This window comes from Natronorubrum bangense (assembly GCF_004799645.1).
Lineage (GTDB): Archaea > Halobacteriota > Halobacteria > Halobacteriales > Natrialbaceae > Natronorubrum > Natronorubrum bangense.
In genome coordinates this window covers 1-54,952 of the sequence record NZ_CP031306.1, presented here as the reverse complement: position 1 = coordinate 54,952, position 54,952 = coordinate 1, and the positions used below count along the sequence as shown (strand labels likewise).

General features: G+C 62.0%; 59 protein-coding genes, 1 tRNA gene, 1 other RNA gene and 2 pseudogenes. 34 read left to right on the top strand and 29 right to left on the bottom strand.

Features of this window, described 5'->3' with window-relative positions; translation table 11 throughout:
- Positions 1–149 precede the first annotated feature (149 nt).
- On the top strand, positions 150–485 hold the full coding sequence (locus tag DV706_RS15655; RefSeq protein WP_006067970.1) for a DUF5798 family protein: 336 nt from the start codon (positions 150–152) through the stop codon (positions 483–485).
- A 204-nt stretch (positions 486–689) separates the two neighbouring features.
- On the opposite strand, the gene DV706_RS15650 is transcribed toward DV706_RS15655, so the two are convergent.
- The 3 genes from DV706_RS15650 to DV706_RS15640 form a co-directional block, all read right to left on the bottom strand.
- Positions 690–1,322 (bottom strand): RAD55 family ATPase, encoded by a 633-nt coding sequence (locus DV706_RS15650; RefSeq protein WP_006067971.1) that lies wholly within the window; start codon positions 1,320–1,322, stop codon positions 690–692.
- A 177-nt stretch (positions 1,323–1,499) separates the two neighbouring features.
- Positions 1,500–2,354 (bottom strand): geranylgeranylglycerol-phosphate geranylgeranyltransferase, encoded by an 855-nt coding sequence (locus DV706_RS15645; protein ID WP_006067972.1) that lies wholly within the window; start codon positions 2,352–2,354, stop codon positions 1,500–1,502.
- A gap of 112 nt (positions 2,355–2,466) precedes the next feature.
- Positions 2,467–2,652: a DUF7511 domain-containing protein gene (locus tag DV706_RS15640; RefSeq protein WP_006067973.1), complete on the bottom strand. Its 186-nt coding sequence runs from the start codon at positions 2,650–2,652 to the stop codon at positions 2,467–2,469.
- A gap of 169 nt (positions 2,653–2,821) precedes the next feature.
- Between DV706_RS15640 and DV706_RS15635 the strand changes: the two genes are divergently transcribed.
- Together DV706_RS15635 and DV706_RS22100 are read left to right on the top strand one after the other, a co-directional pair.
- A tRNA-Arg gene (locus tag DV706_RS15635) sits at positions 2,822–2,896 on the top strand.
- A gap of 165 nt (positions 2,897–3,061) precedes the next feature.
- Positions 3,062–3,301 carry a DUF7563 family protein gene (locus tag DV706_RS22100; RefSeq protein ID WP_083902079.1) on the top strand — a complete coding sequence of 80 codons (240 nt, stop codon included), beginning with the start codon at positions 3,062–3,064 and terminating at the stop codon, positions 3,299–3,301.
- A 69-nt stretch (positions 3,302–3,370) separates the two neighbouring features.
- On the opposite strand, the gene DV706_RS21820 is transcribed toward DV706_RS22100, so the two are convergent.
- From DV706_RS21820 to DV706_RS15620, 3 genes are all read right to left on the bottom strand, one after another.
- Positions 3,371–3,526 carry a hypothetical protein gene (locus DV706_RS21820; RefSeq protein WP_169331125.1) on the bottom strand — a complete coding sequence of 52 codons (156 nt, stop codon included), beginning with the start codon at positions 3,524–3,526 and terminating at the stop codon, positions 3,371–3,373.
- A 110-nt stretch (positions 3,527–3,636) separates the two neighbouring features.
- Complete coding sequence (locus DV706_RS15625; protein ID WP_006067974.1) at positions 3,637–4,146, bottom strand: type IV pilin; 510 nt, start codon at positions 4,144–4,146, stop codon at positions 3,637–3,639.
- Positions 4,147–4,149: 3 nt separating this feature from the next.
- Positions 4,150–4,563, bottom strand: coding sequence for a type IV pilin (locus DV706_RS15620; RefSeq protein WP_006067975.1), 414 nt, complete (start codon positions 4,561–4,563; stop codon positions 4,150–4,152).
- A gap of 327 nt (positions 4,564–4,890) precedes the next feature.
- Between DV706_RS15620 and DV706_RS15615 the strand changes: the two are divergent.
- Positions 4,891–5,272: pseudogene (locus tag DV706_RS15615) on the top strand (hypothetical protein); the annotation flags it as partial.
- Between the two features lie 89 nt (positions 5,273–5,361).
- On the opposite strand, the gene DV706_RS15610 reads toward DV706_RS15615, so the two are convergent.
- Genes DV706_RS15610 through DV706_RS15590 form a run of 5 tightly spaced genes read right to left on the bottom strand, consistent with a single transcriptional unit; the run spans position 5,362 to position 10,266 of the window.
- On the bottom strand, positions 5,362–6,075 hold the full coding sequence (locus DV706_RS15610) for an ABC transporter ATP-binding protein (protein WP_006067977.1): 714 nt from the start codon (positions 6,073–6,075) through the stop codon (positions 5,362–5,364).
- On the bottom strand, positions 6,072–6,881 hold the full coding sequence (locus DV706_RS15605; RefSeq protein WP_049890022.1) for an ABC transporter ATP-binding protein: 810 nt from the start codon (positions 6,879–6,881) through the stop codon (positions 6,072–6,074). The genes DV706_RS15610 and DV706_RS15605 overlap by 4 nt, the downstream gene beginning before the upstream one ends.
- Before the next feature lie 31 nt (positions 6,882–6,912).
- Entirely contained in the window at positions 6,913–8,094 is a 1,182-nt protein-coding gene (locus tag DV706_RS15600) for a branched-chain amino acid ABC transporter permease (RefSeq protein WP_006067979.1), read from the bottom strand.
- Position 8,095: 1 nt separating this feature from the next.
- Entirely contained in the window at positions 8,096–9,022 is a 927-nt protein-coding gene (locus DV706_RS15595; protein WP_006067980.1) for a branched-chain amino acid ABC transporter permease, read from the bottom strand.
- A gap of 14 nt (positions 9,023–9,036) precedes the next feature.
- Positions 9,037–10,266, bottom strand: coding sequence for an ABC transporter substrate-binding protein (locus DV706_RS15590; RefSeq protein WP_006067981.1), 1,230 nt, complete (start codon positions 10,264–10,266; stop codon positions 9,037–9,039).
- Between the two features lie 231 nt (positions 10,267–10,497).
- Between DV706_RS15590 and DV706_RS15585 the strand changes: the two genes are divergently transcribed.
- Positions 10,498–11,334 carry a proline dehydrogenase family protein gene (locus tag DV706_RS15585; protein WP_006067982.1) on the top strand — a complete coding sequence of 279 codons (837 nt, stop codon included), beginning with the start codon at positions 10,498–10,500 and terminating at the stop codon, positions 11,332–11,334.
- Positions 11,335–11,431: 97 nt separating this feature from the next.
- Here DV706_RS15585 and DV706_RS15580 read toward each other — a convergent pair whose 3' ends face one another.
- Positions 11,432–12,166, bottom strand: coding sequence for a helix-turn-helix domain-containing protein (locus DV706_RS15580; RefSeq protein WP_006067983.1), 735 nt, complete (start codon positions 12,164–12,166; stop codon positions 11,432–11,434).
- Between the two features lie 134 nt (positions 12,167–12,300).
- Here DV706_RS15580 and DV706_RS15575 point away from each other — a divergent pair, with 134 nt between their 5' ends.
- Complete coding sequence (locus tag DV706_RS15575; protein WP_006067984.1) at positions 12,301–13,833, top strand: aldehyde dehydrogenase family protein; 1,533 nt, start codon at positions 12,301–12,303, stop codon at positions 13,831–13,833.
- A 148-nt stretch (positions 13,834–13,981) separates the two neighbouring features.
- Here DV706_RS15575 and fabG read toward each other — a convergent pair whose 3' ends face one another.
- The 4 genes from fabG to DV706_RS15555 all read right to left on the bottom strand — a co-directional run bounded on the left by fabG (position 13,982) and on the right by DV706_RS15555 (position 16,171).
- Positions 13,982–14,782 carry a 3-oxoacyl-ACP reductase FabG gene (gene fabG / locus DV706_RS15570; protein WP_006067985.1) on the bottom strand — a complete coding sequence of 267 codons (801 nt, stop codon included), beginning with the start codon at positions 14,780–14,782 and terminating at the stop codon, positions 13,982–13,984.
- Positions 14,779–15,378, bottom strand: coding sequence for an HTH domain-containing protein (locus tag DV706_RS15565; RefSeq protein WP_006067986.1), 600 nt, complete (start codon positions 15,376–15,378; stop codon positions 14,779–14,781). Before DV706_RS15565 ends, fabG begins: the two co-directional genes overlap by 4 nt.
- Positions 15,365–15,583 (bottom strand): hypothetical protein, encoded by a 219-nt coding sequence (locus DV706_RS15560; protein WP_049890004.1) that lies wholly within the window; start codon positions 15,581–15,583, stop codon positions 15,365–15,367. The genes DV706_RS15565 and DV706_RS15560 overlap by 14 nt, the downstream gene beginning before the upstream one ends.
- Before the next feature lie 288 nt (positions 15,584–15,871).
- A complete protein-coding gene (locus tag DV706_RS15555) occupies positions 15,872–16,171 on the bottom strand; it encodes a DUF7111 family protein (RefSeq protein WP_006067988.1) in 300 nt (99 codons plus the stop codon).
- Between DV706_RS15555 and DV706_RS15550 the strand changes: the two genes are divergently transcribed.
- The 5 genes from DV706_RS15550 to DV706_RS15530 all read left to right on the top strand — a co-directional run bounded on the left by DV706_RS15550 (position 16,170) and on the right by DV706_RS15530 (position 19,266).
- Entirely contained in the window at positions 16,170–17,216 is a 1,047-nt protein-coding gene (locus DV706_RS15550; protein WP_006067989.1) for a DUF3267 domain-containing protein, read from the top strand. The genes DV706_RS15555 and DV706_RS15550 overlap by 2 nt on opposite strands.
- Before the next feature lie 48 nt (positions 17,217–17,264).
- Complete coding sequence (locus tag DV706_RS15545; RefSeq protein WP_049890005.1) at positions 17,265–17,564, top strand: PadR family transcriptional regulator; 300 nt, start codon at positions 17,265–17,267, stop codon at positions 17,562–17,564.
- A gap of 72 nt (positions 17,565–17,636) precedes the next feature.
- Positions 17,637–18,683: a phytoene/squalene synthase family protein gene (locus DV706_RS15540; protein WP_006067991.1), complete on the top strand. Its 1,047-nt coding sequence runs from the start codon at positions 17,637–17,639 to the stop codon at positions 18,681–18,683.
- A gap of 86 nt (positions 18,684–18,769) precedes the next feature.
- Positions 18,770–19,063 carry a hypothetical protein gene (locus tag DV706_RS15535; protein WP_006067992.1) on the top strand — a complete coding sequence of 98 codons (294 nt, stop codon included), beginning with the start codon at positions 18,770–18,772 and terminating at the stop codon, positions 19,061–19,063.
- Positions 19,064–19,113: 50 nt separating this feature from the next.
- Positions 19,114–19,266 (top strand): AbrB/MazE/SpoVT family DNA-binding domain-containing protein, encoded by a 153-nt coding sequence (locus DV706_RS15530; protein ID WP_006067993.1) that lies wholly within the window; start codon positions 19,114–19,116, stop codon positions 19,264–19,266.
- Positions 19,267–19,284: 18 nt separating this feature from the next.
- Here the strand turns inward: DV706_RS15530 and DV706_RS15525 are convergent, their stop codons facing one another.
- Entirely contained in the window at positions 19,285–19,962 is a 678-nt protein-coding gene (locus DV706_RS15525) for a nucleotidyltransferase family protein (RefSeq protein WP_240756796.1), read from the bottom strand.
- Positions 19,959–21,188, bottom strand: coding sequence for a molybdopterin molybdotransferase MoeA (locus DV706_RS15520; protein ID WP_006067995.1), 1,230 nt, complete (start codon positions 21,186–21,188; stop codon positions 19,959–19,961). Before DV706_RS15520 ends, DV706_RS15525 begins: the two co-directional genes overlap by 4 nt.
- A gap of 161 nt (positions 21,189–21,349) precedes the next feature.
- Between DV706_RS15520 and DV706_RS15515 the strand changes: the two genes are divergently transcribed.
- From DV706_RS15515 to ffs, 15 genes and pseudogenes are all read left to right on the top strand, one after another.
- The gene (locus DV706_RS15515; RefSeq protein ID WP_006067996.1) at positions 21,350–21,946 is read left to right on the top strand and encodes a CoxG family protein; all 597 of its coding nucleotides are present in this window, start codon (positions 21,350–21,352) and stop codon (positions 21,944–21,946) included.
- Positions 21,943–22,830, top strand: coding sequence for an FAD binding domain-containing protein (locus DV706_RS15510; protein ID WP_006067997.1), 888 nt, complete (start codon positions 21,943–21,945; stop codon positions 22,828–22,830). The genes DV706_RS15515 and DV706_RS15510 overlap by 4 nt, the downstream gene beginning before the upstream one ends.
- Positions 22,827–23,471: a (2Fe-2S)-binding protein gene (locus DV706_RS15505; protein WP_006067998.1), complete on the top strand. Its 645-nt coding sequence runs from the start codon at positions 22,827–22,829 to the stop codon at positions 23,469–23,471. The genes DV706_RS15510 and DV706_RS15505 overlap by 4 nt, the downstream gene beginning before the upstream one ends.
- A complete protein-coding gene (locus DV706_RS15500) occupies positions 23,468–25,951 on the top strand; it encodes an aerobic carbon-monoxide dehydrogenase large subunit (protein WP_136350766.1) in 2,484 nt (827 codons plus the stop codon). The genes DV706_RS15505 and DV706_RS15500 overlap by 4 nt, the downstream gene beginning before the upstream one ends.
- 30 nt (positions 25,952–25,981) lie before the next feature.
- On the top strand, positions 25,982–27,121 hold the full coding sequence (locus DV706_RS15495; protein WP_006068000.1) for an XdhC family protein: 1,140 nt from the start codon (positions 25,982–25,984) through the stop codon (positions 27,119–27,121).
- Complete coding sequence (locus DV706_RS15490; protein WP_006068001.1) at positions 27,118–28,089, top strand: AAA family ATPase; 972 nt, start codon at positions 27,118–27,120, stop codon at positions 28,087–28,089. The genes DV706_RS15495 and DV706_RS15490 overlap by 4 nt, the downstream gene beginning before the upstream one ends.
- Positions 28,086–29,534 carry a VWA domain-containing protein gene (locus DV706_RS15485; RefSeq protein WP_006068002.1) on the top strand — a complete coding sequence of 483 codons (1,449 nt, stop codon included), beginning with the start codon at positions 28,086–28,088 and terminating at the stop codon, positions 29,532–29,534. The genes DV706_RS15490 and DV706_RS15485 overlap by 4 nt, the downstream gene beginning before the upstream one ends.
- Positions 29,531–30,451, top strand: a complete 921-nt coding sequence (locus DV706_RS15480) for a Rossmann-like domain-containing protein (RefSeq protein ID WP_006068003.1) — start codon at positions 29,531–29,533, stop codon at positions 30,449–30,451. Before DV706_RS15485 ends, DV706_RS15480 begins: the two co-directional genes overlap by 4 nt.
- Positions 30,452–30,462: 11 nt before the next feature.
- Positions 30,463–31,620, top strand: a complete 1,158-nt coding sequence (locus tag DV706_RS15475; protein ID WP_006068004.1) for an XdhC family protein — start codon at positions 30,463–30,465, stop codon at positions 31,618–31,620.
- Positions 31,621–31,776: 156 nt separating this feature from the next.
- Positions 31,777–32,526, top strand: coding sequence for a DUF7409 domain-containing protein (locus tag DV706_RS21525; RefSeq protein ID WP_006068005.1), 750 nt, complete (start codon positions 31,777–31,779; stop codon positions 32,524–32,526).
- Positions 32,527–32,736 (top strand): annotated as a pseudogene (locus DV706_RS21960) (AAA family ATPase); the annotation flags it as partial. It lies immediately after the preceding gene.
- A 254-nt stretch (positions 32,737–32,990) separates the two neighbouring features.
- The gene (locus DV706_RS15465; RefSeq protein ID WP_006068007.1) at positions 32,991–34,628 is read left to right on the top strand and encodes a potassium channel family protein; all 1,638 of its coding nucleotides are present in this window, start codon (positions 32,991–32,993) and stop codon (positions 34,626–34,628) included.
- A gap of 84 nt (positions 34,629–34,712) precedes the next feature.
- The gene (locus tag DV706_RS15460) at positions 34,713–35,420 is read left to right on the top strand and encodes a DUF2270 domain-containing protein (RefSeq protein ID WP_006068008.1); all 708 of its coding nucleotides are present in this window, start codon (positions 34,713–34,715) and stop codon (positions 35,418–35,420) included.
- 168 nt (positions 35,421–35,588) lie between these two features.
- Positions 35,589–36,347: a hypothetical protein gene (locus DV706_RS15455; RefSeq protein ID WP_006068009.1), complete on the top strand. Its 759-nt coding sequence runs from the start codon at positions 35,589–35,591 to the stop codon at positions 36,345–36,347.
- A gap of 159 nt (positions 36,348–36,506) precedes the next feature.
- Positions 36,507–36,818, top strand: an RNA gene (ffs, locus tag DV706_RS15450) — signal recognition particle sRNA.
- Between the two features lie 721 nt (positions 36,819–37,539).
- Here ffs and DV706_RS15445 read toward each other — a convergent pair.
- The 3 genes from DV706_RS15445 to DV706_RS15435 form a co-directional block, all read right to left on the bottom strand.
- Positions 37,540–38,457 (bottom strand): mechanosensitive ion channel family protein, encoded by a 918-nt coding sequence (locus DV706_RS15445; RefSeq protein ID WP_006068011.1) that lies wholly within the window; start codon positions 38,455–38,457, stop codon positions 37,540–37,542.
- Complete coding sequence (locus tag DV706_RS15440; RefSeq protein WP_006068012.1) at positions 38,454–38,702, bottom strand: YhbY family RNA-binding protein; 249 nt, start codon at positions 38,700–38,702, stop codon at positions 38,454–38,456. The genes DV706_RS15445 and DV706_RS15440 overlap by 4 nt, the downstream gene beginning before the upstream one ends.
- A gap of 85 nt (positions 38,703–38,787) precedes the next feature.
- Complete coding sequence (locus tag DV706_RS15435) at positions 38,788–39,075, bottom strand: ribonuclease P protein component 4 (protein WP_006068013.1); 288 nt, start codon at positions 39,073–39,075, stop codon at positions 38,788–38,790.
- 231 nt (positions 39,076–39,306) lie between these two features.
- Here DV706_RS15435 and DV706_RS15430 point away from each other — a divergent pair, with 231 nt between their 5' ends.
- The 4 genes from DV706_RS15430 to DV706_RS15415 all read left to right on the top strand — a co-directional run bounded on the left by DV706_RS15430 (position 39,307) and on the right by DV706_RS15415 (position 44,732).
- Positions 39,307–41,157 carry an ABC transporter substrate-binding protein gene (locus DV706_RS15430; protein WP_006068014.1) on the top strand — a complete coding sequence of 617 codons (1,851 nt, stop codon included), beginning with the start codon at positions 39,307–39,309 and terminating at the stop codon, positions 41,155–41,157.
- Positions 41,157–42,002: a phosphatase PAP2 family protein gene (locus tag DV706_RS15425; protein WP_006068015.1), complete on the top strand. Its 846-nt coding sequence runs from the start codon at positions 41,157–41,159 to the stop codon at positions 42,000–42,002. The genes DV706_RS15430 and DV706_RS15425 overlap by 1 nt, the downstream gene beginning before the upstream one ends.
- Before the next feature lie 97 nt (positions 42,003–42,099).
- The gene (locus tag DV706_RS15420) at positions 42,100–43,896 is read left to right on the top strand and encodes an ABC transporter substrate-binding protein (protein WP_006068016.1); all 1,797 of its coding nucleotides are present in this window, start codon (positions 42,100–42,102) and stop codon (positions 43,894–43,896) included.
- Positions 43,896–44,732, top strand: a complete 837-nt coding sequence (locus DV706_RS15415) for a phosphatase PAP2 family protein (RefSeq protein WP_006068017.1) — start codon at positions 43,896–43,898, stop codon at positions 44,730–44,732. Before DV706_RS15420 ends, DV706_RS15415 begins: the two co-directional genes overlap by 1 nt.
- A 116-nt stretch (positions 44,733–44,848) precedes the next feature.
- On the opposite strand, the gene DV706_RS15410 is transcribed toward DV706_RS15415, so the two are convergent.
- The gene (locus tag DV706_RS15410; RefSeq protein ID WP_006068018.1) at positions 44,849–45,259 is read right to left on the bottom strand and encodes a hypothetical protein; all 411 of its coding nucleotides are present in this window, start codon (positions 45,257–45,259) and stop codon (positions 44,849–44,851) included.
- A 77-nt stretch (positions 45,260–45,336) separates the two neighbouring features.
- On the bottom strand, positions 45,337–46,089 hold the full coding sequence (locus tag DV706_RS15405) for a DUF2797 domain-containing protein (RefSeq protein ID WP_049890025.1): 753 nt from the start codon (positions 46,087–46,089) through the stop codon (positions 45,337–45,339).
- A gap of 111 nt (positions 46,090–46,200) precedes the next feature.
- On the opposite strand from DV706_RS15405, the gene DV706_RS15400 reads away from it, so the two are divergent.
- From DV706_RS15400 to DV706_RS15390, 3 genes are all read left to right on the top strand, one after another.
- Positions 46,201–46,548, top strand: coding sequence for a BsuPI-related putative proteinase inhibitor (locus tag DV706_RS15400; protein WP_006068020.1), 348 nt, complete (start codon positions 46,201–46,203; stop codon positions 46,546–46,548).
- Between the two features lie 169 nt (positions 46,549–46,717).
- Entirely contained in the window at positions 46,718–47,623 is a 906-nt protein-coding gene (locus tag DV706_RS15395; protein WP_006068021.1) for a CbiX/SirB N-terminal domain-containing protein, read from the top strand.
- 9 nt (positions 47,624–47,632) lie between these two features.
- Positions 47,633–48,778, top strand: a complete 1,146-nt coding sequence (locus DV706_RS15390; protein WP_049890007.1) for a DR2241 family protein — start codon at positions 47,633–47,635, stop codon at positions 48,776–48,778.
- A 29-nt stretch (positions 48,779–48,807) separates the two neighbouring features.
- Here DV706_RS15390 and DV706_RS15385 read toward each other — a convergent pair whose 3' ends face one another.
- From DV706_RS15385 to DV706_RS22335, 5 genes are all read right to left on the bottom strand, one after another.
- On the bottom strand, positions 48,808–49,383 hold the full coding sequence (locus tag DV706_RS15385; protein ID WP_006068023.1) for a DUF7524 family protein: 576 nt from the start codon (positions 49,381–49,383) through the stop codon (positions 48,808–48,810).
- Positions 49,384–49,398: 15 nt separating this feature from the next.
- Complete coding sequence (locus DV706_RS15380; protein ID WP_049890008.1) at positions 49,399–49,599, bottom strand: methytransferase partner Trm112; 201 nt, start codon at positions 49,597–49,599, stop codon at positions 49,399–49,401.
- A gap of 83 nt (positions 49,600–49,682) precedes the next feature.
- On the bottom strand, positions 49,683–50,192 hold the full coding sequence (locus tag DV706_RS15375) for a DoxX family protein (protein ID WP_006068025.1): 510 nt from the start codon (positions 50,190–50,192) through the stop codon (positions 49,683–49,685).
- 196 nt (positions 50,193–50,388) lie between these two features.
- Complete coding sequence (locus tag DV706_RS15370) at positions 50,389–51,753, bottom strand: adenylosuccinate synthase (protein ID WP_006068026.1); 1,365 nt, start codon at positions 51,751–51,753, stop codon at positions 50,389–50,391.
- A gap of 86 nt (positions 51,754–51,839) precedes the next feature.
- Positions 51,840–51,965 (bottom strand): hypothetical protein, encoded by a 126-nt coding sequence (locus DV706_RS22335; protein WP_275040563.1) that lies wholly within the window; start codon positions 51,963–51,965, stop codon positions 51,840–51,842.
- Positions 51,966–52,142: 177 nt separating this feature from the next.
- On the opposite strand from DV706_RS22335, the gene DV706_RS15365 reads away from it, so the two are divergent.
- Complete coding sequence (locus DV706_RS15365) at positions 52,143–52,448, top strand: hypothetical protein (protein WP_006068027.1); 306 nt, start codon at positions 52,143–52,145, stop codon at positions 52,446–52,448.
- Positions 52,449–52,780: 332 nt separating this feature from the next.
- Here the strand turns inward: DV706_RS15365 and DV706_RS15360 are convergent, their stop codons facing one another.
- Positions 52,781–54,559, bottom strand: coding sequence for a DUF7527 domain-containing protein (locus DV706_RS15360; RefSeq protein ID WP_240756907.1), 1,779 nt, complete (start codon positions 54,557–54,559; stop codon positions 52,781–52,783).
- Positions 54,560–54,952: the final 393 nt, after the last annotated feature.

Sequence of the window (54,952 nt, the reverse complement as noted above, 5' to 3'; positions counted from 1 at the left end):
TCCGAGTTACCAGAATTACGTACAATAGTAGTAGTAAACACCGTCTCTGACCGGAAACAGGACAGCGGTTCACAAACTGAGAGACAGGGAGTGGTCTCCTCGAGCCACGGACGAAAAGGCCCATTAGTCTGCCAACACATCACTCATGTATGGGACTTGGCAGCACTGCAAAGAAAATTCAGGGCCTTTCCGACCGTGCCGAAGCGATGTACAAGCAGGTACAGCAACTCCAGCAACGGATCATTGGACTGGAAGAAGAGATGGACGACACCCATGAGACGGTCAAGCGCCTCGATCATCAACTCACCGAACAACGAGCACTCCTGCTTGCGATCGCTGCAGAACAGGGGCTTGACGGTGAGGAAATCCTCGCGGAAGCAGCGATCGACGAAGCCGAACTCGAGGACGATGAGACCGACAGCGACGCGACGGAGTCAACCGACACGATCACGGAGGCCGACGCGAGCGACACACCGGCTAAGTAGCGTTCTCCGCCGTATCTCCCCAGACAGTAACCCAGTATACGCTCCCCTCGGTCCGCCAGCAACCGGCTCCAAACACGGTGGACCCACGATGTGGGCGCGCTGTCGTGTCTGTGAACTCGACGAACAGCCGTTATCATCGGTACGCGATACGAACCGGCGTCATGTCTGACTTGGCCGTCTCGATGGTCGGCATCGAAACGCCTGTCAGGTCGACAGGCCAGCCGTCCGAATCTGTGGCTTGTCGCCATCGTCGGCTTTCTCGAGTTCGAGAGAGGCGTCGAACAGCTGTTTGAGCGTGTTCATCGTCTGGGCATCGTGAGACGTCGAGTCGATGACGTAGACACCCATCGCGTCTGCACTCTGGATTCGGCCGGTAAAAACGTGGAGAAACCGAAAGACGGTCTGGAGATCCGAGTACATGAGCAGCGTCGATACGGAGTAGAGCAACACGCGGTTTTCGGTCACGCCACGCTCCTCGTAAAAGTCCTGTAAAAACTCCGAGAGATTGATTCCGATTCCCGTCATATCGACCGGTGAGGAGGCGTACTTGACTCGCGGATCGTCGTCGACGGATCCAATACCGCGCTGTTTAGTAACACAGTCGACGACGCCGAGATCTGGATCAGTGCTTGGACTAATCGAGTCGGCAAACGACTTGAGAACCTTATCGGCACTATCTTTGGTCGTCACGATGATCGACCCATCACCGCGGTCGGCACCGCTTGCGAGGATATCGAACGCGATCTGTCGCTTCCCCGTTAGCGGCGGACCCGCGATGAGTAGATTCGTCCCGGGCTCGATTTCGGCGTCCGGTAGGACGTCTGCGAGGTCATACATACCAGATACTCACATCCATCCGCAGCCGTACTGGTGTATCACTGTGTGCGCTGGCTACTTCGGTGTGTGATATGAAAATACCGAATCTAGCTTATATTACTTTTGATTGGACGATTATTGTCAACACTGCTTTCCGATATCGAGGGCATCCAGGTTCGAAACTGCTCTCGAGTCAGTTCACCCTCCCGTTGGGATCGTCACCGCTGCCCGCCCAACAATAAACGCCAGTGCAGCGAGGAACATCCCGTACTTGAGGTGTGACTGTCCAGCCGTCGGATCGTCGAAACTCTCGACGGCCGCATAGAGCATCACCGCGTCCGCCGGCACCACCACCAGCAGGTACATAATTCCGAAATACTCGAGGAGATACGGAATCGGGCTCGCGATCACAGCCACGATGAGCAAGCCGGTCGCGATCTGGAGCGCACGCCGTTCGCCGATTGCGATGGGAAGCGTGTTCAACCCCTCCTCGCGGTCGCCAGCGATGTCCTCGACGTCCTTGATAATCTCTCGAGTCAGTGTCGCAATCGCCGAGAGGACGAACAACACCACGGCAGGGCCCATGTTGCCCACCGCCGCCGCGCCGAAGAGAAACGTGCTTCCGACGAGGTAGGCGACCAGTGCGTTCCCCAGCCCGGGCAGTCCTTTGAAGAACTCGGTGTACGCGACCAGCGCAAGCAGATTGATCGTTGCGATGGCGATCGCAGCCGCCGGCAGCGTGATCGCGAGCCCGACAGCGCCACCGAACAGGACGAGGCTAAAACCGAGCGCACCCCGTGGGCTCACGGCTCCCCGAGGGATCGCTCTCCCTGGTTGGTTGATTCGGTCGATTTCCCGATCGAAGTAGTCGTTGATCGCGTTTCCGGCCCCAACTGCAAACCCCGTTGCCGCGATCGCCGCTGTCACCGACAGTGGCTCGGCGGCGACACCACCGGCGACGAACGCGCCGATAAACGTCAACACGCTCGCTGCAACCACGTTTATCGGCCGCGTCAACTCGAGCAGCCCACGAATCGTCTCACCCGCTGTCATGGACGAAACTGCTCAGTCGGACTGGTTAAACGGTACGATCCGCTCTCAGCGGTCGTCGCTGTCACTCAATTCGATTGCACGCGCGGGGTAAAACAGTGTGATGCCGGCGAGCCTACCGCCACTCCTCGAGATCACACAGCGTCTCGGCGTCGACTGAGAGCCACTTACAGACCCGTTCGTCGCCAGTCGCATCGGCGGGAACGGCAGTCCAGACCTCGTTCTCGTCATCAGTGAGCAACTCGAGCGGTGCATCTGCAGACCAACCGTCGTCTGGGATCGGGGCCTCGTTCACCGTCATTGACAGCTGACTGTTGCCCACACAGCGTAAATACCCCGTGTGGTAATTTTCACCGATTGAGAAGTAGAATGCTGTCTCGAGCGCTCGAGGAGAGTGTGGTGTGCTGGTCGATGTCGAAACCGTCCCGAATCGAGTGACTTATACGGGACCGCCGGAAAATAGGTGGTAAGGGCGCTTAGCTCAGTCTGGACAGAGTACTTGGCTTCGGACCAAGCTGTCGTGGGTTCAAATCCTGCAGCGCCCACTCACAAACGCCTCGATTCTCGACTAATACTACTTTCCCCGTAGAGCGTTCGCTGTCCGTCTTTTCGCCACTTTCGTCCGTTTCACAGACGGGGGTGGAATCTGATCCCAACGGGCAACGGGTTGCGTCCCCGTCAGGTCATGCGATTCTCGTCACAAACTCGGGGTGGTCGGCGTGACGTTCTCGCTCCAGTCGTCGACCGCTAACTCGAGTTGCCGTCACTGTGGCGCTCATGTTTCCGACCGATTCAGCCGCGTGTTCGGCGACGATGACGATCGCGCCCACCGCTGTTCTGAGTGCGATACCTACGCGCGACTGAGCCGCGGCTCGGCTGCTGGCGTGGACGTCGGGATTCCAGATCCAGAAACGTCATCCGGACGTCACGGAGGTGAGGCCGATGCGTGAGGACTCGTTCGTTCCCGCGAGTCAGCTGTACGACGTTGGGAGTCAAACGCCCATAGCCCATCCGGCCCATCAAGCGACAGATAACGACGTTCGCAGCAACGAGTAGCTGCCAACGAGCAGGACAGTCTGGGGCGACATGGCAAACGCCAACCCGAGCGCGGCAGACTCGCCGGTACTCAGTTCGTCGTCATCGTCTTCATCCTCGGCAAGCGCGGTGCCGCTCAAGGAGGACTGTTACGTGCATATCCGACACATCGACGAAGGACAGTGGTCGCTCAAACTTGTAGATAAACGTGATATACAAATTAAATAATCATGTGGTAGTTATTGATTCACTAAGGCTCGTGATCGGTGATAATCGTTGAGGAACCATCCGCTTCCCACGTAACGACTATCTCTTCGATTTCATTAGCAGGATCAATAGTCCCGAAGTCTATACTTTGACCATCAACCGCATCGCCACTAACATCAACATTGTCGTTGGACTCATCAATGGCGAACGTAATCCCCTCTCCTGCTGTAATATCGGAACCGTCTCTTTCTAAGTCAGCACTTTCAGAGTCGCCATCGACAGTTACACTTACTGACAAGGTGTCTGGATCGATATCATCGCCACTCGTGTGAGAGATGTCAACTACCGTATTGTTATCATTGCTTTCCCAGTCATACTGAGCTTGTGGTGCGCTATCATTGAAGTCACCAATATCCAGTACAAATGCTGCGATCACAGCAGCCAGAATGACAGTGATTGCTACCATCAGGATCACGCCGATAACCGGCGAAACAGCACGCTCTTGGTCACCTCCAACAAGTTTTGTCGTGTATTGACTAAGATCAAAATTCATTGTCTAGTTCTCGTGTTCAGCGAGAATTGTTGAGGAACCGTCCGCTTCCCAGACAACTTGGAAATTACCAGTCTCACTATCGAAATTTATTGTTTCGCCAGCAGACCATGTGATATCTGCGTTGCCATCAATATCGCCATTGTCATTCACGCTTGGATCAAATTCGACGTTCGATAGTTCGATATCATCACCGCTTGTATGAGTTATCGACATCTCGTCTTCATCACTATCAACCTCCCAGTCGAACTGCGCGTTCGGCGCATTGCCATCAAGATCACCAATGTCTAGCACGAACGCTGCGATCACAGCTGCGAGAATGACAGTGATGGCCACCATCAGAATAACTCCAATAACTGGCGATACAGCTCGCTCGTCTTCGCTTCCGATCAGCTTGCTTCGATATTTCGTGAGATCCATAGTTGGATTTGCGTTTTCACGCACCCACAACGGTAAGACTCTCGAGTGCCACAGTGGCACCCGACGGCGCTCGAGGGAGCTACAAATCGCCCCTCAGCGGTGCCGTCTCGTCGTTGCGGTGCTACTTGCAGTCAGCGGAGACTGCATATATATAATTGTCCCAAAGTACAGTGTATTAGTGAAAAGAACGTTTTGAGACACTTTTAGAACTGATAATTAGGCGGGGTTAGAGACCCTACAGCACCCCCTTGAAGCCACGCAGTCTTGCGATTTCCCGATTATTCAACGATACAATACATGTTTGAAGCCTCACATCTGAAACCCAGCATGGACTGGGACACCCTCGCAGTCGACGAGCGCGACCTCGCGCGCACCGACGACGGCGGGACAGACAGTGATCCGTGGGCGGCCGCCCTCGACTACCAGGCTGTGCGTCGCTATGCGAGTCAGCATCCGGACAAAGGCCCCTACGCGATCTCGAACGCGCTGGAGTTACCACGTGGGCGTGTTCGTGGGTGGATCGACGACAGGAAGCCGGATGCCGCCCGCGGGATCGAGGTCGCTCGCGACTACGGCTGGCTGGATGCGACCATGCAAGACCAGCCGTTTCTCGCACTGAACACGCTCGTCGCGAACGTCTTCTCCGGTGGGTCGATCGCCACCGACACGTTCGTCCCCCTTTGCACTGAACCATCGCGATGCACACCGTATCGCACGACGGCTGTGAGATGCGTGTGGACATCGGTTCAGTTGTACTGTACACTTAGAACGAGATCAAAAAGCGGTTCGACGCAGCCGTCAGCCGCCGAGATATAGCTGCGACACTTCTTCGTTGTCCAGCAACGCGTCGGCCTGGTCCTCGAATCGGACGGTCCCCTGATCGAGGACGTAGCCGCGATCGGAGATGCCCAGCCCCTTCGTAGCGTTCTGTTCGACCATCAAGATCGCCGTGTCCATCGCGTTGACCTCCTGGACGTCTGCGAAGACATCGTCGGCGGTGTTCGGCGCGAGGCCGGCAGATGGTTCGTCGATCAGGAGCACGTCGGGTTCCATTACGAGCGCGCGGGCAAGCGCAAGCACCTGCCGCTGGCCGCCGGAGAGGTTCCGAGCCTTCGCTGTCCGCTTTTCGTCCAACAGGGGAAACCGATCGTACAGCGTCTCGAGGACCGGCCCGAGATCGTCGTTACGGGCGACGCCGCCCATCCGAAGGTTCTCCTCGATGGTGAGCGAGCCGAACACGTTCTGGGTCTGGGGAACGAAGCCGATCCCCTCGCGAACGATATCCTCGGGTGCCATCCCGCCGATATCTCGATCATGGTAGGTGACGGCACCCTCCCATGGCGTCAGCATGCCAAAGGCGGTTTTGAGAACGGTCGACTTCCCGGCCCCGTTCGGCCCGATCAGACAGACGATTTCGTCCGTATCGAGGTGGAGTGTACAGTCATCGAGCACTTGCACCTCGCCGTAGCCGCTGTCGACGCCGTCGAGTGCAAGGACGTGGTCGGCGCTCATACGCCACCACCCCCAAGGTAGGCGTCGATAACCTTGGTATCCGACTGGATCGCGTGGGGTGGCCCTTCGGTGAGCACGCTCCCGCGGTCGAGGACGACGATCGGATCGGCGAGGTTCATGACGAACTCCATGTCGTGTTCGATAAGCAGGAAGGTCGTTCCCTGCTCGTTGAGCCGCTGGATCTGCTCGGCGAGTTTGTTCCGGAGCGTCGGGTTGACGCCGGCGACCGGTTCGTCGAGTAATAGGACCTCCGGTTCCGCGAGCATTGCACGGGCCAACTCGACCAGTTTCATCTGGCCGCCGGAGATGTCCGTTGCGGGTTGGGTCGCGAGATGGTCGATCTCGAACTCCTCGAGGATCCGTTCGACGTCTGCGAGATTCTGTTGTTCGTGCTCGCCGACGGTCTTGGGGTCGGTGAACAGTTTCACGAACGACTCGCCGGGCTGGTGTCGCGGGCCGACGAGCATCGCCTCGCGGACGGTCATTCCCTCGAGTTTGCGGGGCGTCTGGAACGTTCGGATGAGGCCGTGTTCAGCCACCTCGTAGGGCTCGGTGCCGGTGACGTCGGTTCCGTTGACCGTGACAGTGCCGCCGTCAGGCTCGTAGAAGCCCGAAATGAGGTTGAAGATCGTCGACTTCCCGGCCCCGTTGGGGCCGATGAGGCCGGTGATCGTCCCCCGTTCGACCTCGAAGGTCGCGTGATCGGTGGCGACGAGTGCGCCGAAGGACTTCTGTAAATTCTCGACTCGGAGCACGACGTCGTCTTTCGCCATGTTGGCGTTCGTCTGGACTGTGCTCACGTCCATCTCGCTGGTCGTTCCTGGTTCTTCGATCGCGTCACTCATTTTTCTCACCTGCTTTCACGTCACGCACACCTCGATCGGGCTGTGACGGTGCGCTGCTGTCGACCGCACTCGGCCAGATCAGTTCCCGCTGTGGCGGAAGGATTCCCTGCGGTCGGAACCGCATGACGAGGATGATCAACAGGCCAATCGCGAGCAGCCTGAACGGTGCCCCACCGAGGGGAATCCAGCCGATATCGTTGACGAACCGAGAGCCTTCCCGGATGGCCACGACGACGAACCCACCGAGCAGTGCCCCGCGGTTCGAGCCGCTGCCGCCGAGGATCACGGCGACCCAGACATAAAATGTCGTGATCGGGTCGAGGTCACCCGGGCTGACGAAGAGATTTAGATGCGCATAGAAGACGCCCGCAAGTGCCATGATGAGGCTCCCGAGGACGAACGACTGCATCTTGTAGGAGTAGGTGTTCTTTCCCAGCGCCTTCGCTAAGTCCTCGTCGGAACGGATCGTCCGGAGCAGCCGCCCCCACGGCGATCGCTGTGCACGCCGGAGGACGGCGAACGTCCCGCCGAGGAAGACGAGCAACAGCACGACGTTGAGCAGTTGCTGCCAGAACGTCAGCCCCAGAATGACCGGTGATCCGGGGACGAGTTCGATCTCGATCGCCGGCATCACTTCGGTGAACGTCCCCAGAACGGGCCACTCCTCGAAGAAGGTCGGGATGCCCCGGAGGCCGGCGCTGCCGTTGGTCCACTGGCGCTCGTTGAGCATGAACAGACGGATGACCTCCGCCAGTCCGAGCGTCGCGATCGCGAGGTAGTCTGCACGCAGTCGCAGCGTCGGAATGCCGATCGCCACTGCAACCACCGCAGCCAGGGCAAGCCCGACGATCAGACCGAACACGGGGTTGTAGCCGCCGCCGATCGGAGAGTTGCTGGCTGTCATCAGGGCCGCGCCGTAGGCACCGAGCCCGAAGAAGGCGGCGACGCTGAAGTTGATCAGCCCAGTAAACCCCCACTGGGAGTTCAGTCCGAACGAGAGGAGCGCGTACATCCCTGCCAGACCGAACAGGAAGAGGAAGTAGGATGCGCCGAGCGCGCCGGTGAGCAAGGCTATGACGAGGCCAAACACGATCAGCCCGATCGCTACCGTGACGCCTTGCTCCGTGGTCGTCAGATCGTCCCAGTAGCCGCGGGGGTCGGTGAGAACCCTCATTTCAGACCCCCTCCCCGCTGATACCGTCGCCGGCGATCCCAGTCGGTCGGACGAGCAAGACGGCAACCATGATGAGGAACGCGACGGCGTTTGCGTACTCGATACCGATCGGGATACCCACGTCAGACAGCAGCGGCATCATCTCGACGACCATCCCGATGAGGAACCCACCGAGCATCGCGCCGTAGATGGAGCCGATCCCGCCGAGGATCACTGCGGCGAAGATAACCAGCAGGACGTTAAATCCCATCCGTGGCTGGAGCTGGTTGAACAGTCCGAGGAAGGCGCCACCGGCACCCGCCAGCCCCGCACCAATGATCCATGACATGAGCTTGATGCGATACGTTCGAATGCCGCTTGCGCGCGCAAGATCCGGATTGTCGGCCATCGCTCGCATCTTTCGGCCGAGATCAGTGTGTTGCAAGAGGACGTGAAGTCCCGTCACGAGTATGGTCGCCGAAATGACGATCGCGACGTCGTGTTGGGTCAGCCGAATCCCGTAGGGCAACAGCGTCTCGATCGGCTGGACGAATCCGACATCGTATCGGATCGAGTCCGAGCCAAAGCCCATCTGGATCAGTGCACGGTAGACGAAGGCGACGCCGATCGATGTGATGAGCAGGCCGATCGAGCCGATGTCCAGCGGTTCGTAGACGATTTTTTCGGTAAGTATCGCAACGACAGCGGCGACGGCGAGCCCGATCAGGAGTGCAACAAAAAAGCCCATCGGCAGCCCGAGGATGCTGAACCCGACGCCACCGACGACGCCGAAACTGACGAGCGTCGTATATGCACCGACGGTCATCGTATCACCGTGTGCGAAGTTCGCGAAGCCGTTGATGCTGTAGATCAGCGATAGCCCGATGCTCCCGAGGACGATGATGCTACTGTACACCAGTCCGTTGGCAGCGTATTCGATAATAGACATTGGTGAGACACCGATTACGATTCTCGGAGTCCGAGCGAGACGTAATCGTGATCCTGGACTTCCAACACCATGAGTGTCCCCCGCGGGTCACCGTTCTCATCGAAGTCGATCGGACCGCTCACGCCCTGATAATCGATGTCGTCGGCCGTCCCGCCGTCTTCGAGAATCTCGTGGGCCTCCTCGTAGGTGAAGACTTCTTGCCCTTCGGGGCGAGTCACGTCGCGGACGACGTCGCCGAGTGCCGCGCCGGTGAACTCGTCGGCAGCCTCGATCGAGAGTGCGGCGGTGACCACGCAGTCGTAGGCAAACGCCGACCAAGACGTCGGTGCTTCACCGTGCTCCGCCTCGAAAGCCTCGGCGAAATCAAGGTAGTTGTCCTGGTCTTCGGGGACACCCGGCTCAACGAGTTTCATTCCGTCCATGCTGCCCTCGGGCGTTCCTTCGAGCACGCTGTCGCCCCGATTGGAGTCGGCACCATAGAGCTGGACGTCGTCTCCGTAGCCGCCCGAATCCATATCGTTTACCATCGTCGTAAACTCCGACTGGTATGTAATGAAAAGCCACGCGTCCGCGCCGGAGCTGTCCATGCTGGAGATGAGACTGTTGTACGACGACTCGTCACTGTCGTGGACATTGTCGTAGACGATCTCTCCCTCGTAGGCTTCCTCAAAGGCATCGTACAGGCTATCTCCGAAGTCATCGTTGATCGAGGTCACGGCGACTTCGTCGTAGCCATCTTCCTCGATAATCTCTGCCAGCGCGATCGACTGCGTTTGCCCGCTGGGCGACATTCGGAGGAGACCCGGCTCGTCCGTCAGGTTGACCCCAGTCGAACTCTGGCTCAACTGGACGACATCCGTCCCACTGATAACGCTGTCGTAGATTGCCATCGAGACTCCCGAGCCGACCGCCCCGATGAGGAACGGAACGTTGTCCTGCTCGACCAGCTTCTGTGCCGCTGAGAGGCCCGGCTGGGATTCGCTCTCGGAATCCTCGATGATGATGTCGAGTTCCTCGCCTTTGACGCCGACCTCGTTGACGTGCTCGAGTGCGATCTCGACGGCGTTCTGGTTCCGTTCGCCGAAGTCGGCCAGCGATCCGGTCAGCGAGTCGACCATCCCGATCGTGTACCCGTCATCATCGTCGGTTGTCCCGACACAGCCAGCCAGTGCGGCGAGTCCGAGTGCACTCCCGGCGGTCAGTACGTCTCGTCGGTTCCGTCGCAATATGTCATCATCCAACATAGGATATGAGCAGGATTAGAAAGAGTCCTTGTTAGTACTACCACCGACCATGGTCAACACGGCCCGTAGACGCCCGGATTCGGCACTGACAGCGCGTGTGGAACCCCAGTTCGGCAACGCTGTAACCGACAACTCACGGCCGACCAGGCGGCCGGGAGCCCCACATATCGATCACTGGGGGCGTCTATGGTCGGGTGACTGTTTACCCTCTCCCCGTTTCATTAGCCAACTATGCTCCTTCCAATCGCGAACAATTTCGTCGCTGCCGAAGATCAGCCCGGAGCGCTCTCGCATATCGACACGCTCAACGATGACGGGATCGCTGGCATTCTGAATCTACTGGGTGAACACTACGATGATCCCGCAGATGCGGCCGCTGACGCCGACGCCTACATCGAACTGATCGAAGCGATCGACAGGCACGATCTCGATTGCTGTGTCTCCGTCAAACCCTCCCAGATCGGGCTGGACTGTGGCGACGACGTCTTTCTGACCCACCTCGATCGAATCGTCGACGCAGGCACCACCCACGATGTCTTCGTCTGGATCGACATGGAAGACTACACGACGACCGATGTCACGCTCAGTGCGTTCGAACACCACGCACGCAAGACCAACGGAGCGGTCGGCGTCTGTGTGCAGGCGAACCTGAAGCGAACGCGCGAGGATATCGAACGACTGACTGACGTTCCGGGCAAGGTTCGGTTCGTCAAAGGCGCGTACGACGAGCCAAAACACGTCGCCTACAAGAAGAAATCAGAGGTAAACGAGGCGTATCGAGACCTGATCACGTACGCCTTCGAGTCGTTCACCAAAGGGAAGGTCGCTGTCGGCAGCCACGATCCGGAGGTCATCGATTACGTCGAGGAGCTCGCTCGAACGTATGACACGCCCTACGAGTTCCAGTTGCTCATGGGCGTCCGCGAGGATGCCCAGCGCGAACTCGCCACGGACCACGATGTCTACCAGTATGTTCCCTACGGACCGAAATGGATGTCCTACTTCTACCGACGGGTGCGCGAACGCAAAGAAAACGCCCTGTTCGCCCTTCGAGCAGTGCTCAGCTAGTCCCCTTCCAACCGTTGCCTGATGGTATGACCGATACCAGCCGACTAGTTCGACCCATCAGTACAGGGTCGGGCCAGCGACGAGGATTCTCGAGTTGTCATTCGCTCCCGGCACCGTCCGGATCAAGCAGCTTTGACTCAGCTTTTCGCAAATGGTCGAGCAGCGTCGTCTTCGAGATGTCGAGTTCAGCCGCTAGCTCCCGGGTCGAGACGCCCCGTGGCCACTGGTAGTAGCCCCGATTTCGTGCAAGCTGGAACACCTCCCGCTGGGTTGTGGTAAGCGCATCCATCCGGTGTTTGCGCTCGGACTCGCCCGAAGGCGTGCTTGTGATTGTCTCGATCGATACCTCTGCACCCGCGGACTCACAGACTCCCTCGATCGCGCTCTCGATTCTGTCTCGATCGTCGGCGAAACAGACCTCCCAGTACTCCTGTCCGCCCTCGATTCGTACGGGGGCGCTGTGGACGAACCCGTGTTCGAGCAGTGTCGGACAGATCATGTCCTGTGGGTCGTACTCGAGGAAAAATTCGGTGACGACGTTGCCGGGGAGCAAGGAAGACTGTCGACGACCGAACCGTTCTTGCAGTTCAAGCACCTCGCCCGCAAGCGGTGACGCTTGGATTTCGTCGAGTAGCGTCTCGACTTCCTCCGTCGTTTCGCCAAACGCAGTAAAAAGCCCGTTTACGGGCTCCTCCGCTGGAGCCGGCACGTTATAGATCGCGTGTGCCAGGATCCCCCCACCGACCCGTTCGGTCGATTCGATCGCCCAGCAGTTTGGGTGCCATAGTTCAAGTGTTAATCGCGTGCCGTGAAGTGGACGGCTCACGTTCATTGCCATTCTGTACCAGTGAGTAGGCAAGTAGTTCTCGATTCGCGAAATAGTACACCCGACCATGGTCGGGTCGCATATCGACCCCTCCCATGGGCGGGGCGCGTTATTCTATGGTGACGGCCAAACCACCATCCATGAGTCAGCAAACACAGGTCTACGGCCACCAGATCGGTGGCGAGTGTACTGATGGCGACGGAACCGAGACGTTCGCAAGCGAGAACCCGGCGACTGGCGAAGAGCTCGCACGTTTCCAGCGGGGCACCGAGTCAGACGTCGACGCCGCGCTCGCGGCCGCTGAGGACGCCGCCGAAGAGTGGCATTCCCTGTCGTACATCGATCGAGCGGAGTATCTCTGGGACATTTATCACGAACTGCGCGAGCGCACCGACGAACTCGGTGAGATCGTCACCAAAGAGTGTGGAAAGGAGATCAGTGAGGGGCGGGCCGACGTAATCGAGGCCTACCACATGGTCGAGTGGGCCGCTGCAAACGCCCGCCATCCACACGGGGATGTAATTCCGAGCGAAATCGCGAGCAAGGACGCGTACATGCGCCGCAAGCCCCGCGGCGTCGTCGGCTGTGTCACCCCGTGGAACTTCCCGGTCGCGATCCCGTTCTGGCATATGGCGGTCGCGCTGGTCGAGGGGAACACGGTCGTCTGGAAGCCCGCCGAGCAGACGCCGTGGTGTGGCCAGATCATCGCCGAGATGTTCGAAGATGCGGGAATTCCCGACGGCGTCTTCAACATGGTCCAGGGCTTCGGTGACGCCGGCGCGGCGATCACCGACGACGAACGCGTCGACACTGTCCTGTTTACTGGCTCGGCGGAGGTCGGCCACGAAATCGCAAGCAAGGTCGGTGGCGAACCCGGCAAACTCGCCGCCTGTGAGATGGGCGGCAAAAACGGGATCGTCATCACCGAAGATGCCGACCTCGACGTCGCCGTCCACTCCGCAGTCATGTCGAGTTTCAAGACGACTGGCCAGCGCTGTGTCTCGAGCGAGCGGCTAATCGTCCACGAAGACGTCTACGACGAGTTCAAAGAGCGATTTATCGAGGTCGCGGAGAACGTTTCCGTCGACGATCCGCTCGAGGAATCGACGTTCATGGGGCCGGCGATCGAGGCCGAACACGTCGAGAAAATCAGGCAACACAACGAACTCGCCCGCACGGAAGGCGCGGAGGTACTCGTCGATCGCGAGGAACTCGACGACAGCGAGATTCCCGACGGCCATGAGGACGGCCACTGGGTCGGCCCGTTCGTCTACGAACTCGACTACGATTCGGAGCTGCGCTGTCTCCAAGAGGAGTGTTTCGGCCCCCACGTCGCCCTGCTCGAGTATTCGGGTGACGTCGATCGCGCCCTCGAGATCCACAACGATACCGATTACGGGCTCGCCGGCGCGATCATCAGCGAGGACTACCGGAAGATTCACCAGTTCCGCGACGAGGCCGAGATCGGGCTGGCGTACGCGAACCTACCCTGCATCGGCGCGGAGGTTCACCTTCCGTTCGGCGGCGTGAAGAAGTCCGGGAACGGCTACCCGAGTGCCCGTGAAGTCATCGAAGCCGTCACCGAACGCACCGCGTTCACCCTCAACAACTCGAAGGATATCGAAATGGCACAGGGGCTCTCGGCGGACGTCACAACGTCGGACGACGACTGATCGGTCCGCTCTCCTTTTTTATGCTCGCCGATCGTTGATGGCCGTCCAGTCGCGTCACTCGCTCGACTGATACGGACTGTCGATCTCACCTGGCCCGGTCTACAGGACTGTGCGGTGAACACCACTGTCCAGGGGAAGCGACCGAACGTTAGAGGTCGATTCCGCCGTTGACGTCGATCACTTCGCCGGTGATGTAGCCGGATTCCTCGCTCGCGAGATAGCGAACGAGGCTGGCAATCTCGCTGACGCTGGCAAAGCGCTCGAGTGGAATCTCCTCGCGTAGGTCGTCCTGAATGCCATCCGGGATCGCTTCGACCATCTCCGTGCGCGTGAAGCCGGGGGCGATGCAGTTTGCTGTCGTGCCGGTGTCTGCTAACTCGAGGGCGAGCGAGCGGGTAAAGCCGAAGAGGCCGCTTTTGGCCGCGGCGTAGTTGGCCTGGCCGACGTTGCCCTGTTTGCCGATCACACTCGAGATGTTGATGATTCGCCCGTCATCGACGGCCTCGAGGTCGTCGTAGAACGCTTTCGTACAGTTGAACGTCCCGTGGAGTGAGACGTCGAAGACGCGGTGCCACTCCTCGGCGCTCATGTTGGCGAACGTACAGTCAGATGTGATCCCGGCGTTGTTGACGAGGACGTCGAGTGAGCCGAACTCGTCGTGAATCGCGTCGCTCATCGCGTCGACTGCGGCCCGATCGGTGACGTCGGCCTGAACTGGGTGGCCCGTGCCGTCGGTATCGCTGTCGGTAATCGTCTCGGCGACTGCCTGGGCGTCGGCTTCCGAAGAGCGGTAGTTGATAATGACGGTTGCGCCGTACCGGCCCAGTTCACGAGCGATACCGCGTCCGATGCCGCGTGAGGAACCGGTTACCAGACACGTTCGTCCCGCGAGCGGTTGTCGTGGTGGGAACTCGAGGTTGGCTGGCTTTGTAGTGGGTGCCGCCTTCATTGATGGCCCTCCAGTCGCGTCGGCCGGTCGTGGTGAGCGTTGTGGGTGAGCGGCGCTGTCTCCGCTGGTTCGACTGCGGACAGCCACGTGTCGACGGTGTACGTCTGTTCGTCGGCTGTCTGTGGCTGTTCCGTATACGGGACGACGCCACGGAGTGTCTCTTCGTCCGTGCCCTCCTCGGCGTCCTCGTAGATCGCCAGTGAGACGAACGGAACCCGCACTCGCTCGCGTGGCTCGTCACACTCGAGTCCAAGCGGCGCTTGCTGAACGTCCTGTCGGCGGAATGCTGGCTCGAGTGAGTGGCCATGCTGTGTCGCCCACTGTTCGAACGTGGCGACGAGTTCACTGCGTGTCACCGGGCGGTCGTCGGTCGCGGTGTCCATCCTGACTGCAGGATGGTCTGGCGGCCAGTGGGTGGTCTGATAGGTATCGATCTGTCCGGCCTCGGAGAGACGCTGGAGTCGTTCGACGACGTCGTTGATCGACTCGGAGACTGTCAGGGGGATATTTGAGCGGACGTAGCACTCGATCCGAACGCGAGAGTGTGTCTCGAGATCGACGGCCGGCGTCGTAGCTGCGTAGTTACTGACTGGCATACCCATCCTCCGTTCGCCGTGCGAGATTCTTCGAAACAAGCGACTCGAGAACGGACAGGAGTGTGAGCTTCGGGAGCGCTAAGAGCTGCTGAAGCTCAGTCACTGTGGCCTCCTCCAGCACGTGGAGCGACAGATAGACGAGTTTCGTCTGAGGTGACGCAAGCTCATCTGGGACCGCAAACTGTTGTGTGCTCGTGGACATCATCCATGGTGGATGCCAACGATTAATCATATAAATCTAATTGAGATATGCACACAACTAACACAGAACTGCCAGTGGGCTGTACGATCAAGCTGTGGTATTACTCGAGTATGCTGGTCGGTCTCACAGTCGCTTTACGCGCCCCTTACACTCCCAGACGAGCGGAAACCGGCCATTTCGATAGCGGACATAGCTGTCATTCTAAGATTCGACTGGCGATACTCGAGGCGTCGGTTCTGTGCCCGGTCCAGTGGATGGCGTGACGGGCGGTAACACCGTTCGTCGACGACGCTACATCCCCAGGTCGGCAGCGGCGGTTGGAATCGGGAGGTCATGCGGGGAGATGCCCAGCAGCTCTGCAGCGTGATCGAGTGCCATGTCGAACCCGTAGTAGCGCTCGAGTTCGTCGCCATCGGCGGTTGGACGCACTTTCAACATCGCATACCCGTCTCGATTCTGGGCGATTGCGGCGGTTGTGCCGACCCGGGCCGTTCCGTCGCCGGTCGCCTCGAACTCGAGGAGTCGTTCCGTTTCGGTTTCGTCGTAGGTTGCTTTGATGCCGTTTGCCTCGGCCGTTCGGTCGTCGGTCATGGCTGGAACTCACGGACCGACGACCGGGAAGCTATCGGTTCCGGCGAGCCACGAGCGCCGCGACGGGGTGCGCTCGACGAGAGGAATCGATACCGACTTCTCCGTTCCTCGTGAGGGTATGGCCGTGAGCCGGACGGAGCCATCGCAGACAGTACAGCTGATCGCGACGTTCCGCCAGACCCGTTCTGTCGCGATCCAGTGGATCGTCGTCTCCGTAATCGGCTTTTTTGGCTTCGCCTACGGGTTCGGGTACGTCCTCGCAGTGATCCGAAACACGACCCTCGAGCCGATCGTCATTTCGCCGTTCGCGCCGCCGGATGTCATCGTCTGGCTTGCAATTTCGGCTGGGCTAGTCGCGCTCGTCGTCGTTCCACACGAGCTGCTTCACGGCGTGTTCATGGCGTACTACGGCGGGAAGCCGGAGTACGGCGTCGGTGTTTCCCACTTTCTCTTGCCGTACGCCTACGCAGAGACGGAGCAGGCAGTCTACACCCGAAATCAGATGCTCGTCGCCCTGTTGGCACCGTTCATTGGCATTACGGCTGTCGGGCTCGCGATACTGGTCGTCTATCCGACTCCGCTATTGCTTATTCCACTGGCGGCCAACGCCGCCGGCTCGATCGGTGACCTCTGGATGGCTGCCGTGCTCTTGCAGTATCCCCCCGGCGTTCGTGTTGGTCCGCTCCCCGACAGCGACGTACAGGGGTTCGGAATCTACGGCGCGAGCGAACGCGATCACAGCCGTGTTCCGGGGCGGCGCGTCCTTTCAACGGTCGTATCTGGCGCGGTCGGGACGCTCGCGGTGTTGTCGATCGGGATCCTCGGCTGGGTGTTGGTGTCGCTCGCCGTCGGCTCGGGAACTGTCGTCATCGGCGATCCCGACAGTCACTGGCTTCTCGTCCGGCACGAACGTCACGCTCACGGTGACGTTCACCTCGAGATCGGTGCCACTCTCTTTTTCGGTGTCACGGCGCTTGGTGGGCTCATCTGGGCGCTCGGGATCGAGGGATATCGTGCACTCGTCCCAGCGGAGTCGTCGCCATGAGGAAGCCAAAACCGTAACGCTCGAGCCGTTCTCACCTCGAGTGAGTGTATGACCAAGTGGCTTCAAAGCGGTCGCCGCCGCGATATGTGCGTGCTGCTCGCCGGTGCAGACGGGGGCGAACTACGCGGCCAGCAACTCAAATCCCGTCTCGAGTCGCAGTACGACGACCATCTCGAGCCGAAGGCGTTCTACGGTTCGCTGTCGGCGCTGGTCGATGCAGGGTTCGTCGAGAAGCGAACGGTGGGGATTCACGACGTGTACACGCTCACGGACGGTGGCGAACGACGGCTGCGTGAGCACTACGAGTGGGTCTGGGAGTGTCTGCATCGAGATGGCAGCGCGCAGTGAACAGCGACCACTGGAACATCCCGCCGGGACCGCGGCGTTTTTCCGGGATGGGAACAAAGTGAAATCGAGTAGATGACCACGGGCCAGCCCGATTTCACAACTGACGCCGACCTGGAGTGGTGTTACGACGCGGTTCACGGCGTCTCGCGGACTTTCTCGATCACTATCGATCGGCTCGAGGAGCCGATGGCGAGACACATTTGTATCGGATACCTCCTCTGTCGTGTTGCTGACACGATCGAAGACGCGGGACACATCCCGCCGGATACACAGACCGAACTGCTGACGACGTACGACCAGTTGCTCGATCCGGAGTCGGAGCAGACCGTCTCGGCGTTCATGGACGATATCGAGCCATGGATTCCCGACGAGCGCTCCGAAGACTGGAACGTCGTCGCTGAGACACCCCGCGTGTTGCGGACGTTCGAATCGCTCGATGAGGAACCTCGCGAGATCATGCGCGAGCCTGTCCGCGAACTCGTCGACGGGATGGCGATGTTCACGGACCGCTACGCTGACGAAGGCGGATTGCGCCTGCAGACGCTCGAGGAACTCGAGGAGTACTGCTGGTACGCTGCGGGCACCGTCGGGACGCTCATCACAGGGCTGGTCGCCCGGGGAGCCTCCCAGAACCGTGCCGAGGAGATGCGAGAGAACGCCCGCTCGTTTGCGCTGCTGTTGCAACTGGTCAACATCGCCAAAGACGTCGAGTCGGATTACCACGACGAGAACAACGTCTATCTCCCAGCCGAATGGCTCGAGGCAGAGGACGTCGACGTTGAGCAGGTCACCGACGCGGACAACCACGGCGGCGTGACGAACGTCATCAAACGCGTCACCGGACGGGCTGAGACCTATCTCGACGACGCCCATCGCTATCTCGAGGTCGTCCCCGAGACCCACGGCAACCGACTGTCGGCGTGGGCGATCCCGTATCTGCTTGCGGTCGGGACGATGCGTGAACTCCGCGAGCGGCCTGAAGATGTCATCCGTGAGGGCGACGTCAAGGTCTCTCGGTCGGAAGTGTACGCCCTTCTCCAGACGTTCGAAGGGGACGTCTCGCGGTCGACGCTTGCCGACCTCCGCAAGGAGATGGCAGAGAAGCCGCTCCATCAGTGACACCGCGCTCAGGTGCTCGTTGCAGGTGGTTTTCATGTCGAGAACGTCGTCAGAACCTATAACAGCACGCCGTTCGACTACCCCTCATGTGTCGGGAAACGAAGCGTGAACCCGCGTGGGTGTCGGCGATCCGGCTGGCGTTCCTCCGGGGACAGGTCGACGTCGACGGCGTGATGGAGGAGGCAAACCTCCCCGCCGGGTACGAACGAACTGTCCGGGACGTTCTGTCGACGATGGCCGACCGGCGACTTCTCGAGCCCGCCGGCGAGACGGGCGAGCGATACGTTCCAGGTCCCGTCCTCATCGAATCCGATCGCTTTGAGTTGGATTACTCCAAGGCATCCGACGGCGGTGCCCATCGGTGGCACTCGAGCGGCTGAGACACTTCATAGCGCAAACTATGTATTGACTACGACTGTACACGTCAGTAATGGGTACGCTTACGGATACGAAAATTTCCTCGAAGAACCTGACAACAGTGCCGAAACCGGTCCGGAACTTTCTCGACGTCGGTGCCGGCGATCGAGTCGAATGGCACGTCGAAGACGGACAGATCGTCATCAAAAAACGCGACGCCGAGTAGCCTCGACGACGCGGTTGATTAGAGATCGTCGGGAACGTCGACGTCACGACGGACACCTGGGTCGTCGACCTCGATGAGCGCACTCGAGTCGCTCTCGAGGAAGAGTTCTCGACCCCCGATGTCGCCGTCGACGTCAGTGAGCGCGTCGAAAAAGCGCGCGTCGAACAGCACCGGGTTGCCACGGTCCCCATCGAACGCTGCGGCGAGCGCCTCGCCAGCGCCGGCGGCGTACGCCGCGACCACCGTCTCGATCGTCTGGGGTGCGACGAAGGGCATATCGCCAAGGGCGACGAGGACAGCATCGACGTCGCCGCAGTCGCAGACGGCCTCGATGCCGGTCCGGAGCGACGACGCCTGCCCGGTGTCGTAGGCCTCGTTGACGACTGTTTCGACCGGAACCCCCTCGAGTGCGTCCTGCACTCGATCGGTCTCGTGGCCGAGGACGACGACCACCGGGTCGACGCTGCTGTGGACGAGCGTTCGGGCGGCATGACGGACGATCGGCTCGCCCTCGAGCGTCGCTAGCAGTTTATTCTCACTTCCGTAGCGGCTGCTCGTGCCGGCGGCGAGCAGCACGCCAGCCACTGCCGGCTCGTTGCAGCCGTCGTCCGCGTGGCGCACGTCGTCGGCCTCGAGAAGTGGGGGATCGGCGGTCGCAGATCGGGCCGTGTCCTCGTTGGCGTCGTTTTCAGTCATCGTTCCAGCACGGGATACGGCACGACTCGGACCTGTTCGTCGGCGGTGACGCCGTCCGTCGTTATGACGATGCCGTCGGCCTGGCTCGCACGCGTACTCGAGGAGAGCACGCTCGGATCGAACGTCTCCTCGTAGACCGACAGCGGCGAGTCGACGTGACCGAGTGGCATCGCGACGCCGTCCTCGAGCGTGACGGGGATGCCGTAGGTGAAGCCGGCAGTCGAAATATCGACGTCACGAGCCATCTGCGCGGCGACGGTCGGCAGCGTCGTCTCGCCGGTAAAGAACGGGCGGGCGACGAGCGACGTCACCAGATGGGCACCGATTGGTTTGCCCGGAATGGCGAACGCAACGGCGTCGTGGTCGGGCAGTTCCGCGACGGCGATCGGTTTTCCCGGTCGGAGTCGCACTCGGTGGAACAGCACGTCGCCGAGGACATCGAGCGAGCGGATGACGTAGTCCTTGTCGCCGACGCTGGTACCGCCGGTCGTGATGACGACGTCGTACTCGTCGGCCAACTCGGCGATCCGTTCTTCGACCCGGTCGTCGATGTCGGGAACCGCCCCCTCGTACGTCGCCTCGTGACCCCACGAGCGCACGAGGCCGGCGAGCATCGGCGAGTCGAGGTCCCGATGGCGCCCCTCGTGGATCTCCGTCCCGGTTGCCAGCAGGCCAACCGAGAGCCGTTTGGTGACGGGAACCGTCTCGATTTCGAGATCGCCGAGCAACAGCGCGTCTTTTGCGCCGAGTCGATCACCCGCGTCGAACAGCGCCTCGCCCTCCGCGACGTTGCTCCCGCGCTCGTAGACGTAAGTCCCGGGCTCGAGGTCGGAGCCCGTGAGCTGACCGTTTTCGACCGTCGCCTCCTCGCGTTTGAGCACCGCGTTTGCCGACGGCGGCAGCGGCGAGCCGGTGGCGATCCGAACCGCCGTCCCGGCCTCGAGTGCGGCTGGCTCGTCTTCGGGAAACACTGGCGTCTCGACGACCTCGAGCGGATACTCGTCGGTCGCATCGAACGCAAAGCCGTCCATCGTCGCGTGGCTCTGGGCTGGGACGTCGATCGGGGCCGAAATCGGTTCGGCGAGGGTTCGCCCGGCGATCTCGTCGAGGGAGACCTGTTCCGTCTCGAGTCGTGACAACCACTCCGTTCGAAGCGCTAGAACGCGGTCGACGGCCGCGTCCACATCGATCAGATCGGCACCGTCGTGTGAGTCAATACCTGTCATTCTCAAATCCTATTTTTCAGATTTGATATGCTGAAAACACTAATGTTTATTTGTGTGGTATAGGAACGCATAGAGTGTGGTAAATAGTATGCACATAGTGCAGGGTTATAAAAGATGACGCCGATCGACACACAACGACCGCGGCCACGAAACGGGTGGGTATGATGGAGTTCAGTGGCGAATTCGAACTCGAGGACGTGCCACCGGAGAAAGCGTGGGTCGTGCTCTCGGACCCGATCGCTGTCCGAAACTCGCTGAAAGGGTGTCAGTACATCACACCGATGAACGACGACTTCGGTTTCGACGACTACGAACCCGAAGAAGACGTCGAGACACTTCCTGAAGCCGACCCGGAGGACGTCGCCGAGCGGGCGTTCAAAGAGGGCCAAGAGTATGCAGCGCTGATGCAAGTCGGCGTCGGCAGCGTCAAGCCCCGCTTCGAGACGTCGGTGACGATCGACGAACGCGACCACGACGACTTCATCATGACCGCGACTGGCAGCGGCACCGCAAGCGGGAGCAGTTTCAGCATGGAGTCGGGGATGCAGATCTACTCGCTCGAGGATAGCGAGGGCTCGCGCATCGAGTGGTGGACCGAAGCCGACATCTCGGGCCGGATCGCCCAGCTCGGTTCGCGGGTGATCGACCCCGTGGCCAACAAGATCGTGGGCAACTTTTTCAGTGATATCGAACAGCAGATGAGCGACGTCGAAGAGACGGATTCGGGCATCACGGACCGGATCCGTGGGATGTTATGAAACCGGCACAGTTCGAACAGCACGAACCCGAAACCGTCGAAGAGGCTGTCAGCTTGCTCGAGAGCCTAGACGACCGGGCGATCCTCTCCGGCGGGCAGAGTATGGTCCCGATGCTCCGGTTCCGGCTTGCGGTGCCGGAGACGATCATTGATATCAACCGCATCGAGAGCCTCGACTACCTCGAGGAGGACGACGGCTGGCTCACAATCGGCGCACTTGCCCGTCATGCCGATATCGAACACTCCGAGCTGATCGCCGAGCACTACGGCAGCTTCGCCGACACGGCACCGCTGGTGGCGGACCCACAGATCCGCAATCGGGGGACAGTCGCGGGCTCTATCGCACAGGCGGACCCGAAAGGCGACTGGGGCAGCGTCTTACTCGCCCACGAGGGTGAAATCGTCGCACACGGTCCTGACGGCGAGCGAGTCATTCCGGCCGACGAGTTCTTCCTGCTGCCGTACGATACGACCCTCGACGAGAACGAACTGCTCACTGAGCTTCGGGTACCGACACCCGCGCCTCGAGAGGGCAGCGCCTATCACAAGCTGAAACGGAAGGTGGGCGACTACGCGATGGCTGGCTCGGCTGCACGGCTCGTCCTCGACGACGACGGCCGAATCGAGCAGGCAGGCATCGGCCTCACCGCCGTCGACATCACGAACGTCCGGGCGACCGACGCCGAAGACCATCTCGAGGGCGAACGGCCGAGTAGCGAGCTGTTCAAACGCGCTGGCGAACTGGCGGCCGAACAGTCGAACCCCGAATCTGACGAACACGGCGACGTGGAATATAAAGAACGAATGGTAAATGTCCTCACCCAGCGCGCACTCGGCGACGCCGCCGAACGCGCCGGACTGGTCAAACGGAGGGTATCACAGTGACGAACACACGAGAGATTTCGCTGACGGTCAACGGCACTGAACACACGATCGACGTCGAACCGCGCCAGCTGCTCGTGCACGCGATCAGAGAGGAACTGGACATGACCGGTACGCACATCGGCTGTGACACTGGCAACTGCGGGGCCTGTACGGTCCTCAAAGACGGGGAACCGATCAAGTCCTGTCTCATGTTCGCAACGCAAGCCGACGGGAGCGAACTCATGACCGTCGAGGGGATGGAAGAACTCCCCGAAGCGCGCGGAGACTTGCATCCGCTCCAGGAGGGCTTTCGCGAGGAACACGGCCTGCAGTGTGGCTACTGTACGCCCGGCATGCTGATGGCCGGCAAGGCGTTGCTCGACGAGAACCCGGACCCGAGCGAGGAAGAAATCCGCGAAGCGATCAGCGGCAACCTCTGTCGGTGTACCGGCTACCAGAACATCGTTCGCTCGATCGAGTACGCCGCGGAGGAACTCGAGGAGGTCGCGGCTGCCGACGGCGGCACGACCGCGGCGTCGGGGACGGACACCAGCAGCGCCGACGCATTCGACGGCGAGTTCGACTGCGGCGTCGAGAACTGCTGTGGCGGCCCGACGACCGATCGCGACCACGACGCCGACACTGGCGGTGAGCACAGATGAGCAGTGATTCAGAGCGATTTGCAGAGGCAGAAGACGGCGGTCCGCAGCCGGAAAAACACTGCGGCCACGGCCGCGGCGGGATGGGTGAGGACGTCAAACGAAAGGAAGACCAGCGATTCATCACGGGGCGTGGCAACTACGTCGACGACATCAAGAAGCCGGGCATGCTTCACTGTGAGATCGTTCGCAGCCCACACGCCCACGCCCGTATCGAGAACATCGACAAGTCTCGAGCGCTGGACGTCGACGGCGTCGTCGCTGTCCTCACCGCGGACGACTTGCGCGAGTACGATCTCGCGACGATGCCGACGCTGATGGCCGACACCCAGGACGTCCTTGTCAACGACAAAGTCAAGTTCCAGTCCCAGGAGGTCGCCGCCGTCATCGCGACCGATCGGTACACGGCCAAAGACGGCGCACAGAAGGTCGTCGTCGACTACGACGTGCTCGAGCCGGTCGTCGACGCCGAGAAATCACTCGAGGACGACGCGCCGCTGATCAGAGACGACATCGAGGACAAAACGGACAACCACTGTCTCGACTGGGAGACGGGCGACGAGGAGGCCACTGCCGAGGCCTTCGAGGAGGCCGACGTCACCGTCAAAGAGGACATGCTCTACCAGCGACTGCACCCGGCCCCGATCGAGACCTGCGGTGCCGTCGGCGACTACGACCCCGGCAAGGACAAGCTGACGGTCCATATGACCTCGCAGGCACCCCACATCCACCGAACCCTGTTCGCGCAGGTGTCGGGCATCCCCGAACACAAGATCCGGATCGTCAGCCCGGACGTCGGGGGCGGCTTCGGCAACAAGGTGCCGATCTATCCCGGCTACGTCGTCGCTGCGGCGGCGTCGTACGTCTTAGAGCAGCCAGTCAAGTGGGTCGAAGAACGCTCGGAGAACATCCAGTCGACCGGCTTCGCCCGTGACTACGACATGACGGGCGAACTCGCCGCGACCGACGACGGCGAGATCCTGGCGGTTCGAACCGACGTGCTCGCGGACCACGGCGCGTACAACGCCGTCGCCCAGCCGTCGAAGTTCCCCGCCGGGTTCTTCAACATCTTCACGGGGTCGTACGATATCGACACGGCCTACGGCTCGCTGACTGCGGCCTACACCAACACCGCACCCGGTGGCGTCGCCTATCGGTGTTCGTTCCGTGTCACGGAGGCAGTGTACCTCATCGAACGGATGGTGAAAGTCCTCGCGGACGAGCTCGGGATGGACCCCGCCGAAATCCGCCGAAAGAACTTCATCCAGCCCGAGCAGTTCCCCTACGAGAGCACAACCGGGTGGAACTACGACTCGGGTGACTACGAGGCGGCACTGGACAAGGCCCTCGAGATGGCCGACTACGACCACTACCGCGAGGAACAACAGCGCCGAATCGACGAGGATGCCAACAAACTGCTCGGCATCGGCATCTCCTCGTTCACCGAAATCGTCGGAGCCGGCCCGGGCAAAACCTGTGACATCGCGGGTGTCGAGATGTTCGACTCCGCCGAGATCCGGGTCCACCCGACCGGCAACGCGACGGTCCGGGTCGGCGTCCAGACACAGGGCCAAGGTCACGAGACCACGTTCGCCCAGATCGTCGCCGAGGAACTCGGCATGAACGTCGAGGACATCACCGTCGAACACGGCGACACCGACACCGATCCGTACGGCCTTGGCACCTACGGCTCCCGGAGTACGCCCGTCGCCGGCGCGGCGGCCGCCGTCGCCTCACGCAAGGTTCGCGAGAAAGCGAAAGCCATCGCCGCGAACGAACTCGAGGCCGCCGAGGAAGACATCACCTGGGACCGCGAAAGCGGCGAGTTCCACGTCGCCGGCGCGCCCGACCGGTCGATCACGATCACCGAGATCGCCGCCGGTGCGTACATGAACAAGCCGGCCGGCGAGGATCCCGGCCTCGAGGCGGTCAACTACTACGATCCACCGGAAATGACGTATCCGTTCGGCTCCTACATCGTGATCGTGGAAGTCGACCGCGAAACCGGCGAGGTCGAGTTCGAGAAGTTCGTCGCCGTCGACGACTGCGGGAACCGCATCAACCCGATGATCATCGAGGGCCAGATCCACGGCGGACTCGCCCAGGGAATCGGGACGGCGATGCTAGAGCACGTCACCTTCGACGACAACGGCAACGTCACCGGCGGCGACTTCATGAACTACCTGCTGCCGACGTCGATGGAGATCCCAAACTTCGAGACGGGCCACACCGTGACGCCGTCGCCCCACCACCCGATTGGGGCGAAAGGGGTCGGCGAGTCACCGACAGTTGGCTCGCCGCCGGCGATCGTCAACGCCGTCGTCGACGCGATGAGCCACGCCGGAATCACCCACGTCGAGATGCCGATGACGCCCGACACCGTCTGGGAGAAACTCGACGAAGCGGGGCTCGCGGCCGACCCCGCCGACTACGTCTCCCTCGAGTTCGAGGACCAATCGAGCGACAGCACGGCCGACGACTGATCTCACCGTGCTCACCGACCACCCACCGACATGACACCAGACACCGCATCCGACGCCGATCTCGCAGCGCACGAGCAAGCGCTGCAAGCGCGTGAGGAACCGTACGCCTGGGCGACCGTCGTCCGCCGTGAGCCACCAGTGTCAGCCACCGTCGGCGATCGAGCGCTTGTGACTGCCGACGGTGAGTTGCACGGCTGGATCGGTGGTGTCTCCTGTGCGCAGTCGCGCGTGACCAGCGAGGCCCGGGCGGCCATCGCCGACGGCGAGCCACGACTGATCGGCATCGCCCCCGATCCCGATGTGATCGACCGCCCCGGCCTCGAGGCGTTCCCGATGCAGTGTCACAGTCAGGGCACCCTCGAGGTGTTCATCGATCCCGTGTGTCCGGCGACGCGGCTGCTCGTCGTGGGTGGGTCGCCGATCGCCCACTCGCTGGTCAGGCTGGCAAGCGAACTCGATATCGAGGTGGTGCTCGTCGATCCCGACGGAGCCGACGCCGATCTCCCGTCGGAAACGACCGTTTTGACGACGCTCGAGCCCGACGAGATCGCCGAAGCAGTCGGCAGCGGGCCGCTCGTCGCCATCGCCTCGATGGGCGAGTACGACGCCCACGGCGTCGTCGCCGGCATCCGCACTGGGGCACCGTACATCGGCCTCGTGGCCAGCGAGACGCGGGCCGCAGAGACCGTCGACCACGTTGCCGGTCTCCTCGAGGAAGCGCCGGACACCGTTCGCGACGCGGTCACAAGCCCGGCGGGGGTCGATATCTCGGCCTCGAGCGCGCCGGAGATCGCGACGAGCCTGCTCGCCGAACTGGTCGAGGTACGATCGACCACCAGTGGGGTGGCGGCCTCGAACGAGCTGGCCACCCACACGGATGCCAGCAACGCCAGCAATGCAGACACCGCCGAATCCAGCGAGTTGGCGACGGAGACAGCCTCGTGCTGTGGCGGCGGTGACGAACGCCCATCGACAACAGAACCCGAATCGAGCCATGAGTCGGCCGTCGACCCCGTCTGCGGGATGACGGTCGATCCGGACGAGGCACCGAGTATCACCCACCAGGGGACGACCTACTACTTCTGTTGTCACGGCTGTGCCGACGCCTTTCGAACCGATCCCGACGAGTATCTCGAGGGACCCACGACCGAAACAATGAACTCAGTATGACAGGGGAGACGCCGGAGCTCGCCGTCGAGGCGATCGACGAGGCGACGCTACGCGAGCGATTCGAGGCCCAACACTACGTCGCGGACGACCGCGTGGTCACGACCGTCCAGCTTGCGTTACAGCTCGGCCGGCCGCTGCTCGTCGAGGGCGAACCCGGCAGCGGGAAGACCGAACTGGGGAAGGTCCTTGCCGAAGGGTTTGAGACGGAACTGATCCGCCTCCAGTGTTATGAGGGGCTGACCGCCGAAAACGCCCTCTACGAGTGGAACTACACGAAACAGCTGCTTGCCGTCCAGTCGAACGAGGGGACGGTCACCGCCGGCTCCGACTCCGCGGACGCTGCGGGGACTCGGTCCGTCTTCGACGACGAGTATCTACTCGAGCGCCCGCTGTTGCGTGCCCTGACGGCTGGTGGCGATCGATCGCCGGTGTTGCTGATCGACGAGATCGACCGCGCCGACGAGGCGTTCGAGGCGTTCTTGCTCGAGTTGCTGTCGGAGTATCAGGTGTCGATTCCGGAGCTTGGGACGATCCGCGCGGAGAACCCGCCGATCGTCATCCTCACGTCGAACCGAACTCGCGGGCTCAGCGATGCGCTCAAGCGGCGCTGTCTCTATCTCCACGTCGAGCCGCCGTCGTTCGAGACGGAGTACGAGATCGTCTCACGCAAAGTTCCTGAACTCGATGCAGCGATCGCAGCCGAAGTCTGTGCCGTCGTCGAACGCCTCCGCGAGGAGTCGTTTCTCAAACGGCCGGGTGTCGCCGAAACGCTCGACTGGGCACGGGCGGTTGCGATGCTTCGAGCCGACGGCAGTGACGAGCCGTTGTCGACCGACGAGATCGAACGGACGATCGGCTGTCTGCTCAAGGAGGTCGAAGACGTCACCCGCGTCGACACCGCGCTGCTCGAACAGCTCCATGCGGCCGCAGCCGCGGCCGACGACCGACTCGATCCGAACGAGAGATGACGCCACGCGAGCCCCCTTCTGAGAACGCCACCGGATCCGATCGCGCTCGAGGCGACAGTAACAACGGCGACCGTGGCGCGCTCGACCAGCCGATGAGACTCCACACCGTTCCCGATTTCGAGGCTGCACGCACACACGTCCTGACGGAACTCGTGCGATTTACCGACGACCTCCGGCAGGCGGGCGTCGACGTACCGGCGACTGGCACGCTCGAGGGGGCACGAGCGCTCGCCGTCGTCGGCTTTGCCGACCGCGAGCCCGCTGCGGACGCACTGCGAGCGACGTTGCTCTCCGAGGCGGCCGACCGCGAGGCGTTCGACGAGGCGTTTCCACCCTTCTGGCACCGGCTCCGAACCGGGCTCGACCGCATCGCGACCTACGAGGGGACGGGCACACCGGACGACGACGAGTCGGAGCCGTCCGGCGCCGTCGCACTCGAGGGAGAGGCGTCCGAACTGCTCTCGGAGACGGAGCCGCCGTCGCTCGAGGACGACGACGGCGACGGCTCGGAGCGTGCCGAGGTTCGACTGCAGACCGGTCGACGCCACGCCACGGGCGAACGACCGGTCGACGACGATGGGGACGGCGACGCCGTGCGGCGGTACAGCGCCGTTGGAGGACGCGAACGCGTGGCAGCGACACCGGCGTCGCTGACGGACGCCGAACGTGACGCTATCGATCGGTTCGTGGACGCGCTGGCGACCGTCCCCGGCCGACGGACCCAACAGGCCACCGCCGGCGAACGAATCGACGCGCGACGAGCACTCCGGACGAGTCTCGGAACCGGGGGGACGCCGATGGACCTCCCGACTCGAGACCGCGCCCCGAGCGAGTTACACTGCTGTCTGCTGATCGACGTCAGCGGCTCCGTGCTGGATACGGTCGACCGCGACACGCTCCTTGCCGTCGCGGAACGGCTCCAGACCGTTGCCCGACGGAGTTCGGTCTTCCTGTTCGATACCGACCTCGTTGACGCGACCGAGCAGTTCGAGCGCGCTGGCGGTGATCCAGCCGCGGCCCTGCGCGCGGCCGAAATCTCGTGGGGCGGCGGCACGCAGATCGGCGGCGCGTTCGAAACACTGCGGCGCCAGCACCGCGACGCGGTGGATCGCCGGACTGTCGTCATCGTCATCAGCGACGGGCTCGATGTCGGCGAGCAGTCAGTGCTCGAGGAACAGATCACCTGGCTCGCCCGCCGGGCCGCGGCGGTGCTCTGGCTCAACCCGCTCGCCGTCGCGTCGACGTACGAGCCACGAACGCGGGGGATGGAGACGTGTCTGCCGTACGTCGACGGCCTCTTTGGCTTCGCGGAGCCGACCGATCTGGCCGAGATCGCCCGCCAACTCGAGCGCCGTGGACTCGACGGCCCGATCGGCTACGAGTACGATCCACGCCGGCAGCAGCCGGCCGAAACCACGCCTACAGCTGAGGAGGGCCACGAATGAGCGACTCGATTCTCCCTGCCGTCATCGACCGACTCCGTGACCGCGGAGCCACTGCTGGGGTGACGGTCGAGCAGATCACGATCGGACGATCGACGCTCATGGTCGAACTGGCCGGCGTGGATGGCGGTGCCGACGATGAGGGATGCGAGAAGCGACGGACCGCCGGCCTCGCCCACCGCCCGCCGGGGGACGCGCCGCCGACAGCCAACAGCGACCTCGAGACGCTGCTCGAGTGGACGACACAGCCGCCAGCCGACTCGCTACTGGAGCCGGCTGGCCAAACTCACCCGGAGTCCGAGGACACGGCACTCGAGGTCGCCATCGGTATCGCCACCGTCAACGCGCTGTCGGCCCCGTTCATCGAGTGGCAGACGGGCGATCCGATGGCGCTGCTTGACTCGCGCGTCGACACGATCGCGACTGTCGGGCTCTTTCGCCCCGCGTTTCGGAAGTTTTCCGACGTCGACGTGCGCGTGATCGAACGCAAGCCCATCGGCGACGTGTCGACGCCCGACAGCGTCACCGTCACGACCTACCGACCGGCCGATGCGGCCGCCGCGATGGCGGACGCCGAAGTGGTTTTCATAACTGGATCGACGCTCATCTACGGCGGCCTCGAGCGCTATCTCGAGACAGCCCCGGAGACGGCAACGGTCGTCCTGATCGGGGCGACTGCGTCCGTCCTTCCCGAGGCCGTGTTCGCAGCCGGCGTGACGGTCGTCGCCGGTGCGTCGGTCACCGATCCCGACCAGGTTCGCGACGCCATCCAGGCTAACGCGTGCGGAACTGAGTTACACGCGGCCGGCGTAGAGAAGGGATACACAGTGACTGACAGCCCCACTGGTCGGGGTCGGAGGCTGCACCTGTCACGCGCCGACTCACCGGACCGAGACGAACCGAGAGACGACCGACTGTGAGCAAGCAATAGATGACACAAAACAACTGGAGTGTACCGGAGACCGAAGTACTACAGCGCGTCCACGAGCGACTCGAGGGCGACGGCGCGGACGTCCTCGCGACGATCGTCGACGTCGAAGGCAACGCCTACCGCCGGCCGGGGGCGAAGATGCTCCTCGACGAAGCGGGCGAGGGTGTCGGCGCCATTACGGCCGGCTGTCTCGAGGACGACCTGCTCGCAGCGGCCGAGTCAGTCCGCGAGCACGGCCGTCCGGAGCTGATCACGTACGATCTGATGGACGACGAAGACGACGTCTGGGGACTCGGCGTCGGCTGCAACGGGATTATCGACGTCCTGCTCGAGCCCCTGACCGAGACGTATCGTCCAGCGGTCGAGGCGTTTGCCGACGGCCGGGACGTCGCCGTGCTCACCGCACTCGAGGACAGCGAGGGGGCGCTCGAACGAGGCGATCGCGCATACTACCATCCGACCGAGACACAGCTGACAACCCCTGATGGTGAGCCAGCACCGGCGTGGCCCAACGAACTCGCCGATCCCGCGGGCGATCTCGCCGAGCGTGGGCGAGCTGACACCCTCGAGATCGATGGCCGGGGCCGCCAGCTCGAGGTGTTCATCGACGGGCTCGCTGCCCCGACGGAGCTGGTCATCTTCGGCTCCGGCCACGACGTGGGGCCGGTCACCGAGCTAGCGGCGAAAAACGACTTCCGCGTGACTGTGGTCGGCTTCCGCGGTAGTGTCGACCTCGAGACGCGATTCCCGGATGCCGACGAGACGCTGACGACCTCGCCAGCGGCCGTCAGCGACGACCTCGCGCTCGACGAGCGCAGTTACACGGTTGTCATGACCCACAACTTCATCGACGACCGGCTGACCGTCGAGCAGCTGCTCGACTCGTCGGTCCCCTACATCGGTCTGATGGGACCACACGACCGCTTCGAGAAGATGCTCGCGGAGTTCGACGACGAGGGACGGACGTTCGACGAGGAAGCGCTGTCGTCGCTCTACACCCCGATCGGGCTCGATCTCGGCGGCGGTTCGCCATACCAGATCGCTCACAGTATCGTCGCGGAGATTCTGGCGGTCGCTAACGATCGAACGCCGCGTCATCTGAAAACGCGCGAGGGACATATTCACGACCGCGTTACTGTCGAGTCGCCGTCGAAGTGACGTGTCTCGTCGTCTCGGTCGTACCGTGGGTGGGATGGCATACTGGCTCTCGAACACGCTGACACTGGTTGCTACCCGATAGACACACGACAGCCGTCAGTGGGAGAAACCTTCAAGAATGAGGGGTGAAAGTTCCAGACAGACCCGGTGAATCGCGTGAGTAAAAACGACGTTGCCACTGAGCGGGACGGGGAGGCCGAAGCGACAACTGACCGTACCAACAGCGACGCCGCGATTGACGACCTTGGACTCGGAATCGACATTGATCTCGAGGCAGTCGAGTCCGACACTTCCGCTGATGTCGAACTCACCTTCGACGAGGAGACACTGCTCGAGGCAGCCGATACGGCAGCTGACGTGCCCACAGACGATGCGTCCGCCGGCGATGGTCTACGACTCGAGGCCGACGAGCGAGTACGGCTTGAGGACGCTGAGATCGATCCAGAGGCGCTCTCCGAGAAGCGCTGTTCGTACCGAATGCTGTTGGATGCTGGCGTCGATGGGTCGACCGCAAAGCGTCTGCGGCGACGGTTCTCGCTTCCTTGGACGTTCGAAAACGACGGCGACCTCGAGCGACGCTCGAGTGAGGTTCGTGGGCTCGGTGCGGCCGAACGCGAGTGGATCGCCAAAAGCGGCGACGAGGAGTGGCAGGCCTTCGAGTACGACCATTCACCCATCGCGGCGGTTGCTCGGCAGAAACCGTCGGAGCGACCGTGGCCAAAGCCAACGCCGGTCACGGCGGTCACGGGTGTTGGCCCTGCTGATGCCGACAAACTGGCTGACGCCGGCATTCACTCGGCGGAACGACTGGCGACGATCAACGCTTTCGAGGTCGCCAGCGTCCTCGAGATCGACGTCGTGCACGTCCGAACGTGGCGCCACAACGCACGGGAACAACTCGACTGACTCGATGGTGTCGTTGTGATCGCGGCCTCGAACTGGCCAGAGCTGATCGATGATGCGCTCTTGCGACCTGGGCGGCTCGACCAGCACGTCGAGGTCTCCGAACTCGACGAGGCCGCCTGCCGCGATATTTTCGAAATCTACACCCGCGGCCGCCCGCTCGCCAATGACGTTGACCTCGACACCCTCGTGGGGGTCTCGCCCGAGGCGGTCGACGCGTTCGATGCCGACACGAGCCAGTTCGAGGACGCACACGGGCGCCGAGGGAGAAGCATGGCCGCACACCCGTCTTCGTGACCGGTGCCGACGCGTCTTTTTGTTCTGTTGCCTTGCACTGGCCTCAGCAAGAACAATAGCCACCGCTACTGAACGACCTTGTGTGCGAATGATCAACGGCAGCAGCATCGAGGGACAGGACGGACGCGGCCGCGGTGACGGAACAATCGTCCGGAGCAGGTGAGCACGACATGGTCCGCCTCACCGCTCGACTCGCCGGCTACCTCGGTTCGCTCCTGTTTCTGATCGCCGTGTACGCGATCGTCTACCAGTGGGGGATGGCGACGCTCGAGGGCGAGCCGCGATCGTGGTACCGGGCGCTCGAGGTCGTCGTCCAGTCGATGACCACTACGGGCTACGGACAGGATGCCCCGTGGGAAACGCTCGAAATGACGCTGTTGCTGATGCTGATCCAAGTGACGGGGATCGCCTACATCTTCGTCGCCATCCCGCTGTTCGTCGTCCCGTGGCTCCAGACGATCGTTCAGCCAACGCCGCCCGAACACATCAACGGACTCGAAGAACATGTCATTATCGTCGGCTACACCGATCTCTGTGACACACTTATCGACGAACTCGAGGGCAGTGGGACGCCGTACGTGATCCTCGAGGCCGACGAGGACCGCGCACGGGAGCTCCACGAGGACGGGCTCACGGTCCTACACGACGATCTGAGGACCGAGGGCGCGCTCGACGCGGCACAGCTCGAGGACGCGATCGCGGTCGTCGTCGACGCCACCGAGCGCGAGTTCGTCAAAACTGTCCTCGCGGTCGAGGAGCGTGATCCCGACGCCTCGGTGCTCGTCCTCGTCGCCGACCCGACACGGGCGCGATACTTCCGCTACGCCGGCGTCGACGAGGTGCTGTCGCCGAAACATCGGCTCGGAAAAGCTCTGGGAGACAGGGTCCGAGACGTGGTCGAGCCCGATCTCGACGACGAGATCGAACTGGGGGAAGCCTTCGACGTCGTCGAGTTCCCCGTCGATCCGACGACCGACCTCTTCGGTGAGACCGTCGCCTCGTCTCGCCGACTCGAGCAAACCGGCGCGACCGTTCTTGGCGCGTGGGTTCGTGGCGACTTCGTTACCACGCTCTCCGAGCGCGTCCGTATCGACCAGAACACCGCGCTGCTCGTGGCCGGAACCGAGTCACAACTCGAGGACGTCGCCGAGATAACGGGGTCGGCGGGCCACCGCTACCGGACGGCGGCCGATCCCGTCGTCGTGGTCGGCGCCGGGCTCGTCGGCCAATCTGCACACGGCACGCTCGAACGGGCCGACCTGGAGACTGTCGTCGTCGACCGCGAGGACGGCGAGCACGTCGATGTCGTTGGCGACGCGACGACCGAGGAGACCCTCCACGAGGCAGGGATCGAAGACGCCAGAACGCTGATCATCGCCCTCGAGACGGACGATGAGGCGATCCTCACGGCGCTTACCGCCCGCGAACTCAACCCTGACCTCGAGATCATCGTCGGGGCCAACGCTGCGGCGAGCGTGAGCGCGATGCGAACCGCAGGGGCGGATTACGTGCTCGCGCTGCCGAACGTCACGGGACGCATGGTCACTCTCCGGGTCTTCGAGCGCGAAGTCATGACGCTCAGGGATCGGCTGCACCTGCGCCAGCTAGACGCGCCCATGGTCGTCGACGAGGAACTCTCGACGGCGACAATCCGTCAGGAGACGGGCTGTACCGTCGTCGCGCTCGAGCGAGACGGCGACCTCCACACCGACGTGGACGGGATGCAATTGGGCGCCGGCGACTCGCTCGTCGTCGCCGGAACTGACCGCCAGATTGGCCAGTTTCGAGACGCCTACGGCACCGACTGACGACCCGAACGGGTTCGAACGACGGACAGTCACGCGGAGACGGCGGTGCGAAGGGAAATCCGATCTCGGACCGTACGGCCGGACATGGCGGGCGACTCGGGGTTCGACCCAGAAGATCCAGAGCAGGCGGAGATCGGCCGCGAGATGGTCGACCAGAGCACCGGCCTCGGTTCCGTCGCGGCGCACCTCTACAGGGGCGAGGTGGAGCGGACCGTCGCGTGGCGCGACCGACTCGACACCACCACCAACTGGGCGGTGACGGTGATGTCAGCCATCGTCGCGTACGCGTTCTCGGGTGAAGTCTCCCATGCGGTGATTCTCGCCGGGCTCATGATGGGCACCGTCTTCCTGTTCATCGAGGCGCGTCGGTTCCGGGAGTACGATATCTGGCGCTCGCGCGTCCGCATGCTCCAGGAGAACCTCTTCGCGAACGCGCTCGACCCCTCCGCGGGCATCGAACACGACGCGTGGCGTGCGGAACTGAGCCGAGACTACCGCGATCCGACGCCGAACATCAGCTACCGTGGCGCGTTCAGCCATCGGCTTCGGCGGGTCTACCTCCCGTTGATGACCGCGATCCTGTTGGGCTGGCTCGCCCACCTCTGGGCGTTCCAGCCCGACACGACGTTCCCGCAGAGCGCGTCGCTCCCGGGGATCGATGGCGTCTACGTCGTCGCCGCCGTCGCCGTCTACTACGTCACGTTGCTCGTCCTCGCCGTGCCGCTCTCCTCGAAGGAGCGCGGCGAATCCGGCGAGGCCGACCACGGCGATCTCGAGAGCGATCAGCACTGAGCGAACCGATCGGGTTCGCTCACAATACCGCCTTCTTTCCTTGCGATTACCGTGTCTACTCCGGACGGAGAGCCGGCACACGTTTGATTCCGCCAGCTTCGACTACGGTTTAGTCTCTCGAAGTGAAAATACCCACTTCTATATGAAATACGTTGTAAACGAGTTCGTATGTCACTCCGCGTCTTCGACGCACTCACCGGCGGAATCGAACGAACGCTGGCCAAGAACGGGCTCATGCTCGTGGCCGCGTTCTACGTACTCATGGCGATTCAGACGCTCTTCACACCGGGCGGGGTCCAGACGGGGATGGATCCCGAACCGGTGATCGACGCGCCGGCGATCGGCGCTCTCGTCGCGATTCTGACCTCGGTAGCATCGCTTTACCTGCTGATCGTCTCCCTGCGAACGTTCGTTACCGACGAGACCGAGACCATCCCGGACGCCGCCCTGCGTGACCGACCAGTGTGGGCGTTCCTGAACGTGTTCGTCGGACTGATCGTCTTCACCGTGCTCGTCACGATCGGATTCGTCTTCCTCATCGTTCCCGGCCTTTTCCTGCTCGTTGCCCTGTGGTTTTTCGACGTCTACGTCGCGGTGGAAGACGACGACTTCGTCACCGCACTGAAGCGAAGCTGGTCGCTCACGTCCGGGAACCGACTCGGACTGTTCGGTCTCGGCGTTGCCGTCGTCCTGATCTCGGTGGCGATCTCGATCCCGTTTACGATCGCTATGGTGGTCGTCGGCGGCGTTCTCGGAGTGCTGATCTCACAGATCGGGACCGCGATCGGTGGCATCTTCATCTATGCGACGACCGCGGTCGCGTTCACCCAACTCCGGGACGCGACGACGGATGTCAGCGAGCGAGCGCAATCCGACGACTGGGGCTCGTCGACGGACGACCAGTGGGGGCACTCGAGCGATCCCTGAGTACAGCAGTCACCAGTGTCGAGACGGTTGAGTTCGAACTCGAGGCGCTCGATTGCAGTTGTCTTCCTCTCCCGAATGCCCTCGTTCACACGGGAACGACCCCCACGCCCGCTCCCGATTGCGGAGGCGAAAGGCCCTTAAGTTGTAACCCCCAACGTAGAGTTGGATAGGTCGGGCAGTTTGGCCCTGCTCAGAACCCGCGCTATGGTCATCAGCGGGGACCGAACACCGTGGGCGTCCGGTCAGACCGGCCGGAGCCCCGGGAGCCAACATGGAAGCCTCGTCCGTCGGGGACAGCGGTCTACGATGGCCGTCCGCAGGGACGTCCCATCGTGGTTAATCGGCGACAGCCCATCAGGCGCGGAAGCGAGCAGTGGACCGCCGAACACCTGTCGCTCGACGGGTCGCGGGGTGGAGAAGGCAACCGGGATTCCTCCGACTGGAACGCCGGGCCACCGCGGCTTCCACATTCATACCGGTTTTTCACTGGCGAGCGACAGTGCTCGTCGTTCGAGTACGGAACACGAGGGATGCGACGACGACTTCAGTGGGTACCGATCTCTCAATTCCAGTCTCGAGTTCGAGAGCGGTGGCTATCGTGCGTTGTGAGACGGTATCGGTGGCGATCGCGGGGTCGTTCCATCACGTGTGTTGTAACGAGTATCATTGGCGTGACCTCCCACCGCATTGCAGGAGCAAACTTCAGTGTGGGTGTGGATTGCGTTGACCTCGCGATCAACACGTGTGGTGGGAGCGTCCAGCCCTGTTACTCGTCGATTGCAGACGTACTGTTCGTTTGTTGTGTCCGTCGTTTTGCAAAGCTCATTCCGCCAGCAAAGCTGAGAATGCCGACGAGAGCGCTGATTCCGAGCAACATTCCATGACTGACGTGGTGTAGTAGTACTGGTTCCATCGTTGAACCGCTACCAGTTGTGTCTCATCGTCATGTTATAATAGTTTCCAATCCCACTTTCTTTAGCGAAAGTATAGTTGTTCTCTGACTCTATACATCGTCGTGAACAGATCACTAGCCACAGCAAAGCCACACACCGAGTAGACCCGTCTCCAGTGATTCATCTGTTCCACCGTCATCACCTCTGCGTCGATTCGGCTTCAGTGAATCAGACGCTGCTCGACGGATTCAGGACTCGAGGAACGGCGCTGCACTGAAAATGGGTAGACGAACGCAGCGTTAGTCGGTCGTCTGTCCGAGTCGCTGTCTGTCTGCAAGCTCGAGGCCGCCCTCGAGTGTCCGGACGGGATAGGGGATATCGATCCCTTCTTCGTCGAATCGTTCCTTGACTGCAGTGACGTACTCACCGCGCGTCCGAACGAAGTCAGCACGAGACGGGTTCGCGATCCAGAACCGTGACTGGAGCCCGACGTCGGAGTCACCGAGTTCGGTCAATCGGACGGAGGGTGCGGGGTCGTCCATGATGCCGGGATGGCGCTCGGCCTCGTCGACGATAATGTCAGTCGCCTGCTCGATATCGTCGCCGTAGCCGATTCCGAAGACGAACTTCAGCCGAAGTTTGTCGGCGTCGACGGGGTTTTTCAGGACGTTGTTCGTGAGTGCCGAGTTCGGCACCGTCAACAGCTCGTTGTCGAACGTTCGCACACGCGTCACACGAAGACTAATGTCCTCGACGACACCCGAGTGGTCGTCCCACTCGATCCAGTCGCCAATCCGGAACGGTTTGTCAGTGTAGATGAACACGCCTGCGACGAAGTTCGAGATAACGTTTTGCATCGCCAGCCCGATCGCGAGTGCACCAGCTGCGGCGATGCCGGCCATCGACACAAGGAAATTGCCGTAGTTGGCAAAGCCGAAGGCGATCGCAATCGCGACGAACGCGATGCCGAACTTCGTCAGCATCAACAGCGGGTTCTGAGCGTGCTTGTCAAGATCTCGCTTGTCGAACGCTCGCCTGACCAGGGGCAACACGATCAGTCGGCCGATGATCCAGATCGCAACGAACGCGATGACGAACTTGATCGCGCTTTCTGCGCTCGCAGCGAGCGCTGCATCGAGTCCTGCTTCCTCGAGGAAGGTTCCGATCGCGCCGAGATCCGTCGCTTGGAGCGGGAGCGAACCACTCCCGACGCTCATCGGTGGAAAACCGCCGTATGGCCGCGAGTATCGATTAGCTCAGCATTGACTTGGTCGGCGAGGTCGGCCGCCTTCTCCTCGGTGGAACTACCCGCGCGGGCCGCGCGAAGGAATTTGACCTTCACGAGGTGCTCGTTCGAGAGCTGATCGTTGAGTTCGTCGACGACTGCCTCGAGGCCGCTCTTGCCGACCCAGACAGTGACGTCGAGATCATGTGCTTCTTGCTTGAGTTCTTGTGTATCCATGGCCCTCAATAGCGAAGCGAGCCGTTTCAATCTTCCCGATTCGGAATCTCACTCCGAAAGCAGGACACAAGCGACGAGACTCCGGCTACGCGGTGTTGCTCTCGTAGGGATACCGCGCGTGTGCTCCGCAGTCACAGGTGACGACGACGTGTCCATCCCGCAGTCTCACACGAGCGTTCTGTCCCGGTCGTAGGTATGTATCACATCGATCGCACGTAAAGCGTCGAAACTCACGTGGCAGCGTGAGTCGGTTTCGTTCCGCAACGCGACGAGCCAGACGGACGTAATACCGCGCTCGATCGTGGTTTCCCTCTGTCGCCGCCGCTCGAGCCAACTCGTGAAGGCGTTCGATTCGTTCGGCGGCGATATCCATACCACACATTTCGTCGGTTCGCCTATTGATGTTTTGTTCTTGTAGCCGCCTTCGTAACCGTCCGAGACGGGGACTGATGGCTGCAACCGTTGGCTTTCATGAGTAAAGATCACACAAATGTGTGACGGAGTCACAAAAAACAATAACAATGAACGTTCCGGTAGTTCTCTATACTCATTGCTAATGCGCAATATTGTTATATACCAACAGCAAAGCTGTATACCAGCTTGAATGAACTGTGATACAACCGACCCTGTTGACGGTGTCGACCGGCGTTCGGTCCTTGCTGCTGGTGTAGCGGGGCTGTCGCTCTCGTTGAGCGGTTGTGTCGATACCGTCGAGCGTGTCGTCAGCGATGATAAGGACGACCGACTCTCGTTGTCTCTCGTCACGGTCCCCGACGATGGCAACAGAGAGACCGTCCGCATCGCACGCCATCTCGAGCAGAACCTCGAGGCGGTCGGTGTCGACACCTCCATCGCCTGGCGGTCGCCCTCCGAGTTTCTGGAAATGGTCCTCATCGACCACGACTTCGACCTCTACGTCGGTCGTCACCCCGCCGATTACGACCCCGACTTCCTCTACGAGGCCCTCCATTCCACGTACGCCGACGAATCCGGCTGGCAGAACCCCTTCCAGTACACCCAGCCGACGTTTATCGATCCTGGCCTCGAGGCGCAGCGTCGGGCCGACGGTGATGTACGGCATGAGGTGATCCAGCCAGTGCTGCGAAGTATCGCCGAGGAGAAGCCGTTCGATCCGATCTGCCGTCCCGACGAGCATCGCGTCGCCAGCACCCGTTTTGAGGGATGGGGTGACAACCACCCCGCGACCCGTCGTGGCTATCTCGGTCTCGAACCGGAGGAAGACGTCGACCGACTGCACGCGCTCGTGACTGACGCACGGCCGACCCAAAACGTCAACCCACTTTCGGCGACGATCCGCGAACGGGGCACAGTCGTCGACCTGCTGTATGACTCTCTCGGAACGCTTGTCGTCACCGAAACCGACGGCGAGGTGGACTACGAGGTCGAGCCGTGGCTCGCCGACTGGGACTGGGTGCCGACCGACGAAATTGATGAGCATGAATCGGATGTAGAGTCGGACGAGACCGAAACGGACACCGAAGAGACGTTGACTGCGCTGGTGACGCTCCGAGAGGACTGTACGTTCCACGACGGAGAACCCGTGACCGCTGAAGACGTTGCCTTCACCTACCAGTTCCTCGAAGACACTGCGCTCGGACACGCCATCAGTCCGTCACCAGCCCCACGGTATCGCGGTCAGGTGAGTGCGATCAACGAAATCGAAATCAAAGATGAGTACGAGCTTCGAATGACCGTCGATTCCGGCCGCGAGGTCGGCAACCGTGCGCTGACAGTCCCGATCCTCCCTCGACACATCTGGCGGGAGGAACTCCAGAGTCGGATTAGTGATCTCGATGACTTCTCGGCACCACAGGGTCGATGGGGACCCGTCACGACCGACTCGGTCCCGCCAATCGGGAGCGGCCCCTTCCAGTTCGAGAGCCAATCTGAACGGAACTACCTGCATCTCGAGCGCTTTGACGACCACTTCACCCGTCGGGAAGACGTTTCGCTCCCTGAACCGACGGTCGAGGAACTCCGATTCAGCGTCGACCCTGGCAGCACCTCCTCGATTTCACGGGTCGAAAGCGGCGACGCGGATCTGACGTCGTCGATGCTCGAGTCACACTCGGTCGGTGGCATTTCGGATGACTCCGGCGCCGTCCAGCTCGAGTCGCCCTCGTGGACGTTCTATCACCTCGGGTTCAACACGAATGCGTCGCCGTGTAGCGATCCACGCTTCCGGCGGGCAGTGTGCCGGCTGCTCGATAAAGCGTGGATCACCGAGCAGATTTTCTACGATCGCGCGACGCCGCTCTCGAGTCCGGTCGCCGATGACTGGGTTCCCGACAGCCTCGAATGGGACGACGAAGACCCCGTTACACCGTTTATCGGTACCGATGGGATGGTAAACGTCGAGGCGGCGCGTGAAGTGTTCGAGTCGGCTGGGAACTTTCGGTACGACGATGATGGACGACTCCATATTCGAAACTAATGCTTGTTGAGGTACTGACCAGGGTTGTCCTCGTCGTCGGGTTCTTGCTCCCGATTTCGGTTGGGCTGTTCATCGGCCGAAAGCGACTTGCGACAACGCGAACAGAGTGGCGGTCCCGGATTCGAGTCGCTGCGCCGGCGATTCTTGCTCTCTCAGTCGTGTTGCTGGTCAGCCGGCTGATCCGGTGGGGCGGTGTCGATTCGGACATCGGGTTCCATATGACCGAGACGATCCGTCAGCTCGAAGGCGAGTTCGTCCTGATCTTCCTGGGAGTGTCGTCGCCGGAGCTGACGTCGTATCTGACGTTTATTTACATCTACGGCTACACGTTCCTGCTGGTCTTCCCAGTCGTGGCGTATTTCGCCCTGTCGGACACCACGATGTTTCGGCGGCTGCTTACTGCGTATGCGTTCAACTACGCGATCGGACTCGTGTTGTACATACTCGTGATTGCATATGGTCCGCGCAACGTCTTCGTCGAACAGCTGCTCACGGGGTCAGGATCGTCACCGATGATCTACGAACACAGCGTCGAATACAAGTATCTGACCCGGGAAGTTAATCGCAACACCAACGTCTTCCCGTCGCTACACACCTCGCTGTCGGCGACGGTCGGCATTTTCGCCTATCTCACTCGCTCGAGCTATCCGAAATGGTTCCCCGTCGCCGGTGTGATCTCCATCAGCGTTATCATCTCGACGATGTATCTGGGGCTGCACTGGGGGATCGACGTCCTTGCAGGGTTGGCGCTTGCAACGCTCTGTGTCGCGCTTTCGTACCGACTCGTCGGCCGGTGGTCGCTCTCGGGACTGTACGAGCGAGTTGCCGAGTCCAAGTGGTTCTGAGCAGACGCCGGACGAATCCCTGCTGCTTGGCTCGATACTGCGTTCCGAGACACAATGTTGTTATATCGCTGCTAGCGAACCGTAACAAACGAACGAAATGGATGAACGACGGAGCGGTCCGGACCGAGAAACCGACGGTGACAGCGCTGGTGGTATCAGCCGCCGGGCTGCACTGGCCAGCGCTGTCGGGGTGACCGTATCCACCAGTGGCTGTCTCCGCCAAGCTCGCAGCATCATCAACCGAGACGACATCGAGCCACTGTCGCTGACGATCACCACCCTTCCCGCGGACGGTGACCGGGAAAGCATCCGGCTCGCCCGGGAAATCGCTGCGACTCTCGAGGCCGTCGGCATCGACGTCTCGATCGAGATGCGAGCCAACGAGGAGTTCCTGCGCGCCGTCCTCATCAATCACGACTTCGATCTCTGCGTTGGCCGCCATCCTGGTGGCACCGATCCGGACTTTCTCTACGAGACGCTCCACTCGCTGTACGCCGACGAGGCCGGCTGGCAGAACCCGTTTGGTTTTACGAATCTCCTGGTCGACGACCTGCTCGAGGCCCAACGTGACGCCGACGGCGACGAGCGCCGCGAGGCCGTCACATCGATGCTCGAGGCACTGGCGATCGAACAGCCGTTCGTCCCGATCTGTACCCCACTCGAGCAGCGGCTCGTCAGAGACGATCGGTTCGACGGCTGGAGTGCGGGCCATCTCGCGACACGGACGGGCTATCTCGGCCTCGAGCCACAGACGGACGACAGCGCCGAGCAACTTCGGGCCGTCCATATGGACGCCCGGCCGTCACAGAACCTCAACCCGCTGAACGCGGAGTACCGGGACCGAGGGACGTTCACTGATCTGCTGTACGACTCGCTTGCCGCCGACCGTATCGATGCTGCTGGTAATCGGTCGCTCGAGCCGTGGCTCGCCGACGACTGGGAGTGGACTGACGAGTCGACGCTCGTCGTCTCCCTCCGGCCCGACTGCCAGTTTCACGACGAAAAGCCGCTCACTGCCGACGACGTCGCCTTCACCTATCGGCTTCTCGAGGACACCGCGCTCGGAGACAGCACCTCGCCCACACCGCCACCGCGCTATCGCGGCCGTGTCACGGCGATCGACGAGATCGACATCCGGGATGAGACCACGCTCGAAATAACAGTTGTGACGGGTCAAGAGGTCGGTGAACAGGCGCTGACGGTGCCGATACTCCCCGAACACCGCTGGGCGGAGCGAGCGGCGGCTGCGACCGTTCCCGGCGTTCGTGTCGCACAGGGCACGACCGACGCTGTCGTCACGAACAACCTGCCGCCGGTCGGCAGCGGGCCGTTTCAGTACCACGATCACGCCGAGCGCGAGCACGTCACCTTCGAGCGCTTCGATGACCACTTCACGCTGCGCGAGGGTGTCGACCTCCCCGAGCCAACCGTCGACACGATCCGAATCGGGATCGATCCACGAAGCACGTCGGCGATGCAACTGATCGAAGCCAACGACGCCGACGTCACAAGTTCGCCCCTCGAGAGCTACGTCATCGACGACGTCGAGGAAACCGACGCGGTTCGTCTGCTCGAGTCGCCGACGTGGACGTTCTACCTGCTTGGGTTCAACGCGCGGTCGGCCCCCTTCGGCAATCCTCGATTCCGGCAGGTCATCGCGCAGTTGATCGACAAGGCGTGGCTGGTCGAGGAGGTATTTCACGGGTACGCGACGCCGGTTGCGACGCCGGTGACCGACGAGTGGACTCCTGACGACCTCGCGTGGGACGGCGACGATCCAGTGAGCCCCTTTCTCGGCTCCGGGGGCGACGTCGACGTCGAAGCGGCACGAACGGCGTTCGAGGAGGCCGGATTTCGGTACGACGCCGACGGCAACTTGCGGGTGAGACAGTGATGTTGGGTCAGGTGCTGGTGCAACTCGTCGTGGTCGTCACGCTGCTTGTCCTCGTCTCGACTGCGTTGTTCGTCGGTCTGGGCCGGCTCCGGGAGACACGCGGCGCGTGGCGGAGCCGGGTGCGTGCGATTACGCCGATCACGATCGTTCTCGCATCCGCCTTGCTGTTGAACAGCGTCGCCAGACAGGCCGTCCCGGAGTTCTCGTGGCTGATCGACTGGAATCTCACCGCACCGATCTACGATCTCGAGGGGGAGTTCATCATTTGGCTGCAAGCACAGGCGACGCCGGCGTTGACGGCGTACTTTTCATTTATCTATATTTACGGCTATATTTTCTTGCTGGTGTTTCCCGTCATCGCCTACTTCGCGCTCTCGGAGACGCGGCCGCTCCGGGAACTGCTGGCAGCGTACACGCTCAACTACACGCTCGGACTGGTGGTGTACATCGTCGTTATCGCCTACGGGCCGCGGAACATGATGCCTGACCTCGTCGATGCACTGCTGTACGATACGTACCCGCAGTACCAGCACCTCACCCGTCAGGTCAACCGCAACACGAACGTCTTCCCGTCGCTACATACCTCGCTTGCTGTGACCGTCTCTATCCTGGCCTACCGCACGCGAGAGTACTATCCGGGGTGGAACCTCGTCGCGGCCGTCCTCGGGGTCTCCGTCGCGATCTCGACGATGTATCTCGGGATTCACTGGGTGATCGACGTCATCGCTGGCATCGTCCTCGCGTACGTGAGCGTCGAACTCGCCCACGTCCTCGTCGGCCGTTGGTCGGTTTCGGAGTGGATGGATGGCCGCGTCCCATCGCTGCGCCGGCGCTGATCGTCACCTGCTTTCTCACTCGCGGCTTGACGTCCGCTGTTCGTGTCGAGAACATGCCGGACCGCGAGCTGTCGCTCTCGGGAACTGAGCCAGAAAGAATCGACGGCTGGGTGGCGTTAGTTGTCCTCGAGAGCGTCAGCGATTCGTTTGAGTGCGCGCGTCTGGTCGCGCATCTCGTCTCGGAGCTGTCGGACTTCACGGACGAGTTCTTCGTTGCCGGCTTCCTCACCGCGGCCGCCCGGTGCGCCGCCGGGGCCACCGGGGCCGCCAGGGCCGCCGCCCATCATGCCACCCATCATCTGTGCGAACGGGTTGCCGCCGCCCATGCCGCCGGGGCCACCGCCGCCGCCGAACGGGCTTTCCGGTGGTTCACCCTCGCCTTCGCCTTCTTCGGCGCGTTTTTCTCGAATCTCTTCGACTCGTTCGCGGAACGACTTCTCTTCGCCGCCCTCGTCTCCCGCGTCGTTGGATTCGTTTTCGTCAGCCATGCCTGCTGCTTCTGTGTCACCGCGGAAAAGGATTACCATGTGTTGGATACACTGGGTCACACCCACCGCGGTCACCGGGACGCGGCCAGTCCATGTGTCGCTCGAGGATGTCCACGTTAGCCGAACGAGCCGAGCGACGACTGAAGATTTCGACGCGGCTCTCCGCTTGCCACCGTATACCCCACGAGGTCGCGCATATCGACGGCGTACGTCGTCCCGCCGTTCTCGAGAACGAGCAGCCGACCTTTCACGCCGATGACGGTGCCTGCAGCGATCGTCTCGGGAACCGGCTGCCGCTCACATTCGAAATTGTAATCGAGCGTCAACCTCTCGAGTACGTCGAACTCAGCAAGCGTTGCATCCCAGGCAGCCTCATCGACCGTCGCCGCGAGCGAGGCGACTTTCGTCGGCGTGCGGACCCGATCAACGAGCCGGTTGGCGATTTCGGCTTCGATCTCGCGGGCGATCCGGCCGTTCGAGACGGTGTGGATGTGGGCTGCGCGGTCGGCGCCTTGCTCTCGGAGTCGGGTCTCGAGTCGACGAGATTTGGTGACGCCGACTTTGAATGTGTTGGGGGCGAAGGCAGCGATGTAGACTGCGTGCTCCTGATAGCAGTCCATCTCGTCTTTCAGGCAGGTGCCCGTACAGCGGGCACAGACCCACGTACTCGTATGGAACTCACAGTAGGGTGCCGATGGCCGCTTGCAGGCGAGATGGTCGCCGTCGTGGATGGTGCCCACACAGTGTCGTGACTCGAGTGCGTAGGCGAGACTGGTTCCGGCCTCGAGAGGTTGGCGCTCGACGGCTCCGCCATCGCTAACCAACAGCGCTGATCCTCGCCCGCTCGGCTCATAGCCCACCAGTTGCACGCGTTCGACTTGGGCGTAACTCGGGATATACTGTTCGCTGTCTCGTCGGCAGCCGACGGTTCGACGCACCCAGACGAACCGCCTATCCGCGTCGGCACCGAAGCCGACCACATGACACTCGAAGGACGACTCGAAGCGGACGTCACAACGGCTGCGGATGGAACGACGCTGGTAACGTTCGTGTTCACCGTCACAAACAGGGGGCCAACGCCGGTCGAACTGGAGTTTCCGGACGCGTGCAAGGCGGAGTTCGTCGTGCGCGATGATGGGCGCGAAGTCTGGCGATTCACTGAGGGCAAGGCGTTTGCGCAACTGCTCACCTCGGAGACGATCCCGCCGGACGAGACGGCGACCTACGAAGCCGAGTGGGTAGCGCCCCAGCCGGGCGGCTACGTCGCCGTCGCCGAGTTACGAGCGCGGGAGGTGACCTGTACCGCACAGACCAGTTTCGGTGTGTAATACTGCCGGTTGTGACGATGGCCGACGGGACCACACGATCAGACATCCCACCGGAGCTGACGGCTAACCGGCAACCAGTGACTGGTGGGCGGCGACAGGTCCGTCATCGGACGCGGCGATGAGCGCCGACAGCGAAGTCCCTAAACCAGCCCCATCCCAACGGCGAGCCATGCAAGCGCTGGTTATCGCGGCCCACGGGTCACACCTGAACCCGAACGCCTCGGACCCCACGTACGCCCACGCGGATACCGTCCGTGAGACGGGAGCGTTCGACGAGGTCCGCGAGGCGTTCTGGAAGGAGGAACCGCACTTTCGCGATGTGATCCGGACGCTCGAGGCAGACGAGGTGTTTATCGTCCCGCTGTTTATCAGCGAGGGCTACTTCACCGAGCAGGTGATCCCCCGTGAACTGCGCCTCGAGGAGTGGGATCCCGAGCAGTGGGACTCCGATGGGACGACTGCCTCACAGGTAACACTCGAGGCCGAAGACGTCGACAAAACGATTCATTACTGCGGCCCCGTTGGCACCCACGATGCAATGACTGACGTCATCGTCCAGCGTGCCGAAAGCGTGACGGACGATCCGAACGTGGGTGACGGGGTCGGCCTCGCGGTCGTCGGCCACGGCACCGAACGCAACGAAAACTCGGCGAAAGCAGTCGAGTATCACGCCGACCGGATCCGTGATCAGGGTCGGTTCGACGCGGTCGAGGCCCTCTTTATGGACGAAGAGCCGGAAGTCGATGACGTCACGGACTACTTCGAGACGGCCGATATCGTCGTCGTCCCGCTGTTTATCGCCGATGGCTACCACACCCAGGAAGACATCCCCGAGGATATGGGGCTCACCGAAGACTATCGACTCGGCTGGTCGGTCCCAGCCGAGGTCGACGGCCACCGTCTCTGGTACGCCGGTGCTGTCGGCACCGAGAGACTGATGGCCGACGTCATCCTCGAGCGCGCGGCCGACGCTGGGGCCGATATCGGCGGCGCCCTCGAGTCGGTTCGGGCCGGGGTGGCTCCCGACGACAGCAATGGGCCAGATCTCGAGCCAAACACGAGAGCGGGTGACTGACGCGTGACGATGCCCACAGCCGATTTCGACTCGCTGATCGCGACGCTCGAGGCCGAGTCGCCGATCGCGTTCGATGGCCTGCGAATCGACCGCGACGGCGAGACGTACAGCCTCGAGACGCCCGAGAGCGAACAGTCTGGACTCGACGAAGACGACCTCGAGGCTGCCCTCGAGCCACGTGCAGCGTACGTCACGAACTGGCACTACTGGCAGAAGACGGTCGGCGGTGAGGGAACTTCCCGCCGCGCGTTCCTGCGGTGGTGTGAGCGGGCACCGCTTGCAGCCGCGTCGGACGCCGATGAGACGTCGGCGGCTGCGGACGACCTCCTCGAGGTGCCGGCACGATACGACGCGCTTCAGGAGGGAGTCGACCGCGAGTGGGGGCAGCTGTGTCTGACGGCCCGACTCGTCGACGACGCCGACGGTCCTGCCGGCGAGCGCGTCTACGATCTCTGGCACGTCGACGACACCGATACCGACCTCGCCGACCTCGAGGTCTACGACGACCCACGGGATGCCCGCGACCTCTCGACGGCCGATGACGACGGCCGGTACCGGCCGCTGAAGACCGCACCGACGCTGGTCTCCGGCTGGGCCTTTATCGGGCTTTCAGGCGCTGAACTCGTCGAAACGGTCGGCTTCTTCTATCCGGCGACGATCGCCAACTGGCATCGAGAACTGCGAGGAACGTTAGACGTCGATCACTGGCTCGAGACCGCCGAGCGCCAGACCGGGATCTACGACGTGATCGACGAGCTGCCCCGTGAGGCCGTCGAGTGGATGACCGAAGCCTGCTGTGTCGACTCCCAATGTCTGCGCCGCCGCGAGTGGCAGTACGAGGAGGGCGACGACCTCGCGGTCGACGGTGGCGACGGCCAGTTCCCGTGTCGGGAGCCGTGTTCGCTCGTCGTCGCCGCCGCGCGCAAGTGGACTGTCATCGAGTCAGAAGCAAAACACACCTACGAACTCGAGTTGACGCCGAGCGAACTGAACCAACTCGAGGAACTGATCGACGCCGTCGCCGAGGGCCGAACCGACGAGATCCGCGAAGCCGACGTCTACGACGGTGCGAACCGCTATCGGGCGCGATACCTCCGGGCAAAACGGTTCGACGACGACGGCACCCTCGAGGCGCGAGAGCGTCACGACGACTGACGACTGGTCGTCCCTCGCGAGCGCGGTGATTATCGGAGCAGCAACACGAGCGCCACGAGAAACCCGACCGAAACGATGGCAAGTCCAGCCATTGCGACCGGGCCGCCGATCGTGGCCGCCGTCAGCACTGCGATTCCGACGGCGACGAGTCCGAGCACGACGACGCCGAGTGTCGCCGGCTCGAGGCCGACGGTGGCGATCAGTCGATCGAGATCGCTCGGTTCGGGTGCGTTCTGTGCGGGTTTCGACAGCGATTCGTCGACGTCGACATCTCCCGGTGCTGGTTTGACGGTGACGGGGATCGACAGCGACTCCGAGCCGTACCCGGTCAACACCTCGAGTGTGCCTTCGAGTGGCCGCTCGATCGCCTCGGCGTTGACGCGGACGAGGACGATCGTCTCGTCGTCAGCTTCGACGTAGTAGTTCGACTCGGGGAGCGTTACGATGCGCTCGATGTCGCCCTTGAGCCGACAGTGGACGTGTGCGGGGGTGTCGTGACTTTGCAAGTGGAGGTCGAACGAGCCACGGACCTCGAGGGTACCGACAGCTGTCTCGAGTGAGTCGGCGGACCCGCGATTGACGTGGACGGTGACCTCCTGAGACACGATTCGAGTGGCCGATCAGGCCGGGGTTTCTTCGCGCATATCCGGCGGCAGCAGGTTCGGGATGCCGTCTTCGATCGGGTACCGCTCGCCACATTCGCTACAGACGAGCGTGCCCGCGACGATTTCCTCGCCGGCATCGTCGTACTCGGCGTCCTCGAGTTCTAAGTCGTGTTTGTCCAGCGGACAGCAGAGGATCTCCAGCAACGACTCCTTCATGATAAACAGGCTTACCGCAGACAGCAAAAGGCTTCGGGAACGAAACGGACACAGTCGCTCACGGAACGGTCGCGAGACTGCGCTCATTCAGACTGAGTTCGTTCCTCACGGACGGTACTGCCGACGACGAGCGCAGCCCCGATGATGACGAGGTTTTTCACGATGTACTGTCCCTCGACGGTCAGGCCGTAGGGAATCGTCGTGAACGTCACCTCTGGCAGGAGCACCAGCGGCAGGAAGGTGCCGGGCATCTGGAGGAACAACAGGAGGATACCGAGCCGGATCAGCGGCCGGTAGAGCAAGCAGATGCCGATCAGCACCTCCCAGACGCCCAGTACCGGGACGAACAGCTCCGGTGGGACGACGTACACCGTCGCGGCGACGAGCTCCGCGGCCGGGCTCACGCCGAACATCTTCAGCCCGCCGAACCAGACGAAGATGATCCCGAGCGCGATACGAAGCGTCGGCAGTCCCCAACGTCCCATCCAGTTGGCGACCGATCGGTCGACCGCTTCGACACGACGGACCGTTTCAGCTGGGACGCCAAGGGCAGACTCGAGTCGACGGACGAGTGCTGTGAATGGATCACTCATAAACTGTGCTCACAGAGAGTCAACGGCTTCTGCGAGCAAAAGGTCGCGGTGTGTATATTCGGGGTAGACGCGGTCGTCGCCAGTTATAGTAACAACTGAAACGGGTTGCACACCGATCGCACAGCTGTCGTGCGATCGGGTGCGCACTGACGTTCAGTGGCTACTATAGCGAACCGCAAAAAACGAGGCCGGAGCGTTATTCGTACGGGTTCTCGACGATGACGGTCTCGCCACGGCCGGGACCGACACCAACTGCGTAGATCGGCGTGTCGAGTTCGTCGCTGATGTACTCGAGGTAGGTCCGGGCGTTTTCCGGAATCGCCTCGTAGCCGTCGGCTGCGACCTCGGCCCAGTCGACTTCGGGCCAGCCGTCGAAGGACTTGAACGTCGCGTCACAGCGACCCCACTGCTCGGTTGTCGGGGGCACGGTGAAGATCTCCTCGCCATCGAACTCGTAGCTGTGGCCGACCTTCACTTCCTCGAGTCCGGCCAGCACGTCGATGTGGTTGATTGCGAGTCCCGTAAAGCCGTTTGCGCGCGCGGCGTGGCGCAACATCGGCATGTCGAGCCACCCGACACGGCGCGGGCGACCGGTGACGGTGCCGTACTCGCCACCCTCGTCGCGGATCTGGGTCGCGAGCGCTTCCTCGTCATCGCCAGCACCCTCGTCCGGGTCGTAGTCAGGCGTCTGGTCCTCGACGCCGCCGAGTTCGGTTGGGAGTGGCCCTGTGCCGACACGCGAGAGATAGGCTTTGACGATGCCGATAACGTCGCCCTGTCCGACGACGGTCGGGCCGAGTCCGGTGCCGACGGTCGCACCACCCGAGCTCGGATTCGAGGAGGTGACGTAGGGATAGACGCCGTGGTCGATGTCGAGTGACGTTCCCTGTGCGCCTTCGAGCATGACGTTGTCGCCAGCGTCGATGCGCTCTTGGAGGAACGTTCCACAGTCGACGGTCATGTCTTCTTCCTCGAGTCGCTTGCCGTACTCGCGGTAGGTCTCGTAGAGGTGGTCGATGTCGAACGCCTCGCCCGTCTCCTTCTCGAAGACCTCCTCTGCGAGGGCTTTCTTTTGGGGGACGACGTACTCGAGTCGCTCACGCAGGACGTCGGGATCGAGCAAGTCACCCACACGGACACCGCGTCGACCAGCCTTGTCCTCGTAGGTCGGGCCGATGCCGCGTTTGGTCGTTCCGGCTGCGAGGTCTTCTTTCTCTGCTTCCTCGATGCCGTCGAGCGCGCGGTGGTACGGGAGGATGACGTGTGCGCGTTCGGCCACGCGCACGTCAGGCTCGAGATCACGCTCTCGGAGCGTGTCGATCTCGTTGAACAGCGTCTCGGGGTTGACGACACAGCCGTTGCCGAGGACGCCAACCTTCCCACGAACGGCGCCGGACGGCACGAGTGATAGTTTGTACTTCTCACCGTCGTGAACGACGGTATGGCCAGCGTTGTCGCCGCCCTGATACCGAGCAACGACGTCAGCGGCGTCGCCGTAGACGTCGACGACTCCACCCTTGCCTTCGTCGCCGAGTTGCGACCCGACGATTGTGACGGTCATAACAGCGGCGGATTCTTGCCCGGCCGATAAACAGATTACGGTATGGCCGGGGTGATCCTGTGTTGATGTACATAGACGTGTATAGATCAGGCTGGAACGTCCCAGGTGCCGACCACCGTGGCTCGAGTGACGCCGTGTTCGTCATCCGGGTCCGGACCACGAACGTCCGACCGCGGGCGCGCCACTGGCGAGAGACTGGCGGTCGGTCCCATGTCGAATCATCACTGTTCCGTCGGGCGATTCCGCCGACGTGATAGGCCAGTGAATCGTTCGTCCACGCTGGGAACGGAACCGTTAACTACTGACAGGACCAAGATGTCAGTTGAGCGGAAACCGGTCAGTCCGCGAGAGTAACTTTTAAAAGGTCCAAAGACAAGTTAACAAATGCCATGATAGACCGACTTGAGAAGGAAGTCGATATGTTGGAACGACATCTGCAGGTCCTGAAGATGGTTATCGAGAACGAACCGATCGGGATCGTCAAGATGTCGAACGAGACGGGCTACCCGCACCACAAAGTTCGGTACTCGCTTCGTGTCCTCGAGGAGGAAAACCTCACCGAGCCCTCCAGCCAGGGTGCAATCAAGACCGAGCGCACCGCTGAGTTCGTCGACGAACTCGACGGCAAGCTCGACGACATTATGGACAAACTCGACGGCATGAAGATCGAAGACGTCGCAGAGATCGAAGGCTAATCTCTCTTCGCGCCGCACCGGCCTGATTCTGTGCGTCTTTCAGGGCCGGAGATATCGAGGCAACGTGCCTCGACCAGCGATCGATATCTGCTCATCACGGACGGCCACACTCGAAACCGGTCGGTTAGCCACAGTCACGTTCCCGGCTGATTGAGCGCTGGCCAGCGCCGACTCATTTATGCCGGCTTCGCTTCGCTCATCGCTGAGACTGCACACAATACTCCTCTTGCAACGGCCGGCAACAGCCACGCGAGAGTGCTGCGAGAATCAGTTGTTCACGTGTGATCGGTGCGTGAATCGTGTTGTCCGGCAGTATCAGTCCAACCCGGCGGTCACAGTTCGGGCACGTTCATGTGGAACCCTTCCGAGCGCGACTCGACCAGACAGAGGTGATACCCCTGTTTTCGGGAGAGATTAACGTAGCTCAACTTCGAACTGCGGCTGAGCAGGCCACCAGTCGTCGCCTGTTCGGCGACCTCGAGCGCGCCAGGCTCGAAGTAACTCGAGGTGACAACGGTCGCCGCCGCGAGGTCGGGGTAGTTCGCCTTGACTGCTGAGGCGGCTTCTTCCATCTCCTCGAGCATCGCCTGTGTTGCGGGCTCGCGCGATTCGTTCAGGTTTGCGACGATCAACGGGTTCCCCATCTTATCGAACGCAACGATATCGAAGGTTACGTCGTCGGGAACGTCGTCGGTGTCGTCGTCTGCAAGCGAGATCGTCGCCTCGAGCTCGGCGCGGTCGATTCGTGGGATCGCGTCGTAGAGATCGCCAAGTCCGTTGGCGTTACCGGTATCACGGATCTCATAGAGCACCATTGCGGTGAGCCAGTCGACGAACCGATACTCCATTGTCGCGGTGAGAAACTCCTCGTAGGGAGCGCCATCGACGGCGACGTCGCTCGCGTCGAACCCGGTGTGATACTCGAGGCGACGATTCGATTCGACCTCGGTGCGATCGGCCTCGCCGTCGTGAGCCGTCTCGAGGGTTGGCTGGCTCTTCGAGCCATACCGGACGAAGAGGTTCGTTCCGGCCAGTGCCTGCTGGGCCGGCAGTGCCGTACTCGCGTCCGGCGTGTCCGTCTCTGAGTCGGATGCAGATTCACGAGCCTGTTCCAGTTCGGATTGGAGCTTTTGTACACGTGACTGGAGGCGATCGACCGTTGTCGAGAGCTCGTTGTTTTCCGATCGAAGCCGGTCGCGTTCGGCCTCGAGCTCCTCGGCTCTGGCTGCGAGGGCGTCGCGTTTCTCCACGAGCGTCTCCAGTTGCTGTGTGAGCGTGGCGATTCGCCGTTCGTGGTCAGCGCTGGATGCTGTCTGTTCGTCCGCTGATCCGGCAGTGGTGGCGGTAGCTTGCTCTGCCTGTTGTGAACTGCCGCGTTGGCTGTGGGTGTCTTCTTCGGATCGGTGACGCTGTCGGTTCGTTTCCGACGTCGGTGTCTCCGATCTGGCGGCCGTCGTGGCTGTGCGACCCGACGTGTTGTCGGCTCTGTCAGTGGTGGTCGACTTCGATGACGACCGTGCAGTGTCACCGCGGCCGGCGGACGCACTGTTTTTCGCCGACTCCGCTGATTCAGTGTTGTCTGGATCGATCGACGGGATACGCCGCGTTTCGCGCCACTGTGCTTCCTGCTCGAATCGTTCGTCATCCGCCTGTGGTTCGTCGTCGGACTGTGACTCGACGTCGTCTTCGGTCCAGGAGATGTTGCTCTGCTCCAGCTGTGCTGCTGCCTTTTCTACCGCGGCAGGATCGAGACTCGACCGTTCGCCGCGCTCGCTATCAGTTCCAACGGACTCATCGTCCGAACCGACCGTCGTGGTGTTTGCTCCCACCGCTTCGGCGGATTCGTTGGTCCCGGCTTCGTCATCGTCGCCAACCGATACGGACTCGTGTTCGGGCGCGCCCGAATCGGAACTGCTGCTGTCGTCGATCTCAGTCGTTGCTGCCAGATCTGTGACGAACTCACGTGTCTCCGACTCGAGTTCCGTTTGGCCGTCTTCGTCCGTCGGAGCCGAATCGCTCTCGAGTTCGCTTGTCACTTCTGTCTCAGTTAATGCCGCTCGAGGCAGGGTGTGGCTCCGAGCCGTCGGCCGTCGTGATCCCTGACTGGGCATCCGTCTCCTCGCTGGGCGACTCCGTCGCTGTGTCGTCGAGGGTGATATCTGCGACTGAGGTGCCGCGGGCTCATCGGCCGTCGTCGGCTCCGTTTCGGAGAGATCGATCGACTCGATCGCCGACTCCGTCGGATCGGAACTCCGGCTCGGAGGCCATCTCCGTGTTCGGCTCGTCGGTCGTCGCTGCACTTGGCGTCGTTCCGGTTCGGTGTCGGGAGTGGTCTCGTGGTTCGAACTCGAATCGTCGACGTGTTCGGTCGTGTCCGTGCTGGAACGTCGGTGACGTCGATGTCGACGTCGGTTATTCGTAGATCCCAACTCGTTGTCGGCACGTTCGAACGCCTCATCGCCGGTCAGCAGCTGCTCGGCGTTGCCGATGTAGGCCGCCGCCAT

Coding starts and splice junctions, on each gene's coding strand:
- DV706_RS15655 (WP_006067970.1), top strand. CDS start 150: ATGGGACTTGGCAGCACTGCAAAGAAAATTCAGGGCCTTTCCGACCGT.
- DV706_RS15650 (WP_006067971.1), bottom strand. CDS start 1,322: ATGTATGACCTCGCAGACGTCCTACCGGACGCCGAAATCGAGCCCGGG.
- DV706_RS15645 (WP_006067972.1), bottom strand. CDS start 2,354: ATGACAGCGGGTGAGACGATTCGTGGGCTGCTCGAGTTGACGCGGCCG.
- DV706_RS15640 (WP_006067973.1), bottom strand. CDS start 2,652: ATGACGGTGAACGAGGCCCCGATCCCAGACGACGGTTGGTCTGCAGAT.
- DV706_RS15625 (WP_006067974.1), bottom strand. CDS start 4,146: ATGAATTTTGATCTTAGTCAATACACGACAAAACTTGTTGGAGGTGAC.
- DV706_RS15620 (WP_006067975.1), bottom strand. CDS start 4,563: ATGGATCTCACGAAATATCGAAGCAAGCTGATCGGAAGCGAAGACGAG.
- DV706_RS15610 (WP_006067977.1), bottom strand. CDS start 6,075: ATGAGCGCCGACCACGTCCTTGCACTCGACGGCGTCGACAGCGGCTAC.
- DV706_RS15605 (WP_049890022.1), bottom strand. CDS start 6,881: ATGGACGTGAGCACAGTCCAGACGAACGCCAACATGGCGAAAGACGAC.
- DV706_RS15600 (WP_006067979.1), bottom strand. CDS start 8,094: ATGAGGGTTCTCACCGACCCCCGCGGCTACTGGGACGATCTGACGACC.
- DV706_RS15595 (WP_006067980.1), bottom strand. CDS start 9,022: ATGTCTATTATCGAATACGCTGCCAACGGACTGGTGTACAGTAGCATC.
- DV706_RS15590 (WP_006067981.1), bottom strand. CDS start 10,266: ATGTTGGATGATGACATATTGCGACGGAACCGACGAGACGTACTGACC.
- DV706_RS15585 (WP_006067982.1), top strand. CDS start 10,498: ATGCTCCTTCCAATCGCGAACAATTTCGTCGCTGCCGAAGATCAGCCC.
- DV706_RS15580 (WP_006067983.1), bottom strand. CDS start 12,166: ATGAACGTGAGCCGTCCACTTCACGGCACGCGATTAACACTTGAACTA.
- DV706_RS15575 (WP_006067984.1), top strand. CDS start 12,301: ATGAGTCAGCAAACACAGGTCTACGGCCACCAGATCGGTGGCGAGTGT.
- fabG (WP_006067985.1), bottom strand. CDS start 14,782: ATGAAGGCGGCACCCACTACAAAGCCAGCCAACCTCGAGTTCCCACCA.
- DV706_RS15565 (WP_006067986.1), bottom strand. CDS start 15,378: ATGCCAGTCAGTAACTACGCAGCTACGACGCCGGCCGTCGATCTCGAG.
- DV706_RS15560 (WP_049890004.1), bottom strand. CDS start 15,583: ATGATGTCCACGAGCACACAACAGTTTGCGGTCCCAGATGAGCTTGCG.
- DV706_RS15550 (WP_006067989.1), top strand. CDS start 16,170: ATGGCTGGAACTCACGGACCGACGACCGGGAAGCTATCGGTTCCGGCG.
- DV706_RS15555 (WP_006067988.1), bottom strand. CDS start 16,171: ATGACCGACGACCGAACGGCCGAGGCAAACGGCATCAAAGCAACCTAC.
- DV706_RS15545 (WP_049890005.1), top strand. CDS start 17,265: ATGACCAAGTGGCTTCAAAGCGGTCGCCGCCGCGATATGTGCGTGCTG.
- DV706_RS15540 (WP_006067991.1), top strand. CDS start 17,637: ATGACCACGGGCCAGCCCGATTTCACAACTGACGCCGACCTGGAGTGG.
- DV706_RS15535 (WP_006067992.1), top strand. CDS start 18,770: ATGTGTCGGGAAACGAAGCGTGAACCCGCGTGGGTGTCGGCGATCCGG.
- DV706_RS15530 (WP_006067993.1), top strand. CDS start 19,114: ATGGGTACGCTTACGGATACGAAAATTTCCTCGAAGAACCTGACAACA.
- DV706_RS15525 (WP_240756796.1), bottom strand. CDS start 19,962: ATGACTGAAAACGACGCCAACGAGGACACGGCCCGATCTGCGACCGCC.
- DV706_RS15520 (WP_006067995.1), bottom strand. CDS start 21,188: ATGACAGGTATTGACTCACACGACGGTGCCGATCTGATCGATGTGGAC.
- DV706_RS15515 (WP_006067996.1), top strand. CDS start 21,350: ATGATGGAGTTCAGTGGCGAATTCGAACTCGAGGACGTGCCACCGGAG.
- DV706_RS15510 (WP_006067997.1), top strand. CDS start 21,943: ATGAAACCGGCACAGTTCGAACAGCACGAACCCGAAACCGTCGAAGAG.
- DV706_RS15500 (WP_136350766.1), top strand. CDS start 23,468: ATGAGCAGTGATTCAGAGCGATTTGCAGAGGCAGAAGACGGCGGTCCG.
- DV706_RS15495 (WP_006068000.1), top strand. CDS start 25,982: ATGACACCAGACACCGCATCCGACGCCGATCTCGCAGCGCACGAGCAA.
- DV706_RS15490 (WP_006068001.1), top strand. CDS start 27,118: ATGACAGGGGAGACGCCGGAGCTCGCCGTCGAGGCGATCGACGAGGCG.
- DV706_RS15485 (WP_006068002.1), top strand. CDS start 28,086: ATGACGCCACGCGAGCCCCCTTCTGAGAACGCCACCGGATCCGATCGC.
- DV706_RS15480 (WP_006068003.1), top strand. CDS start 29,531: ATGAGCGACTCGATTCTCCCTGCCGTCATCGACCGACTCCGTGACCGC.
- DV706_RS15475 (WP_006068004.1), top strand. CDS start 30,463: ATGACACAAAACAACTGGAGTGTACCGGAGACCGAAGTACTACAGCGC.
- DV706_RS15465 (WP_006068007.1), top strand. CDS start 32,991: ATGGTCCGCCTCACCGCTCGACTCGCCGGCTACCTCGGTTCGCTCCTG.
- DV706_RS15460 (WP_006068008.1), top strand. CDS start 34,713: ATGGCGGGCGACTCGGGGTTCGACCCAGAAGATCCAGAGCAGGCGGAG.
- DV706_RS15455 (WP_006068009.1), top strand. CDS start 35,589: ATGTCACTCCGCGTCTTCGACGCACTCACCGGCGGAATCGAACGAACG.
- DV706_RS15445 (WP_006068011.1), bottom strand. CDS start 38,457: ATGAGCGTCGGGAGTGGTTCGCTCCCGCTCCAAGCGACGGATCTCGGC.
- DV706_RS15440 (WP_006068012.1), bottom strand. CDS start 38,702: ATGGATACACAAGAACTCAAGCAAGAAGCACATGATCTCGACGTCACT.
- DV706_RS15435 (WP_006068013.1), bottom strand. CDS start 39,075: ATGGATATCGCCGCCGAACGAATCGAACGCCTTCACGAGTTGGCTCGA.
- DV706_RS15430 (WP_006068014.1), top strand. CDS start 39,307: ATGAACTGTGATACAACCGACCCTGTTGACGGTGTCGACCGGCGTTCG.
- DV706_RS15425 (WP_006068015.1), top strand. CDS start 41,157: ATGCTTGTTGAGGTACTGACCAGGGTTGTCCTCGTCGTCGGGTTCTTG.
- DV706_RS15420 (WP_006068016.1), top strand. CDS start 42,100: ATGGATGAACGACGGAGCGGTCCGGACCGAGAAACCGACGGTGACAGC.
- DV706_RS15415 (WP_006068017.1), top strand. CDS start 43,896: ATGTTGGGTCAGGTGCTGGTGCAACTCGTCGTGGTCGTCACGCTGCTT.
- DV706_RS15410 (WP_006068018.1), bottom strand. CDS start 45,259: ATGGTAATCCTTTTCCGCGGTGACACAGAAGCAGCAGGCATGGCTGAC.
- DV706_RS15400 (WP_006068020.1), top strand. CDS start 46,201: ATGACACTCGAAGGACGACTCGAAGCGGACGTCACAACGGCTGCGGAT.
- DV706_RS15395 (WP_006068021.1), top strand. CDS start 46,718: ATGCAAGCGCTGGTTATCGCGGCCCACGGGTCACACCTGAACCCGAAC.
- DV706_RS15390 (WP_049890007.1), top strand. CDS start 47,633: ATGCCCACAGCCGATTTCGACTCGCTGATCGCGACGCTCGAGGCCGAG.
- DV706_RS15380 (WP_049890008.1), bottom strand. CDS start 49,599: ATGAAGGAGTCGTTGCTGGAGATCCTCTGCTGTCCGCTGGACAAACAC.
- DV706_RS15375 (WP_006068025.1), bottom strand. CDS start 50,192: ATGAGTGATCCATTCACAGCACTCGTCCGTCGACTCGAGTCTGCCCTT.
- DV706_RS15370 (WP_006068026.1), bottom strand. CDS start 51,753: ATGACCGTCACAATCGTCGGGTCGCAACTCGGCGACGAAGGCAAGGGT.
- DV706_RS22335 (WP_275040563.1), bottom strand. CDS start 51,965: ATGGGACCGACCGCCAGTCTCTCGCCAGTGGCGCGCCCGCGGTCGGAC.
- DV706_RS15365 (WP_006068027.1), top strand. CDS start 52,143: ATGATAGACCGACTTGAGAAGGAAGTCGATATGTTGGAACGACATCTG.
- DV706_RS15360 (WP_240756907.1), bottom strand. CDS start 54,559: ATGCCCAGTCAGGGATCACGACGGCCGACGGCTCGGAGCCACACCCTG.